The organism is Avibacterium volantium (assembly GCF_900635775.1).
Lineage (GTDB): Bacteria > Pseudomonadota > Gammaproteobacteria > Enterobacterales > Pasteurellaceae > Avibacterium > Avibacterium volantium.
Window position 1 is genome coordinate 1,325,915 of the sequence record NZ_LR134167.1, and the last position, 57,671, is coordinate 1,383,585.

Here is a 57,671-nt window from a genome sequence, read left to right on the forward strand (position 1 = left end):
ATTAAAGCTATTGCGGAAGCGCGTGAACACGGTGATTTGAAAGAGAATGCGGAATATCACGCGGCGCGTGAACAGCAAGGTTTTTGCGAAGGGCGTATTCAAGAAATTGAAGGGAAATTAGCCAACAGCCAAATCATTGATGTAACTAAAATGCCAAATAACGGTAAAGTGATCTTTGGTGCAACCGTAGTGCTGGTGAATGTGAATACGGACGAAGAAGTTACCTACCAAATCGTGGGCGATGATGAAGCGGATATTAAACAAGGCTTAATTTCGGTAAATTCACCCATTGCTCGTGGCTTGATCGGTAAAGAAGTGGATGATAGTGTCACCATCGCCACCCCTGGGGGAACGGTTGAGTTCGATATTATTGAGGTGGAATATAAATAAAAAAATAGGGCGTTTTAATACGCCCCATTTTACTTATTTTTTAGGTAAGGAAATTTTATGCTCTTCGCTTGGTCGATAAAGCACAAGGATATGACCGATAGTTTGCACTGCTGCGGCTTGCGTTTCTCTCACAATCGCATCAATAATCAGCTGTTTGGTTTCGCGATCGGCGCCAGCAATTTTCACTTTAATTAATTCGTGATGATTGAGGGCGTTGTCGATTTCAGCAATAACCCCTTCGGTTAAGCCATTTCCACCTAGCATAACGACAGGGCTTAAATGGTGTGCAAGCCCTTTTAAAAATTGTTTTTGTTTTGTTGATAACTGCATTAATTTAATCCTATGTTTATAAAGTGCGGTGGTTTTTTATGGAGAAATTCCGAATACCACCTTGAACTGGGAAATTTTAACCTCATATTGACAAAACTACCACAAAAATTAAGAAATTATGGGAAAGAAAAAACGTTCAGCAAGTTCAACCCGTTGGTTGAATGAGCATTTTAAAGATCTATTTGTGCAAAAAGCACATAAGCAAAAATTGCGTTCTCGAGCTTATTTTAAGCTTGATGAAATTCAGCAAACGGATCGCTTATTTAAACCGGGTATGACCGTGGTAGATCTCGGTGCAGCACCGGGTGGTTGGTCGCAATATGTGGTGAGCCAAATTGGTGGCAAAGGGCGTGTTATCGCCTGTGATATTTTAGAAATGGATCCTATTGTGGGGGTTGATTTTCTGCAAGGGGATTTCCGTGAAGAAAATGTATTGAATGCTTTGCTGGAACGCGTAGGTGAGGCAAAAGTTGATGTGGTAATGTCGGATATGGCGCCAAATTTTAGTGGTATGCCATCAGTGGACATTCCTCGTGCAATGTATTTAGTGGAACTGGCTTTGGATATGTGTAAACAAGTATTGGCGCACAAAGGCAGTTTCGTTGTGAAAGTTTTCCAAGGTGAGGGCTTTGATGAATATTTAAGAGAAATTCGTTCTCTGTTTAGTGTCGTTAAAGTGCGTAAACCTGAAGCATCTCGTGGGCGTTCTCGTGAGGTGTATATTGTGGCAACGGGTTACAAATATTAACTATAAATTCAATAACTTCTCATTTTGGAATGAATGTAGTAATCTTGTAACAAATTATTAACTTAGAAAAACGAGGTCAAACCTTGAAAGATATGGTCAAAAACTTAGTCCTATGGATTGTGATTGCAGTAGTTATGATGTCTGCATATCAGGGCTTTAGCGGTAGTTCGAATGGTAATCTTACCGATTACACCACCTTTATTACTGATGTGGGTAATGATCAAGTACGCCAAGTGCGATTTGAAGAGAACGAATTACAAGTTACTAAATCTGATGGTTCAAAATATTCAACCGTAATACCAATTTATGACGATAAATTATTGAATGATTTATTAAATAAAAAGGTAAAAGTAGAAGGAACGTTGCCAGAAAGACGTGGTATTTTATCGCAAATTCTCATCTCTTGGTTCCCAATGCTATTGCTTGTTGGCGTATGGTTCTTCTTTATGCGCCAAATGCAAGGCGGTGGCGGTAAGGCGATGAGCTTTGGTAAAAGCCGTGCCAAAATGCTCACCAAAGAGCAAATTAAAACCACCTTTGCTGATGTAGCAGGCTGTGATGAAGCCAAAGAAGAAGTGGGGGAAATCGTTGATTTCTTGCGTGATCCAAGCAAATTCCAAAAATTGGGCGGCAAAATTCCAAAAGGGATTTTAATGGTTGGACCACCGGGAACGGGTAAAACCTTATTAGCTAAAGCCATTGCAGGTGAAGCGAAAGTACCATTTTTTACCATTTCAGGTTCTGACTTCGTAGAAATGTTTGTCGGCGTGGGGGCTTCTCGCGTGCGTGATATGTTTGAACAAGCGAAGAAAAATGCGCCTTGCTTGATTTTTATTGATGAAATTGATGCAGTGGGTCGCCAACGTGGTGCAGGCCTTGGTGGTGGACACGATGAGCGTGAACAAACCCTTAACCAAATGTTAGTGGAAATGGACGGTTTTGAAGGCAATGAAGGGGTGATTGTGATTGCCGCAACCAACCGTCCAGATGTGCTTGATCCTGCCTTAACACGTCCAGGGCGTTTTGACCGCCAAGTGGTAGTGGGCTTGCCAGATGTATTAGGGCGTGAGCAAATCTTAAAAGTGCATATGCGTAAAGTGCCTGTTGCACCAGATGTAAATGCGATGACCCTTGCACGTGGCACACCGGGTTATTCAGGTGCTGATTTAGCTAACCTTGTGAATGAAGCTGCACTATTTGCTGCTCGAATGAACAAGCCATTGGTTTCAATGCTTGAGTTTGAAAAAGCGAAAGACAAAATCAATATGGGGCCTGAACGCCGCACAATGATTATGACGGATAAGCAAAAAGAATCCACCGCTTATCACGAAGCAGGACACGCCATTGTGGGCTATTTAGTGCCAGAACACGATCCAGTACATAAAGTAACCATTATTCCGCGCGGGCGTGCTTTAGGGGTAACTTTCTTCTTACCAGAAGGGGATCAAGTAAGCATTAGCCAAAAACAATTAGAAAGTAAACTTTCCACCCTTTATGCTGGGCGTTTGGCGGAGGATTTGATTTACGGTGAAGAAAATATTTCAACTGGTGCATCAAATGACATTAAAGTCGCAACGAATATTGCGCGTAATATGGTTACCCAGTGGGGCTTCTCTGATAAATTAGGGCCAATTCTTTATTCTGAAGATGAAGGTGAAGTATTCTTAGGACGCTCAATGGCGAAAGCAAAACATATGTCTGATGAAACAGCGCACCTTATTGATGAAGAAGTGCGTGCGATTGTAACGCGTAACTACGAGCGCGCAAGACAGCTATTAATTGACAATATGGATATTTTACACGCAATGAAAGATGCGTTAGTGAAATATGAAACCATTGAAGAAGAGCAAATTAAACAGCTGATGAACCGCGAGCCAGTAACGCCACCAGCAGGTTGGGACGACAACGGCAAAGCAAGTTCAGAAAAAACGGCTGAACCAAATGCTTCTGCAAAAAATCAAAGTACGGCAGATCAAAGTGCGGTAGAAAATTCAGACAAATCTGAACACAACTAACCACTTAATAAATATTAAAGGACTGATTTTTATAAGAAATCAGTCCTTTCTTTTTTCTTCTTTAGGCTTTAACATAAAGTAAATTCAAATAACAAATCCAGTTTATTTTTTATTTTAATTTACTGTATCAGTGAAATTGAGAATAACCGAATGAATTATGCAGATTGGCTTGCTTTCGCAGAAACACAACTTGCCGACAACAAAAAGACAGATCCTTTCATTAATCCCGAGGTGGATGCCAGCCTATTATTACAATTTGTAACAGGGCGTTCTCGTTCGTCTATTTTGGCCTTTTCTGAAACCGTGCTTTCAGCACAAGAACTCGTACAGCTTGAGAGATTATTACAACGCCGCATAAACAGTGAGCCAATGGCTTATATTCTTGGTCAGCAACCCTTTTGGACGCTTGATTTGAAGGTGTCTGAAGATACGCTTATTCCAAGAGCAGACACGGAAATTTTAGTGGAAAATGCGTTAATTTGTGCGGAAGAACGCATTTCATCAGCTCAATTTGGCGAAGAATTAAAAATATTAGATTTAGGCACAGGTACAGGGGCAATTGCAATAGCCCTTGCACAAGAATTGCGATCTAGATCGAAAAAATTATTTAAAGTTTCTGTTGTGGGTGTTGATCTTATTGATAATGCGGTAAACTTAGCTCAAGACAATGCAAAACGCAATGATGTTGATAATATTCTTTTTTATCAAAGTAATTGGTTTGAAAATTTACAAGATCAGCGTTTTGATATCATTGTAAGTAATCCGCCTTATATTGATAAAGATGATCCGCATTTGCAGTTGGGCGATGTGCGATTTGAGCCATTAAGTGCTTTAGTTGCCAAAGAACAGGGGTATGCAGATTTGCGGCATATTATCATCAATGCGCCAACTTATCTAAAACCGCAAGGGTGGTTGTTATTGGAGCACGGTTGGCAGCAGGGAGAGAAAGTGCGGTCTTTTTTTCAAAAGAATTTGTGGCATAACGTTATTTCTCGTAGGGATTATAACCAAAACGAACGTATAACATTAGCTCAATTAAACACAAGAGGGAATGATTGATGAATACAAATCGCAACGCAATTTATAATGAAATGCTTAACTTTTATGTGCTTACAGGGAATGATGGGCAACGCGAGCTAGGGAATATTCATTCAATTATGAATGGTTTTTTAACTCAAGCAAGAGAAGCTATTGAGCAAGAAAAAGATGATGAAGCAAAAATCAGAAAACTGATCGATTTAGTTTATGTTGATTGGGGATTTTTGACGGATTCTAATAATTCTTTTGACCACTCTAATTATTATCTACCTGATGTTTTAACAAATCGTCGAGGTGTGGCAATTTCTGTTGGCGGCGTTTTATTGTATCTCGCTGAAAAATTAGAATTACCAATTTATGCAATGGAATTTCCAGTCAATATTATGCTTAAAGCAGATGTGAGTGGAAAACATCTCTATTTTGATCCTTGGACTGGCAGAGAATCTTCAGAAAAATATATTGAATACATTTTTAGAGTGCATTACGGTGATGAAGTAGAGTTCTCTGTTCCATTACTAGGTGAACTAGATGAAGAAGAGTTAGAGTTCCGTTATGGTCAGTTAGCAAAAAATTCTTTAATGCGAGAAAATAACTTTGAACCAGCCTTGGCTTATATTGAAAACGTGCTAGAACGTTATCCGGGCAGCTTAGATGAAATTCGTGATCGTGGGATTTTAAAAATGCAGCTTGGGCGTCTTCAAGAAGCATTAAAAGATCTTGAAGAATTTGTTGAAAAAAGACCTGATGATTCTTTTTCAATAATGTTCAAAGAACAATTACCGTTAATTAAAAAAGACATTGAAGCGCAAGAAAAAGCAAAAAAAGAATCTATTCACTAAATTTATTAGAGAAAACTATGCAAAATAAAGTTATTAAAATTGGTAACATTGAAGTCGCGAACGATAAACCATTTGTTCTATTTGGTGGAATGAATGTGTTAGAAAGCCGTGATATGGCAATGGCAGTGTGTGAAAAATATGTTGAAGTAACGCAGAAACTCAATGTGCCTTATGTGTTCAAAGCGTCTTTTGATAAAGCGAACCGCTCATCAATTCATTCTTACCGTGGGCCGGGAATGGAAGAGGGGTTGAAAATTTTCCAAGAATTAAAAGACACCTTTGGCGTTAAAGTGATTACCGATGTACACGAAATTTATCAATGCCAACCTGTGGCTGAAGTGGTTGATGTAATTCAGTTACCTGCATTTTTGGCGCGTCAAACCGATCTTGTTGAAGCAATGGCTCGTACAGGGGCGGTGATCAATGTGAAAAAGCCACAATTCTTAAGCCCGGGACAAATGGGAAATATTGTAGAAAAAATTGAAGAATGTGGTAATGATAAAGTGATCCTTTGTGATCGTGGAACTAACTTTGGCTATGATAACCTTATTGTAGATATGCTTGGTTTTAGCGTAATGAAGAAAGTTTCCAAAGGTTGCCCTGTGATTTTTGACGTAACCCATTCTTTGCAATGTCGTGATCCTTTTGGTGCAGCGTCAAGCGGTCGTCGCGCACAGGTAACAGAATTGGCACGTTCAGGGCTGGCTGTAGGGTTGGCAGGGTTGTTCCTAGAAGCTCACCCTGATCCGCAAAATGCCAAATGCGATGGGCCTTCTGCTTTACCATTAGCCAAATTAGAAGCCTTTGTAAGCCAAATGAAAGCGGTAGATGATTTGGTTAAGTCTTTTGAGGAATTAGATACATCAAACTAATTGCTTGAAGATTAAATGTTAGAGAAAACGAACAATAACAGGTGAGTTTTAGGCGGAAATATGATAAAAATACCGCCTTGTTTTAATTTTTTCATTTGAATAGGAAACAAAATATGTCAAATTTACAAAATATCATTGAAGCTGCCTTTGAACGCCGTGCAGAAATAACCCCTAAAACGGTAGATGAAGAAACGCGCGCTGCGATCGAAGAAGTGATCGAAGGTTTGGATAGCGGCAAATACCGTGTTGCAGAAAAAATTGACGGTGAATGGGTAACTCACCAATGGTTGAAAAAAGCGGTATTGCTTTCTTTCCGTATTAATGACAATCAAGTGATTGACGGTGCAGAAACCAAATATTACGACAAAGTAGCCCTTAAATTTGCAGACTATGACGAAGCACGTTTCCAACAAGAAGGTTTCCGTGTTGTGCCTTCAGCAACCGTGCGTAAAGGTGCATATATCGCGAAAAATGCGGTATTAATGCCATCTTATGTAAACATTGGCGCTTACGTTGGCGAAGGTACAATGGTAGATACTTGGGCAACCGTTGGTTCTTGCGCGCAAATCGGTAAAAATGTTCACCTTTCAGGTGGCGTTGGTATCGGTGGTGTATTAGAGCCATTACAAGCTAACCCAACCATTATCGGCGATAACTGCTTTATCGGCGCGCGTTCTGAAGTGGTTGAAGGCGTTATCGTAGAAGATGGCTGTGTAATCTCAATGGGCGTATTCATCGGTCAATCAACTAAAATCTATGATCGTGAAACTGGTGAAATCCACTATGGTCGCGTACCAGCAGGCTCTGTGGTCGTTTCAGGTAGCCTTCCTTCAAAATGCGGTAAATATAATCTCTATTGTGCAGTAATCGTGAAAAAAGTTGATGCGAAAACCCTAGGTAAAGTCGGTATCAACGAGTTATTGCGTAGTATTGATGAGTAATATTTAATACTAATTAATCAAAAATAAAAATCTGCACGAGAGTTTCTTGTGCAGATTTTCATACCAAAATATCAAAATGTAGTACCATCTTTGTTGCAGTGATTGTTAATAATATTTTCTATTTGCTCAAAAAGAACTTTAAAGTTCTTAAAGTAATTGGTATCTTTATTTTTTACCCATTTGGAAAAAAACACTTTATTTGAGCTAGTAGAATCAAGTTTTCTTAGTAGAAAATGGAATTTCTCTGGAATATTGTATTTATTAATGAACATATCTGTTAAATCCATCTTTTCTTTGGTAAGAGCAGTGTCTCTTTTTATATTAGTGAATACAAGAATATTTTCTTTTATAGCAAGATTAATTAACTCTATAGGAAACATAAGTTCCATTGATATTGCGATGTTTATATCTGTATATTTTGAAGAAAACTTTTTTATTTCATCTGTTATAGGTAGAATGCCGGCATAAATAGCCTTATTTTTTCCAATCTTGTAAAAGATAGTTTCTTCATCTTCAGAATAGTTACCAATTATTTTACTAAATAAATTCATGCCTTTATCATCTCTATCCCAGAGACAGATAATAATATCTGGCTCTAAATCACTATCTGGTTTTTCGCTTTCATCGAATATTTTACTAGTCTTAATTAATGAAGAAATATTATCTGCGCCATTTGCACTAATAAATTTACATATGGCAGTTCTTCCAGGGTAAAGTTTTTCATATGCTATATTTAGTATATCTTTATCTGTGACCCCCTCTACAATAATTCTAGGTAAATTTTTATCTTGCAATTCTTTATTTAAACGCTCGTTTTCTTCTTTTAATTTTTGGCTTCTATCAAATTCCTCTTTAGCTCTTTTAGTAATTAATGCAGTTATGCCTAGATTATTATCAAGTAGATCTTTTAAAGTAACCCTTTTAGCTGATGTTTCAGCATTACTATCGGAAGAATTTTGTGATATATACCATTTAGCTATGTGCTCTCCCTCAATATCATAAAACGCAGGAGAATGAGTTGTAACAAATATCTGGTTACCTTTGCAGAACTCATCTGAAAATTGTTTAGCTAAGAGAAATGCAGCACCAAGTTCTAAAGATGTTTCAGGTTCTTCATATGCCCATATATGATATTTAGTACTATTTTTAGTAATGAAATCTAATATGTATGGAATATGACGTGCTTGTATTCCATCCCCTCTTTTTTGTAATGAAACATGGTGATCATTATAACTTGTTGAAAAATCTAAACTATTAAATAATACTTTTAAATCTGTAGGTGGGCTAATATCGCTTTTAATTCCTATTCCCTCTTCAATTTTTTTAGTCATTTCTTCGGTGTTTTCATTGATTAACTTTGTTAATGCCTCTGTTGATAATAAAAGTTCAGAATTATCATCATTAAATAATGTATCATGTAGCATATTTAAAAAGTAAGAGAATACACTCCTTCCTCTTATAGCTGGGATATAATGAAATGATAGTTTATTTAAGAACTTAGGAATTATAGTTGGGGAAATATCTTTAGAATAAATTGTTTCAGGAGCTTCTGAATATCTATTCCAACTTTTCTTCACGGAAAACTCTTGAGGTAGTGATTTCCATTTTAAAAAATTATTAAAATATATTCTAATCCATATAGATGCTTTTCCTTTTTGCTTTCTTACCTCTTGAGAACGTTTTTTAGTTAAATCATCATGAAAATAGAAATTTTTATCTAATTCTGTTTGGTTATTAAAGAATAAATTTAGAGCTTTTAATATATTTGACTTTCCGCTATCATTATTCCCAATAAGAATATTTAAATCTTCGGCGCGCTCTAAGTTTATTTTATATACTGAACGAAAATAATGTATTTCTATTCTATTTATAATTTTCATATACTTTTCCAAGTTCGTTTTTAAATAAAATTATTAGATTTTACAAGCTCCGCCAGCGCAATCGTCATTGAGATCTTCTTGGCTATCTTCTGCGCCATCACGGGTGTTTTGGTAGTAAAGGGTTTTCACGCCGTATTTGTAAGCGGTTAATAAATCTTTTAACAACACTTTCATTGGCACTTTACCGTCTTCAAAACGTTGTGGATCGTAGTTGGTGTTGGCAGAAATCGATTGGTCGATAAATTTCTGCATAATACCTACTAAATGCAAATAACCGTCATTATTTGGAATGTCCCATAATAATTCGTAGTTTTCACTGAGGTTTTCATAATCTGGTACAACCTGTTTTAGGATACCATCTTTTGATGCTTTTACACTAACGTGTCCACGCGGTGGCTCAATGCCGTTGGTTGCATTAGAAATCTGCGATGAGGTTTCTGATGGCATAAGCGCTGTGAGTGTTGAGTTGCGTAAGCCGAAGGTTTTAATGTCTTGGCGCAGGCTTTCCCAATCGTAATGTAATGGCTCTTGTGTGAGCGTATCCACATCTTTCTTATAAGTATCAATCGGTAAAATGCCTTGTGCATAAGTGGTTTGGTCGAAATATTCACAAGCGCCCATTTCTTTAGCAAGGTTCATTGACGCTTTCAATAAATAGTATTGAATGGCTTCAAAGGTACGGTGCGTGAGATCGTTAGCGCTGCCGTCCGAATAACGTACACCATTTTTGGCTAAATAATAAGCGAAGTTAATTACCCCGATACCTAAAGAACGGCGCGCAAGAGAGCTACGTTCTGCCGCGATCACAGGGTAATCTTGATAATCTAATAGAGCATCTAAGGCACGCACAGCAAGATCTGCAAGCCCATCTAATTCATCAAGGTTTTCAATCGCGCCTAAGTTGAAGGCAGAAAGCGTACAGAGCGCAATTTCACCTTCTTCATCGTGGATATGAGAAAGTGGCTTAGTTGGCAATGCAATTTCTAAACAAAGGTTAGATTGGCGCACTGGCGCAACGCTTGGATCAAATGGCGAGTGCGTATTACAGTGATCCACATTCTGAATATAAATACGCCCTGTTGAAGCACGTTCTTGCATTAATAGTGAGAACAGTTCAACGGCTTTCACGCTGCGTTTACGAATATTTGGATCTTGCTCATATTGCGTGTAAAGACGCTCAAACTCATCTTGATCGGCAAAGAATGCTTCATATAAACCCGGCACATCAGACGGGCTAAACAAGGTGATTTCGCCGCCTTTGATTAAGCGCTGATACATTAATTTGTTAAGCTGAACGCCGTAATCCATATGGCGAACACGGTTATCTTCCACACCACGGTTATTTTTTAACACTAACAGGCTTTCTACTTCTAAGTGCCAAATCGGATAATAAACCGTTGCCGCACCACCACGCACGCCACCTTGCGAACAAGATTTCACCGCAGTTTGGAAGTATTTATAGAATGGAATACAGCCCGTATGGAACGCTTCACCACCACGGATCTGGCTACCTAAGGCACGAATTGCCCCTGCATTTACCCCAATTCCCGCACGTTGTGAAACATATTTCACAATAGCAGATGCCGTGGCGTTAATTGAATCTAAACTATCGCCACATTCAATTAACACACAAGAACTGAATTGACGGGTTGGTGTCCGCACCCCTGCCATAATTGGAGTAGGCAGAGAAATTTTAAATGTCGATGTAGCATCGTAGAAACGGCGTACATAGTCTAAGCGCGTTTCTTTTGGATAGTTTGAGAACAGGCTCGCCGCCACCAAAATATACAAGAACTGCGCTGATTCATAAATTTCACCCGTTACACGGTTTTGCACCAAATACTTGCCTTCAAGCTGTTTGACTGCTGCGTAAGAGAAGGTCATATCACGCCAGTGATCTAAAAAGCCGTCCATTTCGTCCCATTCTTCACGGCTATAATCGGTTAGCAAGGCTTGATCATATTTGCCTAAACGCACTAATTTCTTAACGTGATCATACAAACGCGGTGGATCAAAATGCCCATAGGCTTTTTTACGCAAATGGAAAACCGCAAGGCGAGCAGCCAAATATTGATAATCAGGTGTATCTTTACTGATTAAATCTGCCGCTGCTTTAATAATGGTTTCGTGAATATCCGAAGTGCGAATGCCTTCATAAAATTGAATGTGGGAACGCAATTCCACTTGAGAAACAGAAACGTTATCCAATCCTTCCGCTGCCCAAGTAATCACTCGGTGAATTTTATCTAAATCGATGGGTTCTTGTTTTCCGTCACGTTTGGTGACCATCATAGCTTTGTTCATAGAAATGATTCCGACTGGTTAGTATTATTTGTCAAAACCACAAGATATAGTGGTTTATTGAAAACGTGCTACAAGATAATGTGTTCTTAGCAAAACTGCAAGCACTAAATTTTACGTTCGATTATTGACATAAACTAAGTTATTTATAAATAAGCAAAAATCATGAAAGCTGATTTATCCCTTATTTTTATAAGGAATTAAAAGGCAAAGTGCGGTTAAAAAATGTATAAAAAATCACAAATTTTTCAATAGCTAAGAGAAATTTACCGATTTTTATTGACCTATTTTTCTCTTCTATGTTAGAAAAACTTACTGATGACATTCATTTTTCTTATAACAGAGAAATGATCCATTTGGGTGGATACTTTCAAGCCCGCTATTTTACTAGGAGAGATTAATGGTTCGATACATTCGATACTTTATGAAATTAGAAGCAGCCAGCGGAATGTTACTGCTATTTTTCGCTGCGTTTGCAATTTTATTGGCAAATACACCGTTAAGCCGTTTTTATTTTAGTTTTCTTGATGCGCCAGTGGTGATCCAATTTGGCTCAATTGTGCAAATTAACAAGCCACTCTTAATGTGGGTGAATGATGGCTTTATGGCCGTGTTTTTTGTACTGGTGGGATTGGAAGTAAAACGCGAATTGCTCACAGGGGCAATTTCAAGCTATCAAAAAGCCATTTTCCCTGCCGTTGCTGCCTTGGGGGGAATGGTTGTGCCAGCGGCGATTTATTGGTTTGTTACTAAGGATACTCCACAATATCAAGACGGCTGGGCAATTCCAATGGCAACAGACATCGCTTTTGCGCTGGGGGTGCTAGGTTTGCTTGGCAGCCGTGTTCCTTTCGCATTAAAAGTGTTTTTACTTGCATTGGCGATTATTGATGATTTAGGCGCGATTATTGTGATTGCCTTGTTCTTTTCACAGGATTTAAGTACCCGCGCCTTAATTCTTGCCAGTATTGCCATTGTGGGCTTGATTTTGCTTAACCGTTTTAAAATATCCAATTTAGGGCCTTATGTGATTGTCGGCTTAGTGTTATGGGTATCCGTGCTGAAATCAGGCGTACACGCCACGCTTGCAGGCGTTATCATCGGTTTCAGTATTCCGCTCAAAGGCAAAAACGGCAGAAAAGTGTTGCACGATATGGAACATATTTTAGCCCCTTGGTGTTCTTTCTTTATTTTACCATTATTCGCCTTTTCCAATGCTGGGGTATCCTTATCAGGAATGGGGTTAGACACCTTAAGCTCGCCACTCACCTTAGGCGTGATCTTAGGGCTATTACTGGGAAAACCACTAGGTGTCTTTTTGTTTAGTTATCTCTCAGTATTATTCCGTATTGCAAAATTGCCTGAAGGAATTAATTTTAAACAGATTTTCGCCATTGCCTTGCTCTGCGGTATTGGTTTTACTATGTCAATGTTCTTAGCAGGTCTTGCCTTTGGTGGCGATGGGGCAAGTGAAATGGCAAGCTTTGCTCGAGTAGGTATCTTACTTGGTTCTGCCATTTCAGCGGTAGGTGGTTATTTCTTACTAAAAGTTTGTACGAAATCTAAGGGATAATATGAGATAAAAAAATCGGGCTATTCAACGTAGCCCGATTTTTCATTAATGTTATTTTTTCAATGTTGGAATATATTCCGCTAATCCTTTCATTTCTTCTTCACTTAAACGAGATTTCGCTGCATTTCCTGCACCGACAATTTCCCCCGCCTTACGTTTTTCAAGTGCGGTGAGAATTTCTTCAGTTTTTAAGCTATTGATAATTGCAGATTGATTTAATGCTGATTTTTCGCCTTGTTTGCCGTGGCACATTGCACAAGAGCGATTAAAAATTTTTTGCGTATGCTCAAGGCTTTCATTAGCGTGGCTGTTGAGCGCCAATAGTGAGCTTGCAATAAAAAATAGAGTAGAAGCGTAACCTTTCATTATTTTTCCTCAAATAGTTTTCGTAATTCGTCCTCAGGGATTAAGCCCTCGAATTTATAAAGGATTTTTCCTTTAGGATCAAGCACGAATGATGTCGGTGTGCCAACCAACTGATAACGTTCAGCCGTGATATTAAGCTGATCTTTGGCAATCGGCAGTGTGAGTTGATTTTTGTCTGCGACAGCTTGTGTGTTACCGCGTTCACCATCAATATTGATGGCTAAAAGTTGTAAGCTCTCGGGATAGCTTTGGGAAAATTGCTGTAATAATTTCATTTCAACAATGCAGATGCCACAGGTTTCTGACCAAAAATTGATGAGCAATTTTTTCCCTGCAAATTGGCTTAATTCCACCTTGTTGCCCTGCAAATCAAAAGCCGCAATATCAGGGGCTTGGCTGCCGATGTTGGCGGTTTGGTCTTTACAAGAAATAAGCAAAAAAAGCACCGCACTTAATAAACCGAGTTTTAGACTATTTTTTAATTGCATTCTGTTATCCATAAAAAAATTGACGTGCTATGTTACCACAGAATGTCGCATTCAATATTTTTTGATTTGTAAATTAACAATAAAGCTATCCAGTACAACACTGTATAGCGTTTTTCTGTTAGAATAGCCGCTAATTTTATTTACCCTAACCCCGAATTGAATAAATGGATAGCCAAAATGTGATCAACGCCTTTGCGGAAACGGGCGTGCTGAGTCAGCATATTAAAGGATTTCGCCCCCGAGCCGAGCAGCTAGAAATGGCGCAAGCCGTGGCGCAGGCGATTTCACATAAGCAAGCCCTTGTGGTGGAAGCAGGAACAGGCACGGGGAAAACTTTTGCGTATTTAGTGCCTGCGTTGCTTGCGGGCAAGAAAACCATTATTTCCACGGGGTCAAAAAATCTGCAAGATCAACTCTTTAATCGTGATCTTCCCGCTATTAAAAAAGCGTTGGGTTATATGGGCAAAATCGCGCTTTTAAAAGGGCGGGCCAATTATCTTTGCCTTGAACGTTTGGATCAGCTAATTGCGCAAGGGGTATTGGGCGATCGCACGATGTTAGCAGATCTGGCTAAAGTGCGGAAATGGAATAATGCCACTAAAACAGGGGATTTAAGCGAATGTGTGGAAATTGCGGAAGACAGCCCGATTTTGCCACAGCTTACCAGCACCACTGAAAGCTGCTTAGGTTCAGAGTGTCCGAATTACGGCGATTGCTATGTGGCGGCGGCACGTAAAAAAGCCTTAAATGCCGATTTAGTGGTGGTGAATCATCATTTATTTTTTGCTGATATGGCGGTAAAAGAAAGCGGCTTTGGCGAGCTGATCCCTAATGCGCAGGCGATAATTTTTGATGAAGCCCATCAAATTGCTGATGTCGCGAGCCAGTATTTCGGCATATCCCTGACTTCACGTCAATTATTTGACTTATGCAAAGATGCCAATATTGTTTATCGCACAGAATTAAAAGATATGAAACAGCTCGGCGTGGCGGCGGATACCTTGCTCAAGGTGGTGCAAGATTTTCGTTTATTATTGGGTGAGGGCAATCGCCGTGGCAACTGGCGTGAGCTGTATTCTCAGCCTGTGATGGCGCATTCCGCAGATAAAAGTGCGGTGCAAAAATGCGTAGAATTATTGCAAGAAAAACTGGCATTTTTATCTGATGTGGTGAAACTTGCGCTAGGTCGTTCGCAAACCCTAGACAGCATTTTTGAGCGCATTGCCAGTATTCAGGTGATTTTAAAACGTCTGCAAGAAACCCATTTGGTGGGATATTGCTATTGGTATGAAACAATGGGGCGTGGCTTTGGTTTGTATATTACACCGCTCACCGTGGCAGATAAATTCGGTGAACAGCTCAGCCAAAAAGAAGCCGCGTGGATTTTTACGTCTGCCACCTTAGAAGTGGGGGGCAATTTTCAGCATTTTTGCCAACGTTTAGGCATTCAAAATGCCGAGCAGAAAATTTTACCGAGTCCATTTAATTATCCTGAACAAGCCTTATTATGCGTGCCACGTTTCCTGCCTGCATTGAACCAATCGCACACGCAAACGCAGCTCGGGCAAATGTTATTACCGATCATCGAAAAAAATCAGGGGCGCTGTTTTGTGCTTTGTACCTCTTATTCAATGATGCGTGGGCTGGCAGATTTTTTCCGTGAACACAGTGATTTAACCGTGTTATTGCAAGGGGAAACGGCAAAAAGCAAATTATTAGAACAGTTTACCACCCAATCTCACGCTGTGTTGGTCGCCACTTCCAGTTTCTGGGAGGGGGTAGATGTGCGCGGTGATGCCCTCTCCTTAGTAATTATTGACAAATTGCCGTTCACCGCACCTGATGAGCCTTTGCTGAAAGCGCGAATGGAAGATTGTCGCTTACAGGGTAAAGATCCGTTTAATGAGATCCAAATTCCCGAAGCGGTGATCACCTTAAAACAAGGGGTAGGGCGTTTGATCCGCGATGTAACCGACCGCGGTGCGGTGATTATTTGTGATAGCCGTTTGGTGATGCGATCCTACGGTGAAACTTTTTTGAAAAGTTTGCCTAATGCTAAACGAACCCGAGATTTAAACAACGTAATCCAATTTTTAACAGAGAAAAAACAATGACAACTTTACTTGCTTTAGATACTTCAACGGAAGCTTGTTCCGTTGCCTTATTGCATAAAGGGGAAATCACCCATTTAGACGAATTGGCGCAACGCACGCACACAAAGCGCATTTTGCCAATGGTTGATGAAATTTTAAGCCAGTCTGGTGTTACACTCAATCAAGTCGATGCCTTGGTTTTTGGGCGTGGCCCCGGTAGTTTTACTGGTGTGCGTGTTGGGGCGGGTATTGCGCAAGGCTTGGCGTTAGGGGCAGATTTGCCCGTTATTCCCATTTCTAACCTCACCGCAATGGCACAGCAAGCCTATGAGCAATATGGCACAACACAGGTGCTATGCGCCATTGATGCCAGAATGAATGAAGTCTATTTTAGCCAACTTCAAGCGCAAAAAGTGCGGTCAGATTTTGGTGAGTTTTTTGACTGGCAAGCGTTAGTTAGCGAGCGAGTTTGCACCCCAGAAGCCGTGCTTCAGCAGGCTCAACAAATGGAAGATTGCGTTAAAGTGGGAACTGGCTGGCAGGCTTATCCGCAACTTGCCGCATTAGATTGGGCGAAAGATTCCGACATCACCTTGCCTTCTGCCAAAGCAATGTTGCCTTTAGCCTTGCCTTATTACTGGCAGAAACAATGGATAAGTGCGGTGGAAATTGAGCCAGTTTATTTGCGCAATGAAGTCACTTGGAAAAAGTTACCTGGGCGTGAATAACGCATCAGCATTTGGCACATTCGTGAGCTAGTGATAAAATCCGTAAGATTTAATAAAAATAATAAGGATAACAAATGGAAAAGCCTTGGTTTATCAATTATCCAGAAGGTGCAGAAAGGGAACTGGATACTTCCGCCTATGAAAATATTTTAGATATGTTTGATAAGGCGGTGCGCGAACACCCTGATCGGGCTGCTTATATTAATATGGGGCAAGTGCTGACCTTTCGTAAATTAGAAGAGCGTAGCCGCGCCTTTGCTGCTTATTTGCAAAATGAATTGAAGTTACAACAAGGCGATCCTGTGGCATTGATGATGCCAAATTTATTGCAATATCCTATTGCGCTATTTGGTATTTTACGCGCTGGAATGGTGGTGGTAAATGTTAATCCCCTTTACACACCAAGAGAGCTAGAACATCAGCTACAAGACAGCGGTGCGAAAGCCATTGTGGTGGTGTCAAATTTCGCTTCAACCCTTGAAAAAGTGGTGTTCAATACAGAAGTGAAACACGTTATTTTAACCCGAATGGGCGATCAGCTTTCTTTTGGTAAGCGCACGCTGGTGAATTTCGTGGTGAAATACATTAAAAAGCTCGTGCCAAAATATAAATTACCGCACGCCGTAACGTTCCGTGAAGTGCTGTCTGTGGGCAAATATCGTCAATATGTTCGCCCACATTTAACCGGCAATGATCTTGCTTTCTTACAATATACGGGCGGCACAACAGGCGTTGCCAAAGGCGCAATGCTTTCTCATCACAATATTATTACCAATGTATTTCAGGCAAAATGGATTGCCTATCCTTTCGTGGGCGATCACACGCGCGAACGCAAAGCCATTTTGGCTTTACCGCTGTATCACGTTTTTGCTTTAACCGTAAATTGCTTATTGTTTATTGAGCTGGGCGTTACCGCAATTTTGATCACCAATCCGCGTGATATTGATGGTTTTGTCAAAGAGATGAAAAAATATCGCTTTGTTGCCATTACTGGGGTAAACACCTTATTTAACGCCTTGTTGAATAATGAAAATTTCAAAGAAATCGATTTTTCACAATTAAAACTTTCCGTTGGTGGGGGAATGGCCATTCAGCAATCTGTGGCAACTCGTTGGCACGAAACCACCGGTTGTAACATTATTGAAGGCTATGGAATGACAGAATGTTCGCCATTGATTGCCGCTTGTCCAATCAATGTAGTGAAACACAATGGCACTATTGGTGTTCCCGTGCCGAATACGGATATTAAAATCATCAAAGATAATGGCGAAGAAGCTCAACTTGGTGAACCAGGGGAGCTTTGGGTGAAAGGCGAGCAGGTGATGCAAGGGTATTGGAAGCGTCCAGAAGCCACAGCAGAAGTGCTGAAAGACGGCTGGCTTGCCACAGGGGATATTGTGGTGATGGACGAATCTTATAGCTTACGCATTGTAGATCGCAAAAAAGATATGATCTTGGTTTCAGGCTTTAATGTGTATCCAAATGAAATTGAAGATGTGATTATGCTCAATTACAAAGTGGCAGAAGTGGTGGCTATTGGCGTGCCAAATGAAGTGTCGGGGGAAACCATTAAAGTATTTGTGGTGAAAAAAGATGAAAGTTTGACGCGTGATGAGCTACGCCAACATTGCCGCCAGCATCTCACCGGCTATAAAGTACCGAAAGACATTGAATTTAGAGATGAATTACCAAAATCCAATGTAGGTAAAATTCTGCGCCGCGTACTGCGCGATGAAGAATTAGCCAAACGACCAGCAAATTAAATTTGCTTAATTTACTTGAATAGCAACAAAAGCGGACGATTGTCCGCTTTTGTATTGTAAAAGTGATGGAATAAAATTATGCCAGCAATAAAAAAAGAAATCAAAAATCCACCGCATTTTCAAATAGTTACTTCGGATATTGTGCTAGCAGAAGTATGCCAGCGAGCAAGAGAGAAATCTTGCGTGGCATTGGATACGGAGTTTATTCGTACCCGAACCTTTTATCCTAAATTGGGGCTAATTCAGCTTTATGATGGTGAGCAGGTTAGTCTGATTGATCCGTTGGAGATTGATGATTTCTCTCCTTTTATTGATTTACTGGCTGATCAAAATGTGGTGAAAGTGTTGCACGCGTGCAAGGAAGATTTGGAGATTTTTCACCACTATTTCAAACAATTACCAACGCCGTTAATTGACACACAAGTGATGAGCCATTTTTTAGGCTTTGGTCGTTCAATGGGATTTGCCAGTTTGATTTATCATTATTTTGAGCTGGAATTAGACAAGGGCGCTTCACGTACTGATTGGCTAGCTCGTCCGTTGTCGGAAGTGCAGTTACGTTACGCTGCGGCAGATGTGTGGTATTTAATTCCTTTATATGAGGAAATGCAGCAACACTTGGCACAAACACCGTGGCAAAGTGCGGTGCAAAATGAGTGCGAATTTTTATTGGAAAAATGCCAAAAAACTAAATCACCCGATACAGCCTATTTAGATATTCCAAATAGCTGGAAACTGAATGAAAGGGAGTTGATGGCGTTAAAATTATTAGCCAAATGGCGTGTGGAAGAAGGAATAAAACGCGACATTGCCCTGAATTTTATTGTAAAAAGTGAGCATTTATGGCTTGTGGCAAAACATTTTCCTAAACATACTTCGGAGCTGCTTGATTTAGGCTTACTACCAATGGAAGTGCGGGTGAATGGCAAAAAAATGTTGCAGCTTGTTGAAAAAGCAAAACGCACAGCAAAAGAAGAATATCCGTCACGAATTGTTCGTTTGGTTGATGATCCACGTTATCGTTCTGGGCTAAAAATTTTGCAACAGAAATTAAAAGAAATTACCCCAGCAGAGCTGCCGATAGAAGTCATTTCAAGCAAACGTGGTTTAGAAAGTTTGATGAAATGGTGTTGGATAAAACAGCAAGATCCGAATGATTTACCTGATTTGTTACAGGGCTGGCGAAAAGAGTTTGGTGAAGTTTTGCTCAAATCTTTACAAAGCTTTTAACTATATTGCTTGGCAATTTCTCATTATAGGGATTAGAATAGCGCATTCTCATTGAGAATTATCTTATAGTATTTAGCTATATTATTTTGTCTATTATTGAAAGGAAAATGCAATGAATAAAATTATTAAATTAGGTACAGCGGTTCTTTTTGCTCTTTTTGTTGCGGCGTGTAATAAAGCGGATCCTGCAGCGGATTATCAGAAATTAGTTGAGTGGAGCGTGGCGAACCAACAAAGCCAAGCGGCTTTCCAGCAAGAATATATGCAAAAATTGTCATCAGGCGATGAAACACAAATTGCTGAAGCAATGAATGCGTTAAGCGCAAGAAATGCCGAAGTACAAAAAAGCTTGAATGCTTTAGATATTAAAAGCCCTGAAATCAAACAGTTAAAAGATAAAATGCAATCGGTATTAACCTTAACTTCAGAGCTTGCAAAAGACGGTTTAGCGTTAATGAACAATGCAACGCCTGAAGCCACTAAAGCGGTGCAAGAGAAAACAGAAAAAACCACTGCTGCAACTGTGGAGTTACAAAAACTTCAAGCTGAATTAGCAGAAAAATATGGTAAAAAAGCAGAGTAAAATCGCTTCATTATTTGTAAAGGCCGCCGTTAAGGCGGTTTTTTTATGCTTGAATTTATTGCAGCGAAGGGATTTGGCGAAATATCTTCTTAAAGAAGATAAATTTTAAAAGCAATGAGAAAAGGGATTTCCGTATTATTAGGTGTAGCAGAAATGTTTTTCTATGAAGCAAAAAAGTAAGAAACGCAAATTGATTAGAAAAATACTGAAAGTTGTTTATTTAATCAGTTAAAGAGAAATCATAATGAAAGATTTGCAATTCCCTGGGGCTTGGGGCATAATGCGGGCGTTCTGTTGCTAGATTTGGTGGCAGATGTTATGGAAACCTTCTCGGTTCCTCGCAACGAGGTCTGGTTTACCCGGTCAGGTTCGGAAGAAAGCAGCCAAAGTCAGATTTTTCGTGTGCCGAGATCAAGCTGGGAAGGTTTCCGCCCAGCTTTTCTTTTCTCAACTTTTTCTCTTAAATCAATCTTTCACTTTTTCAATTCAACTAAATTCTTTCCACTAATTGTTTGAAAAAGCCGTTTTCTTTTACCATTAAGGTTTGATAATTGCCTTGTTCGATCAATTTGCCATCATCAATAATGCAAAGATTATCAAATTGTTCAATCGCGGTAAGGCGGTGCGTTACCATAATTAAGGTTTTGTTTTGACAATGGGTGAGGATTAAACGCAGAATTTGACGTTCTGTTTCGCGATCTAAACCTTCGGTAGGTTCATCAAGCAGTAAAATAGGTGCTTGATTGAGCAATACGCGCGCTAAACCTAAACGGCGCTGTTCACCGCCTGAAAGCGGGCGGCCGCCATCGCCAAGCCATTGAGCTAAGCCTTGTTCTTGCTCTAGCAATTTGCCTAAGCCCACTTGGTTTAGCACGTCAATCATTGCCTCATCAGAAATCGGTTGCTGATTAGCCATCTGTAGATTATTACGCAAGGTATCGCTAAAAATATGCACACGCTGGGTTAAAAAGCACATCTGGTTGCGCAAACTTTTTTCGCTGTAGCTTTCAATTAGTTGATTGGCAAGGAAAATTTTTCCTTGGTAAGGATCGTAGTTGCGTACTAAAAGCTGTAATAGGGTGGATTTGCCACTGCCGGTTTTGCCTAGAATGGCAACTTTTTGTCCTTGTGGAATTTCAAGGTTGATGTTCTGTAGTGCAACATCTTTGCGCTCAGGATAAGTGAAACTCACTTGCTGAATGGAAAGATCAAGTGCGGTGTTTTTTTCGATAGTTTTTTGTCCGTTAAATTGTACGAGTGGCGTTTGTTCGGTGATTTCGGTAACCCGTTCGGCAGAAGCAATCACTTGCCCGATATGCAAAAATGCCGAACCCAAAGGCATTAAAATCTCAAAGGCAGCCAGTGCAGCAAGGGCAAATAGGGCGATAATCGCAGGGCTGTATCGATCACTACCAAAGTCGGCATTGGCGGCAAACCATAAGGTGAGCGCGAGCAAAATGCCATTGGCAAAAAGCACAAGTGCGGTGGAAAATCCGCTTAAATTGGCTTCTTTTTGTTGAAAGTGTTGCCATTGCTGTTCTGTTTCGTCCAGTTTTTGTTTGAGCGGTTTTTCGGCATTAAACAGCAATAATTCTGCTTGGGATTGGATATATTCCACAAATCGCGTGCGATAAACAGCGCGCGCTTGAGTGAGTTTATGCCCGAACTTTTGCCCTAAATGATAAAAAATTGTTGGCACAAGCAAGACAAGTGCGGTCAACATTGCACCAAAAAAGAGTGCGAGCGGAAGGTTAAAAAAGCTTAAGCCTAGGGTGAGAAAACCAATCACTAACAAAGCAGTGATAAAGGGCGCGAGCAAGCGAAGATAAAGGCTATCGAGCGTATCCACATCTGCCACTAAGCGGTTTAATAAATCACTGTTACGATAGCGATTTAGCACCGCTGGGCTTAGGGGAATGATCTTTTGGAACACTTGCACACGCAATTTAGCAAGAATTCTAAAGGTGGCATCGTGAGTAACGATTTTTTCAAAATAACGGGCTACGGTGCGTCCAATCGCCAATCCGCGCACGGTGGCTGAGGGATAGAAAAAATTGAATAATGTGCCAATGCCAGCCAAGGCGGTTGTGGCCAAGAACCAGCCTGAAACCGTTAATAAACCAATGCTGGCGGCAAGCCCTGTGATCATTAGGATTAAGCCTAAAAATAACACGAATTTGGCGTGCTTAAATAAACGTAAAAATGGTAAAAGTGTACGCATTAATTAATATCCTGTTTACGTTGTGCAAGAAGTTCTGCGAAAAATCCGTTATTTTGTAACTCAGCAAAATTGCCTTGTTGAACGATTTGTCCTTGTTGCATTACAAAAATGCAATCGCATTGTTTGAGATCTTCAATGCGGTGCGTGATCATCAAGGTGGTTTGTTCACGGCTAATTTTTTGCAAGGCGGAAAGCACCAGATTTTCTGACTGTGCATCAAGGCTGGCGGTAGGTTCATCAAGGAGCAATAAATGGCGATGACGCAATAAGGCGCGGGCAATGGCTAAACGCTGTGCTTGCCCCACGGAAAGGCCAATGCCTCCTTCTTTGATTTCGGCATCTAGCCCTAATTTATCGGTAAATACAGTAGCCTGTGCTTGTGGCAAGGCGCACTGAATTTGTTCATCGCTGGCTTGGATACCGCCTAAGAGCAGGTTTTCGCGAATCGTACCTTGTAATAACAAGGGATTTTGTCCCACCCAAGCAATCGCACTGCGCCATTGGGTTTTATTAATTTGATTGAGTTCAATGCCATTAATTTTCAGGCTGCCTTGATAGTCTAAAAAGCCGAGTAGGGTATTGATTAATGAAGTTTTTCCTGCGCCACTTTGCCCGACTAACGCCGTATGACTTTTAGCTGGCAGATGAAAATTAAGGGGGTGGGTGAGGGGTTTGCCCTGTGGCGAGAGTACCACCAGATCTTGCGCGGAGATTTCAACTGTTTCATTTAACGTGAAATCTTGGCTTGCTTTTGCTTCATTTAAAATAGGCTGTTCTAAAAATTCCACAATGGCATCAGCTGCACCAATGGCGGCTGCGCGGTCGTGATAATAAGTGCCAAGATCACGCAAAGGCTGATAAAACTCTGGGGCTAGAATTAAGCAGAAAAAGCCGATAAATAAGGTGATAGGCGTGCCATAAGTGCCGAAATCAAGCTCACCTAAATAGCTAAAACCAAAATAGACGGCCATTAGCGCAATGGAAATCGAGGTGAAAAATTCCAACACCGCAGAAGATAAAAACGCCATTTTCAGCACGTCCATTGTGGTTTCGCGGAAATCTTCCGTGGCTTGTTCAATATGTGCGGTTTGTTCTTCCGTTTTATTGAATAAGCGTAAGGTTTCCAGCCCGCGCAGGCGATCTAAAAATTGACCACTTAATTTTGCCAAGGTTTGCATATTTTTTTGGCTGCTGTCTGCGGCGGCGATCCCAACCAAGATCATAAAAATTGGCACAAGGGGAGCAGTAACGAGCAAAATGAGTCCCGCCGCCCAATTTAGCGGAAAGACGGCAATTAAAATAATAAACGGAACGATCACCGAAAGGGCTTGTTGAGGTAAATAGCGTGCGTAGAAATTATGTAGATTTTCCACTTGTTCTAACATTATGCTTGCCCAACTGCCAGCGGGTTTTTGGTTAATCATTGCTGGGCCAACTTGATGTAATTTGGTGAAAATTTGTTGGCGAATAAAATGTCGTAATTTTTGACCGCACTTGAAACCAAGGCGTTCGCGCCAATACAAAATGATCGCACGCAAGCCAAAGCCGATTACTAAGGCGATAAAATAACCGATTAAATTTTCTCTTGCGGTTTGCGCCATAATGAGCTGATGTAATAGGGTGGCGAGCAAGTAGGTTTGTGCAACTAAGATCAGAGATGAAAGGCTAGCCAATAAAATATTTAGGCTAAGTAACTTTTTTATGGGTTTTTGTTGGGCGCGTAGCCATTTTTGTAGGTGTCGTTGGCGAGCTTTATCCATAATTCTGCGTAAAAGGGTTAAGTAAGATAATAAGGAAAAAAGAAAAGCGGTGCATTACGGTAATAATGCACCGCTTAGGCTTATTCTTGGCTATCTAAGAAGCGTTCTGCATCTAAGGCTGCCATACAACCTGTGCCAGCAGAGGTAATGGCTTGGCGGTAATTGTGATCCATTACGTCACCTGCGGCAAAGACGCCCTCTACTGATGTGGCGGTGGCGTTGCCCTCTAAACCTGATTTCACCACGATGTAGCCATTATTGAGTTCAAGCTGACCAGCAAAAATCTCTGTATTTGGCGCGTGGCCGATTGCCACGAACATTCCATCTAATTTGAGTTCTTCCGTTTCACCTGTTTGGGTATCTTTTAAACGAATGCCCGTTACCCCCATATTGTCGCCTAGTACTTCATCTAAAGTGCGGTGGGTATGTAGGATAATTTTTCCTTCCTCCACTTTTTTGTATAGACGATCCACTAAGATTTTTTCTGCGCGGAAGCTATCACGGCGATGCACTAAATGTACTTCAGAAGCAATATTGGCTAAGTAAAGGGCTTCTTCCACCGCGGTGTTTCCACCGCCAATCACCGCTACAGGTTTATTGCGATAGAAAAAACCATCACAAGTAGCACAAGCGGAAACCCCACGACCTTTGAAAGCTTCTTCAGAAGGCAAGCCGATGTAGCGTGCAGATGCGCCTGTGGCAATAATTAATGCATCACAGCTAAAACTTTGTACATCGCCATAAAGTTTGAATGGACGGGAAGAAAGATCCACGCGGTTAATGTGATCGAAAATAATCTCGGTATCGAATTTCTCCGCGTGTTGCAACATTCTTTGCATTAACTCAGGGCCTGTGGTATCAGCAAAATCCCCTGGCCAGTTTTCGATTTCTGTGGTGGTGGTGAGCTGTCCACCTTGTTGTAAGCCTGTAACGAGAACGGGGCTTAAGTTAGCGCGTGCCGCATAAATTGCCGCAGTGTAACCCGCAGGGCCTGAACCTAAAATTAACAGTTTGCAATGTTTCATTTCTGACATAAAAATTCCTAGTTGATAAATCGTAAAAAATCTTCGCTATTATAGAGGCTTACGCCGTTAAATTCATTAATAGAGTAGTGAATAGAGCAATCGGCGGTATTTATTGGTAATCGGATCATTATTGCCAATAGCAGCCAGAATAGATAAAAACTCTTGTTTCACTTCGCCATTCAGCACGCCTAAATCTTGTTTTAATAAGCCGAATAATAATTCCAAGGCTTCTTCATTGCGGTGCGCTTGGTGTAGCTGTAACGCCAGTTTTAAGGCCACTTCAGGGCTTGGATTGTTGGCGTATTCAGCTTGTAACTGCTGAATTTCTGGCGTGTCTGCCGCTTTAATTAATAATTCAATTTGCGCTTGCAACCCTTGCCAACGGCTATCGTGATCTTGCAATGGAATGCGGTTTAAAATTTCCTGCGCTGGTTCAACGCGTTTCATCGCGATATAGGTTTCTGCATAAAGCAGGGCAATATCGCTGTTTTTGTGATCGGAAAGTTCCCACGCTTCTTTTAGCAATGGCAAGGCTTGTTCATAGTTTTCATTTGCAAGAAAATCTAACGCTTGGGTAAATTTGATCTCTTCTTCTTTTGGCAAGATCAGGCTTAAATGTTGCTCAAGAGTGACATCATCTAATGCCCCTTGGAACGCATCAAGAGCTTGCCCATCTTTAAATAAATAGGTGGTCGGCAAGGCTTGAATACGAAACTGCGCCGCGACCATTTGTTCGGTTTCACAGTTAATTTTGCCTAATAAAAATTGCCCTTGGTATTTTTCCGCATAGCGTTCTAGCACGCTCACAAACGTATTAGATTCCTCGTGGCTTGGCGCATAAAACACTAAAGCAACAGGTTTTTGTTGGGTTTGTTGCAAGATCTCGGTGAGATTTTGTTCGGTAACATCAATAATATAAGCTGACATTTTCACTCCAGGTTTCACGCTAATTTGAGTTACAAAAATTGTCATTGATTGTAACAAAAGTGCGGTGGTTTTGGGAAAAAATTTAATACATTGACTAGAGACTAGGATTTTATTTATTGTCAATGCTAATTAAAAGATAAAACAAAAGAACTTAGCCTTATAGGCTAAGTTCTTTGAGAAAGGCATGCTTTTATTTATTGCACCAACAAATAAAAATTCGTTTTACCACGCAAAATATTTAACGCGATAGTAGAAGGTTTATCTTTGAGTGATTTACGCAGTTGGTCTAGGTTCTCAACGGGTGTGCGGTTTATGCCGATAATCACATCACCGTCTTTTAAGCCTAGGCGTTGGGCGAGGGATTTATCCTTAATTTTGCTAATTTCAACGCCTTTTTGTCCTTTTGCATTATAGTTGCTTAACTCTGCGCCTTCTAAGGCTGGGAGAAGGTTTGTTGCGCTGGCTTTGGCTTCTTCATCTGGTTGTAAGGTAACGGAAGTGGTGTTGGATTTACCATCGCGTAAATAGGTTAATTCCACGTTTTTACCTGCACCAGTGGTGGCGATTTTGGCTCGCAATTCGGCGAAGCTGGATAGTTTTTGACCGTTAATTGCCGTGATCACATCACCGGCTTGTAAGCCCGCTTTTTCTGCGGCAGAATCTGGCAATACTTCACTTATGAATGCGCCTTGTTGTGCATCAATTTTGAGGGCTTTGGCTAAATCAGCATTGAGTTCAGCCCCTTTAATGCCTAATAATCCACGGCGAACTTCGCCAAATTCAAGGATTTGTTTCACAAGGCTGTTTGCCATATTGCTTGGAATAGCGAAAGCGATCCCAGCATTTCCCCCACTCGGTGAGATAATGGCGGTATTGATGCCGATTAATTCGCCATTAAGGTTAAGCAATGGGCCACCAGAATTGCCTTGGTTTACCGCAGCATCAGTTTGAATGTAGTTTTCATAGCTACCGCGCTCTGAGCCAGTTGAGCGTCCAAGAGCAGAAACAATCCCTGAGGTTACTGTTTGCCCTAGACCAAATGGGTTGCCGACTGCCACGGTGTAATCACCAACGCGTAGTTTATCGGAGTCAGCCATTTTGATTTCAGTAAGATTTTTCGGATCTTCTAGCTGAATTAAGGCAATATCGGAAAGCTCATCTGCGCCCACTAATTTCGCTTTAAATTCGCGTCCGTCTTGTAATTTCACGGTGATTTTATCTGCTTGATCAATAACGTGATTATTGGTTAGCACATAACCTTTTGCGGCATTGATAATCACACCAGAGCCGAGCCCTTTGAAGCTACGCGGAGCGTTGTTCTTAAAAATATCCGGCCCGAAGAAAAATTTGAATTCTTCAGGAATATCGTCATTTTGGAAGCGTGCTTTTTGTTTTCCTTCCACCGCAATGGAAACGACGCTAGGTAGAACTTGCTCTAACATTGGCGCTAAAGTAGGCGCGCCAGAAAGCGTGCTTGGTGGGGGCAATGTCGCCGTTGCGTTCACCGAAGTGCCAAGCACAGTTAAGCCAAGAGCGATACTCGTTAATAAAAAATGTTTTCTTTTCACTTCATTTCTCCATTTCGTTACTAAGTGTCATTTTAAAATAAGAACAGATCTCAATTTTTAAAGGGATCTATCGCTATTTTCTTTCATTGCTGAAAGCGTGTTTGTTGTTTTGCCTAAGACAAAGAAAATAAAAAATTGTTCGTGAAAATTGTATGGTTTTTGAGAAATTACAAAAAAAGAGGTAAATGACTGGATCTTTTTAAATTAGCCCACATTTTTATTAAATTTTAACTTTTCGTGAAAAACAAAGTGCGGTGGAAATTTTCTGTGATTTTTCTCACATTTTTAAAAATTTGGTGTTTTAGATTTTGATTAGATCGGTTATTTTTTATTTATCGAAACGTTTCGATAAAATTTTTATAAGGTTTTGATATGGTTTTTAGGGAGGCAATATGAAGAAAACAGGAATTTTGAATGCATCGCTATCATTGCAAATAGCGCAGCTAGGGCATACGGATTTTTTAACGATTTGTGATGTAGGCTTACCCATTCCAGTGGAAATGGAAACCGTAGATCTTGCCTTGCGTGCAGGGATTCCGAGTTTTTTATCGGTTTTTGATGCCGTAGTAGGCGAATGTTTTGTGGAGCGAGTGATTTTAGCCAAAGAAATTGAATACCAAAATCCGAGCATTCATCAAGCGTTATTGCAGAAACTTGAACAATTAGCGCGACAACAAAACAACGAAATTACAGTGGATTATGTATCCCACGAAGAATTTAAAGCCTTGAGCCAAGAGAGCAAAGCTATAGTGCGTTCGGGCGAATGTACGCCTTATGCCAATATCATTCTTGTTTCAGGTGTACCATTTTAAGGGGGCGTGATGAAACCCATTTTAAGATTAGACAACATTTGTAAATCCTTCCCCGGCGTGCGTGCATTGCATAATGCAAGCCTGTCCGTTTATGCGGGGCGAGTGATGGCATTAATGGGCGAAAATGGCGCAGGCAAATCAACCTTGATGAAAATTCTCACCGGGATTTATCAGCAAGATAGCGGAGAGATTTATTTTCACGGAGAGAAAGTGCGGTATAAAAATCCGAAATTTTCTCAGTTAGCGGGAATCAGTATTATTCATCAAGAACTCAATATTATTCCTAATTTAACCATTGCCGAAAATATTTTCTTAGGGCGAGAGTTTACCCATAAATTTGGCGGTATTGATTGGGCTAAAATGACGGAAGAATCCGCAAAATTGCTACAACGTTTGAAAGTGAAACATCAGCCTTCAACACCTGTCGCAAAACTTTCCTTAGGTGAGTTACAAATGATTGAAATCGCCAAAGCATTAAGTTTTGATGCCAAGGTGATTATTATGGACGAGCCAACCGATGCTTTAACCGATTCTGAAACTCAAGCCCTGTTTGACGTCATTCGAGAATTGAAAGCGGAAGGTTGTGGGATCGTATTTATCTCTCACCGTATGCAAGATATTTTTACCATTTGTGATGATGTAACTATTTTACGCGATGGTGAGTTTATTGCAGAAAGTGAGCTTTCTGCCATTAATGAAGAACAGCTTATTGAACTCATGGTGGGGAGAAAGCTGGAAGAACAATATCCCCATCTTGATAGCCCTATTGGTGAGCCAGTATTACGCGTGCAAAATTTGACTGGGCAGGGGGTTAATAACGTGTCTTTTCAGTTAAATCGTGGTGAAATTCTTGGCGTGTCAGGTTTAATGGGGGCAGGCAGAACGGAATTGATGAAGCTCATTTATGGTGCGTTACCGAAAAAGAGCGGTGAGATTTTTCTATATAATCGTGCTTTGACGATTCGTTCCCCGCAAGATGGCTTAAATAATGGCATTGTGTATATTTCTGAAGATCGTAAAGGTGATGGCTTGGTGTTGGGAATGTCAATTAAAGAAAATATGACACTCACCGCATTAAAGCAGCTCACTAAGAATGGGGCGATCGATCATCGAGCTGAAAAAATGACCGTCAATGATTTTATTCTACTGTTTAATGTGAAAACGCCTTCAATGGATCAAAAGATCGGTTTGTTATCAGGCGGTAATCAGCAAAAAGTGGCGATTGCCAAAGGGTTAATGACACGGCCTGATGTCTTAATTTTAGACGAGCCAACCCGTGGTATTGATGTGGGGGCAAAAAAGGAAATTTATCAGTTAATCAATAAATTTAAAGAAGAAGGAATGAGCATTATCGTGGTTTCTTCCGATATGCCAGAAATTATTGGTATGAGTGATCGTGTTTTAGTGATGAATAATGGTGAAATTCGTGGTGAATTCTTGCGTGAAGAAGTGAGCCAAGAAAAACTCTTAACGGCCGCTATTACGCAACAGCATTAAAAGGATAAATTATGACAACAACAAAATTAAAAAATTTCCTGATTGAGCAACGTTCAATTTTGGCTTTAATTGTCTTGATTGTAATTGTTTCTAGCATTAATCCGAATTTTTTCACAATGGATAATTTGCTGAATATTTTGCGTCAAACCTCAGTCAATGCCATTATCGCAGTGGGAATGACCTTTGTGATTTTAACTGCTGGGATCGATCTTTCAGTGGGATCGGTATTGGCATTAACGGGTGCGATTGCCGCCTCACTGGTGAACCTTGATTTATCTATTTTCATTGTAATTCCCCTTGTTTTGCTCTGTGGCACATTATTAGGTGGCATCAGCGGAGTGATTATCGCGAAAGGTAAAGTTCAGGCTTTCATCGCCACCTTGGTAACAATGACCTTATTGCGTGGCGTAACAATGGTTTATACCGACGGGCGACCAATCAGCCTCGGTTTTTCTGATGTGGCAGATCAATTTTCTTTCCTTGGAACAGGGTATTTATTCAATATTCCTTTCCCAATTTGGTTAATGGCAATTATTTTCCTTGTTGCTTGGTATATCTTAAAACATACCCCAATGGGACGTTATATTTATGCCCTAGGTGGCAATGAATCGGCAACCCGTTTATCAGGCATTAATGTGGATAAAGTAAAAATATTCGTGTACGCAGTAAGCGGATTTTTAGCCACCGTTGCAGGATTGATTGTGACTTCAAGATTATCTTCTGCACAGCCAACTGCGGGTGTGTCCTATGAGCTTGATGCGATTGCCGCAGTTGTTGTCGGTGGCACAAGTTTAATGGGCGGAAAAGGGCGTATTTTTGGCACATTAATTGGTGCATTGATTATTGGATTCTTGAATAATGCGTTGAATTTATTAGATATTTCTTCTTATTATCAAATGATTGCAAAATCAATCGTTATTTTGGCAGCTGTACTTACCGATCATTTTTTCAGTCGAAAAAATGCTTAACTTAAACTCACCTAATGAAAGGAGATGTGTATGAAAAAATTAACGTTACTGGCGTCTGCAGTGATTCTTGGTTCGGCTGTTAGCCAAGCGGTAGTGGCAAAAGAGACCATTGCATTAGCCGTTTCAACTTTAGATAATCCGTTTTTTGTTACCCTAAAAGAGGGGGCTGAAAAAGAAGCGGATAAATTGGGCTATAATCTTGTGGTCTTGGATTCACAAAATGATCCAGCGAAAGAGCTGGCAAATGTTGAAGATGTCACCGTACGAGGTGCAAAAGTATTACTGATTAACCCAACGGATTCCACCGCAGTAGCGAGTGCGGTGCGAATGGCAAATCAAAAAAATATTCCTGTGATTACCTTAGACCGTGGTGCAGCACAAGGCAAAGTGGTGAGTCATATTGCTTCTGATAATGTGGCTGGTGGCAAAATGGCAGGGGATTTCATCGCAGAAAAATTGGGAGATAATGCGAAAGTCATTCAATTAGAAGGCATTGCTGGAACGTCCGCTGCGCGTGAACGTGGTGAAGGTTTTAAACAAGCGGTAGAAGCACATAAATTTGACGTATTAGCCAGTCAGCCTGCAGATTTTGATCGCACCAAAGGCTTAAATGTAATGGAAAACTTGCTCACTGCGCAACCAAATGTGCAAGCGGTATTTGCTCAAAATGATGAAATGGCACTCGGTGCAATTCGAGCTGTTCAAGCGGCGAATAAATCTGTGTTAATTGTTGGGTTTGATGGTACAGATGATGGCGTAAAAGCAGTAAAAAGTGGCAAGTTGGCTGCGACTATTGCCCAACAGCCAGAGTTAATCGGTGCATTAGGCGTGCAGACGGCTGACAAGGTGATTAAAGGTGAAGCTGTTGAAGCACAAATCCCTGTGCCATTAAAAGTGGTCAGTCAATAATCTTTTGATTATTCAAGGCGGATTTTCTATTCGCCTTGAATTTCACTTTTGTATATTGAGTGTATTGCCAAATATTTTTCGTGTAATCAGGTTTCGTCAATGTATTTCGCAATATGCACAAAATATAAGTGCGGTGCTTTTTTTCGTGATTTTTATTAAGGAATAACTATGCACAATTCAACCCTAACCATTCTCGGCAGTATTAACGCCGATCATCTTATTCAAGTGTCACATTTTCCACAGCCGGGGGAAACCTTGTCGGGACGTAATTATCAAGTGGTGTATGGCGGAAAGGGCGCAAATCAAGCGGTGGCAGCAGCTCGCTTGGGGGCGAAGGTGAATTTTATCGCTTGTGTAGGAAATGACGATATTGGGCGGGAGATGAAAAAATCTTTCGCTCAAGAGGGAATGAATACGGCGGCAATTTCTGAAGTTACACAGGCTCGCACAGGGATTGCAATGATTCAAGTGGCAGACAGCGGCGAAAATAGCATTGTGATTTCCGCGGGGGCGAATGCTTATCTGAATGCTGATAGGGTACAGTCTTTCGCTCATATTATTGAGCAGAGCGATGCCTTGCTGATGCAATTAGAAACCCCCTTAGACGGTGTGCTGTGTGCCGCGAAATTAGCGAAACAAGCAGGTAAGCAAGTGGTGCTAAATCCCGCGCCTGCACAGCCACTACCTGATGAATTGTTGGGGCAGCTAACAATGATTACGCCAAATGAAACAGAAGCGGAAATTCTTACAGGCGTGAAAGTGGTGGATTACCAAAGTGCGGTGCAATCTGCGCAAGTTTTTCATCAAAAAGGGGTGGAAATGGTATTGATTACCTTAGGTGCGAAAGGGGTTTTTGTCAGCCATCAAAACCAACAAGAAATCGTGCAGGGCTTTGTGGTGCAGGCAACAGATACCACCGCCGCCGGGGATACCTTTAATGGCGCGTTGATGACGGCATTATTAGAGGGCAAATCATTAAATCAAGCCATTCATTTTGCCCAAGCTGCCGCAGCAATAAGTGTTACCCGTTTAGGTGCACAAACCTCCATTCCTACTCGGCAAGAAACGCTCGATTTTTTGGCTCAGCATCATTAGAATGACAAGCATTTAGTGATCAACATTTGAGAAGTCATTATGGCAACAATGAAAGATATTGCACGCATCGCACAGGTTTCGACCTCCACCGTGTCGCACGTGATTAATAACACGGGCTATGTGAGCGATGCAATGCGAGAACGCATAATGAAGGTTGTCAAAGAACTGAATTATCGCCCTTCCGTCTTGGCGAGAAGTTTGAAAATCAAGCAAACCAAAACCTTAGGTATGCTGGTTACCGCAACCAACAACCCTTTTTTTGCGGAAGTGGTGAGTGGTGTTGAGCAATATTGTAATCAGCACGATTATAATCTGATTATTTCAAGTCTAGATGGCAATGAAGATCGCTTAGAGCAAAATATTCAAACGCTGATTCAAAAACAGGTGGACGGCTTGTTGTTAATGTATTCTGATAGTCGTCATTCCTTTCTTAAACAGCTTGATGTTGCCTTGCCAATGGTGATTATGGACTGGTGGCCAACGGCATTAAGTGCGGATAAAATTTATGAAAATTCTGAACTTGGTGCATATCTTGCGACAAAATGCTTAATTGAGCAAGGGCATAAAGCGATTGCGATTATCACCGGAAATCTGAATAAATCCCTCGCACAAAATCGTTTACAAGGCTATAAAAAAGCCTTAAACGAACATCAGTTAGCCATTCGTGATGAATGGATTATCGAAAGCCATTTTGATTTTGAAGGTGGCGTGGAAGGAATGAAAAAGCTGTTACAAGCGGGCAAACGGCCTACGGCTGTGTTTGCGTGCAGCGACACGATTGCAGTGGGTGTTTATCAAGTGGCGTGGCAAAATGGTTTGCGTATTCCGCAAGATCTTTCTGTGATTGGCTATGATGATATTACCCTGGCGCAATATCTCGCCCCACCGCTCACCACCATTCATCAACCTAAAGCAGAATTAGGCAAACTTGCGGTGGAAACACTGTTAAAACGAATAAATAATCCAGAAAAAACGGTTCAATCTATTTTATTAGAGCCGAAATTAATCTGGCGGGATTCTGTGCAGGCTTTAAGAAAATAAATATACCTCTTTTTTATTAGTGTTGAGATTTACTTAGCAAAAAAGCACGCCTATAATCAAAAGGATTTTATCATCTGTATTCAGGAGGAAATTATGGCAGACATTGAAACGCCAAGACGAAATTGGCTACAAAAAATTGAATATATTGGCAATAAATTACCCGACATTACAATGTTGTTTATTTATGCGCTAATTGTATGTTGGTTGCTGTCTTGGGGGCTTTCTTATTTTCATTTTGATTATATCCACCCCATTCAAAAAACACCGATTCAAATCACCAATCTTTTCCAATCTTCTGAAATTGCAACCTTTTTCTCATCACTCACCAAAAATTTTGTGAATTTTCCACCCTTAGGTATTACTATTGTTGCGACTTTTGGCATTGGGATTGCTGAGGCGAGTGGTTTTATTAATGTAGGTTTGAGCCGTGCGTTAAGTATTATTCCAAAGAAAATAGTTACACCAGCCGTAATTATCATTTCTGTATTCGCTCATCTTGCAGCAGATTCTGCTTATGTGATTTTAATGCCTATTTCTGCATTGATTTTCTATTCCGTAGGTAAACATCCTTTAGCAGGAATTGCAGCTTCATTTGCTGGCTTAGCGGGAGGCTTTTCCGCCAGTTTTACGCCCTCGATTATTGATCCTATTATGCAGAGTTTCACGCAGAGTGCCGCGCGTATTTTAGATCCGAGCTATGATGTGAATGTGCTGTGTAATTATTTTGTGAGTTTAGGTAGCACAGTCTTTGTGATCCTAACTTGTTGGTATATTACAGATAAAATTATCGATCCACATTTAAAACGCACAATGCCTATTGATAAGGATTTAGATAGCAAAGACACCACAATTAACCCACCAACTGCACAAGACTTAAAAGCCTTTCGCTGGGCATCGTTGGTGCTGTTGTTAATGGTGGTGGGATTGTTTTTATTGGCGTATCCTGAAAACTCGTTATTGAGAGCGTCAGATGGTTCATTGACTAGTCCAAAATCGCCGATTATGCAAATGATTGTGCCATTATTGCTGATTTTCTTTGCAGTGCCTTCTTTGGTTCACGGCATTATTGCAGGCACATTTAAAGATACTCGCACAGTCACTAAAGCAATGGAGAAAATCACTTATACCCTTGTGCCATTTATTGTGTTTTCCTTTTTCTGTGCACAATTTTTGTATTCTTTTAACCGTTCAGGAATCGGCACATTGATTGCCTTATCCGGTGCTGAATTTTTGAAAGCCTTGCAAATGCCTGCGGGTATTACCGTGTTTGGGGTGTTAGTATTAACTTTATTGCTAAATATTATTATCACGTCCGCCACCTCAAAATGGGCAATTTTGTCGCCAATTCTCGTGCCAATGCTGATGTCAGTGAATATTTCACCCGAATTAACCCAAGCCGCATTTAGAATTAGTGATTCAGTAATGAATGTTTCAACGCCAATGTTTGCGTTTTATCCATTATTGATTTCTTATTGTCAGCGTTATTGTAAAAATACTGGCGTGGGAACGCTTTGTTCAATGATGATTCCATATACCATCGGCTTATTTATTGTGCTAACCCTTGTGTTATATTTGTTCTGGGGCTTAGGCATTCCGCTCGGTTTTGATAGCGGCTACACATATCCAAAAGCATAGCGAAAAGAGGGAGGCATTATGCAACAACAATTAATTGATCGTTTTTTTCGTTATCTTGCAATTAGCAGTCAAAGTGATGCAAGTAATCCCACTGTGCCGAGTAGTCAAGGACAGTGGGAAATGGCAAAGCTACTGGCGAAAGAATTGCAAGAATTAGGCGTACAAGATGTTGAAATTGACCAACACGCTAATGTCACAGGGGTACTCAAAGGGACTAAAGCGAATGCCACCGCCATCGGTTTTTGCGCCCATATGGATACCGTAGATGTTGCGCTATCGCCTCACATCTCACCGCAAATCCAAACCTTTAATGGACAGGATTTACAACTTAATGCGGAGCAAAATATTTGGCTAAAAGTTGCTGAACACCCTGAAATTTTGCCTTACCAAGGGCAAGAGATTATTTTTAGTGATGGCACGAGTGTATTGGGTGCAGATAACAAAGCGGCAATTGCAAATATTATGACCGCACTTTCAATAATTAAGCAAAATAACATTGCCACAGGGGATATTTATATTGCTTTTGTGCCAGACGAAGAAATCGGCTTGCGTGGCGCGAAGTTATTAGATCTCAACAAATTTAAACCGCAGTTTGCCTACACCATTGATTGCTGCGAGCTAGGCGAAGTAGTGTATGAAAACTTTAACGCCGCTTCTGCCAGCATAACCATTCAAGGCGTTAGTGCGCACCCAATGTCGGCAAAGAATGTGCTGATTAATCCTATTTTAGTCGCGCAAGATTTCATCGCCTTGTTTGATCGCAGCCAAACCCCAGAATGTACAGAAAACAAAGAAGGTTACTGGTGGTTTAATCATTTTGAAGCAAACCAAAGCCAAGCCGAGCTTAGCATTGCGATTCGAGATTTTGATAAAGCCCAATTTGAGCAACGCAAAGCTTTCATCGAACAAGCGGTACAACAAATCCAACAGCGCTACCCAAGAGCGGTGATAAATTGCAAAATTTCTGATATTTATGGCAATATCGCAAATAGTTTAGGTGAGGATCGCCGATCCATTGATTTATTATTTAATGCAATGGCGCAGATCAATGTAGCGCCAAAAGTGATCCCAATGCGCGGCGGCACAGACGGCGCAGCCCTGTCCGTAAAAGGCATCACCACCCCAAATTATTTCACTGGCGCACATAACTTTCATTCTCGTTTTGAATTTCTGCCCGTTAAATCTTTCGTGAAATCTTGTGAATTGACATTGAAGTTGATTGAGTTGGCTGCGGAGTAAACGAAAAAGAGCAGGGGAAACCTGCTCTTTTTTCTTATATACATTAAATCAATGTATCCACTTTCGCTCTAGCTTGTTCTTGCGATTTTGCCGCGACTTCTGCACCAGAACCTACGCCTTCCACATAAACAAAATCAACATCATCAATGCCGATAAAGCCAAGGAACGTTTTTAAATAAGGGGTGATAACATCTGTGGCTTGTCCTTGATGCACACCACCGAAAGAGGCTAAAACGATCGCTTTTTTACCTTTCACTAAGCCTTCAGGGCCGTTTTCTGTGTATTGGAACGTAACACGCGGACGAGCAATGAAATCAATGTAGCTTTTTAATTGAGTTGGAATATTAAAGTTGTACATTGGCGCATTGATGATAATGGTATCCGCATCTTTTAATTCCGCCACTAACTCATCGGAAAGGGCGAGCAATGCTTTATCCTGTTCTGTTTTTGGCTCACCACGCAAGGCATTGGCAGCAACGCCATCAAAGTGTGGCAATGGATTTGCGTCTAAATCACGCACAACCACCTCTGTGCCTGCGGGTAATTTTGATACAAGATAGTCCGCAAGTTGATTGGTTTGTGAATAATCGCCGAGAATACTCGATTTTAAAACAAGAACTTTTGACATAATAAATCCTTAAACTGTGTTTATCATAAAGTGCGGTCATTATAGAGCGAATTTTTTCTAGAACAATGGTAGAAAAGGAAAAAGATTTTTTCTTAATGGTAAATAATCAGCGGAAAATTGCACTTTGCCAGAAATGCTTTATGATCGCATTTTGATTTTTATTTAACAAAAAGGACAGCTTATGTGGTCAGAATTAGCAATGGGCTATGGCTTATTTATTCTAGAAATTCTTACGGTGTTATTGATTATCGCAGGGATTGTCGCGATGATTATGGCGTTTAAACAGAAAAAATCTCACCAAGCAGGGGAGTTGGTGATCACCGATTTATCACAAGAATATGAAGAAAACACCAAGCGTTTGGCGGAGTTTCATCTTTCTGAAGATGCCTTAAAACAAGCGGAGAAAGCGCGTAAAAAAGAAGAAAAACAAAAAGCCAAAGCAGAAAAAGAAAAGCGTAAAAAAGGCGAGAATTCAGAAAACGAACGCAAGCCTCATTTATTTGTGTTGAGTTTTAAAGGCGATATTTCTGCGTCAGAAACCACCGCACTTCGTGAAGAAGTGAGCGCCATTATCGCCGTCGCTAAACCAGAAGATGAAGTGTTGTTGCGTTTGGAAAGCCCTGGTGGCGTGGTACACGGCTATGGACTTGCGGCTTCTCAGTTAGCACGCTTGAAACAGCATCAAATAAAATTAACCGTAGTCGTGGATAAAGTGGCAGCCAGCGGTGGCTATATGATGGCGTGTGTGGCGGATAAAATTATTGCCGCACCTTTTGCTATTATTGGCTCAGTGGGCGTGGTGGCGCAAGTGCCGAATATTCATCGTTTACTGAAAAAACACGATGTTGATGTGGACGTGATGACAGCAGGCGAATATAAACGCACCGTAACCTTACTCGGCGAAAACACTGAAAAAGGCAAAGAAAAATTCCAGCAAGAGTTAAATGAAACCCATCAATTATTTAAACAATTTGTTGCACAACACCGCCCACAAATTGATGTGGAGCAAATCGCCACGGGGGAACATTGGTTTGGTCAGCAGGCACTAGGATTAAACTTAGTCGATGAAATTGCCACCAGCGATGATTTGATCTTACAAGCCATTAAAGACAAACTCGTGCTTTCAGTGAAATACACAATGAAAAAATCTCTTGTGCAGAAATTAGGAAAACAAGCTGAAGAAAGCGCAGATAATCTGTTGTTGAGCTGGTTGAAGCGTAATGAACGGACTTTGTACTAAGGGTAAAATATAAAAAACGTTATCTTTACATTATTTGACAAAAAACTTGTTGGATTTCGCATAGTAAAGGGTTTTGTTAATTTACTTTATTGATAATTAGCTTTACTATATAGCGCCGAACAAAAATGCCATTTGGGCATTCCGTTCATTTCCAAGTAATGATTTATTTATAGTGTTAAGGTAAAAATATGAAATTATCACATCTTTTATTCTCAGCTGTTGCTGCAACGACATTAGCAGCATGCGGAAACTTAAGTAAGGTTACTGATGAAGGTACATCAGAAGATCTAGTTTGGCCGAAAATTGAGGATTCTAAATTTAACCACGATGGTAGTCAATATGGCTCTTGGCCAAATTGGGATAATGTGCGAATGATTGAACGTGGTATGAATAAAGATCAAATTTATAACTTGATCGATCGCCCACATTTTGCAGAAGGCTTATTTGGTGTACGTGAATGGGATTATGTGTTTAACTACCGTGAAAATGGTGAACACAAAATCTGTCAATACAAAATTTTATTTGACAAAGATATGAATGCCCAAAGTTTCTTTTGGTATCCGAACGGCTGTAATGGTACGCTTTCATTTAGCCTAAAAGGTGATTTTTTATTTGATTTTAACAAAGATACACTTTCAGCTAAAGGGGAAGAGGTTGTTGATAATGTTGCGAAACAATTAAAAGCCTCAGGTGCTACACAGGTTAAAGTAGCTGGTTATACTGATCGTCTAGGGTCTGATAGTTATAATCTTAAACTATCACAGCGTCGCGCAGATCGTGTAAAAGCGCGCTTAATTTTGCAAGGTGTTACAGCGGATATTCAAGCAATTGGTTATGGTAAAGCAAATCAAATCAAGGCTTGTGATGGTATTCAAGGACAAGCATTAAAAGATTGTTTGCGTGATAATCGACGTGTAGAAATTTCTTCATCAGGTCAATTGTTAAAACAAACAGATTATAGTGAAAAGGCAGGTAAAATTGGTCCAGCTCCACTTTATACAAAATAAGTTATAAGCGAATGAAAAAGCTGATTTCAAATGTGAAATCAGCTTTTTTGTATTATATTTTTGCCTTATTTGTCATTCGGCTTAATCGCTAATAAATTGCAATTTAATTTACTGATAACGTGTTCAGCGGTGTTTCCTAGGAAAGCAGCGGAAAGACCTGTTCTGCCGATTGTGCCTAGCACTACCATTTCTGCCCCTAATTCTTTTGCTACTTCAGGGATAACATCTTCAGGGAAACCCTCTCTAACGTGAGTGTGATCTTCATCAATATTGAATTTTTGGCGTAAAGCTTTCATATTGATCAAATATTGTCCGCGGATACTATTGCTATAATCTGCGGTGCTAAATTCCGGTAAATCTATTGCCATATTGATCGGTGTTGGCGGATAAGCGGTAACAAGGTGTACATTTCCACGTTCCAAACTATCTGCTAAATCAATGCCGAGTGTAACTAATTCATTATTGAGTAAGTTATGATGTTCTTCATCATCGGATACATTAACGGCAACTAAAATACGGCGTTGATGTTTCCAATCTCCGTCTTTCACGATCATTATTGGCGCAGGGCATTTGCGTAATAGCTGCCAATCCATCGGGGTGAAAATTAACGAAGTAATGCTTTCTTTTTCCTGTGTATATTTCACCACAAGATCGTAGCTATTTTTTTCAACTTCTTCGGCGATGGCTTCAGCTTCATTGCTATTCCAAACTACCGTTGAATGAAATTCAATATTTGGATCAGCGTATTTGTCCAAATAGGGTTGGATTGCTTTTTGGCGTTGCTCAATAACACCTTGATGCATATTTTCACGTTCTTCTGAAGAAAGTAGTGCAGACATTTCATAAGATAAATCATAAACCGTCATAAAGGTGGTAATTTTTACCTTGCTTTCACTTTTTTGTTCTTTGACTAAACGTACCGCACGAGCAAGGGCATATTGCTTTTCATTTTCAGGATTTAACACAACCAAGATATTTTTAAATTTCATAACAACCTCCAAATGATGGCTAAGTGTCTTATAGCATAGAAAAGATTGGCAAGAATAACAAGTTAGAGTGGGAAAAAACGTGATCTAGTGCAACATATTGTTGCACTAGAAAGAGCAGAAAAGTAAATTAGCTCACCATTTGAATGCGCGTTTTAGTTACCCCCGCAAGTTGTGATAATTCTGCCATATTATTTATGGTGATGTATTTACCCTGCACGGATAACATACCTGATTTTTGGAAACGTCCTAGCAAACGGCTAATGGTTTCAACGGTTAAGCCTAAATAATTGCCAATATCGCCGCGAGTCATGGTTAAACGAAACTCCCGCGCTGAGAAACCGCGAGCGGAGTAACGGCGAGAAAGATTATGAATAAATGCGGCTAAGCGTTCTTCTGCATTCATTTTAGATAATAAGAGGATCATTTCTTGATCGCTTTTAATTTCACTACTCATTAAGCGCATAATTTGTTGGCGCAATTTTGGCATTTTGCCTGATAAATCATCTAAAATATCAAAAGGGATTTCACACACCATTGCGGTTTCCAGGGCTTGTGCAAAACTTGGGTGCTGCATATTGGTAATTGCGTCAAAGCCAACGAGATCACCGGGTAAATGGAAGGACGTAATTTGTTCTTCGCCTGTTTCACTAATAGTGTAAGATTTGATAGTGCCAGAACGGATAGCGTACAGAGAAGTAAGAGGATCGCCAGCTTGGAATAAGACTTGAGATTTTTGAATAGGTTTTTTGCGTTCAATAATGTTATCAAGCTGATCTAGTTCGTGTTCATTTAATGTGAAAGGAATACAGAGTTGGCTGATACTACAATCTTGGCAGTGAATGGCACAGCCGCCGGATTGAACACGACGCCCAATTTTACTGTCATTAGCTAAAATCTTCATTTAATCCTCAAATAACTCGGTAAAGCAGAAAAAATCATATAAAATTGATCTAACGCAAGAAATGATACCACTAAATGGTAAAATTAAGAAGTTTTAAATAGTTAAATAATTGTTAAGGAAATAATAATGGCAACAGAAAAACTCACCAAAAAACGTTTAATCCAAATTATTTTAATGCTCTGCGTACTACTTTCCGCATTTTTCTACCGCACTTGCCATTATGAAAAAATCCAAAGTGCGGTGGAAAATCAGCAAGTTTCTGAGTAGCATTAGGGAAAATAATTAGGATTAAGGCTTAGATTTATAACTAGTAGTCCTAAAAGATTAAGTTTGCAAAGAAGTTTTGCTATAATTACACTGTTTATTCTTGATTGTATTTTAAACAAATGATGCAGTTTCAATTTTTAGAAAGTTGTTTCAATGGTATAACTCATCAGTTTGCTTATTTTAGCATTTCTCACATAGATTATGTTATGGACTTTACCTCTGATGCTGATATTGTTGCCAACTTAGTTGATGATCCGCAAATTTATGCGTTGCTCAACGGTAAAAGTGTGTATACAGTGAAGTTTGCTGTAAAAGAATATTATGAAAGTGACGAAAATGATATCGATCTTTATGCTCCACCTAAGAATTATAAGTTCAATAAGAAGGAAATAAATTGTCTTAAGGAGCAACTAGAAACACTGTTTTATCAACATTATTTGAATTATAAACCGGATTGTTATTTTTTCATTGGTGAAAGACCTTCTCTTGTTAGAATGTATCAAAAAATGTGTGATAATCGACACCCTATTATGTTAGACTTTAAACCTATTACACAGTTAGGCAATAACAAAGATTGTTTTATCATAAAGACACCTTTATATGATGCGAGGATAAAATGAAAGAGAAAAAAATGACTGCCGTAGAATTGAAACGTAAAGCAATGCAGGCTTCTCGTTTGGCTTATCAACAGGCGAAAAAAAACCAAGAGTTAAAAGCAGTTGAGCGCATATAACATAATAAGAGAAAGCGAAATAAAAAAGGACTGATATTTCTATATATCAGTCCTTTTTACGTTTTAATGATAAATTATTCGTGATTCACAGCAAGTTTTGCAAGATCTTTATCCACTAAGAATAATCCTTTGCCGTCATCGCCAAGAAGATTTAGTTTATCTAAAATGCCGCTGAATAATTTTTCTTCTTCGTGCTGTTCTGCTACATACCATTGTAAGAAATTGAAAGCTGAGAAGTCTTTTTCTTCAAAGGTTCTGCCGACTAATTCATTGATTTTGCTCGTGATCAGCTTTTCGTGTTGGTAAGTGGTTTCAATCACTTGTTTTAATGAGCTAAATTCGTGCGGCGGCGCTTCAATTTCGCTAATGATTGGCAATGCGCCTGTTTCAGTTAAATAGGTGAACAATTTACGCATATGTTGCATTTCTTCTGCGGCGTGAGCAGATAAAAATTGTGCCGCTCCTTCAAAACCTTGCTGTTCGCACCAAGCGCTCATTTGTAAATATAAGTTTGAGGAATAAAATTCCAAATTCATTTGATCGTTTAATAAGTTAATGACGTTGTTTGATAACATTTTTCTCTCCTTTATTCTGACTATTCTAATGTGGCTAAATCGCGGTCAATGTAGTAAAGGGAACGTCCGTCCTCGCCGACTAAATTGAATTTATCAATAATGCTGCTGAACAATTTTTCTTCTTCGTGTTGTTCTGCCACATACCATTGTAAGAAATTGAAGGTAGAGTAGTCTTTGTGTTCAAAGGTAACTTCTACCAATTCATTGATTTTTGCGGTAACGAATTTTTCGTGTTCAAGGGTGATTTCAAACACTTCTTTTAAGGATTTGTAATCATTTTTAGGTGCTTCAATTTTGCCTAATAATGGCATACCTGTGGTTTCATTTACATAGGTGAATAATTTTTGCATATGCATCATTTCTTCATCGGCGTGGCGAAGCAAAAAGGCTGCGGCACCTTCATAGCCGTTTGCTGAGCACCAAGCACTCATTTGTAAATACACATTGGAAGAATAAAATTCCAAATTAATTTGTTCGTTTAGTTTTTTAATAATAGCGTCTTGTAACATAGCCACTCCTTTCCTTAATGGTCAATAAAATATAGTGGGCATAGTTTAACCAGTTTTTTCTTTTTTGCAACTAAAAATATTTGTAAGTTATTAATTTTTAAAGGGAATTTTAATAATAATTATTCTGTTTGAGAGAATCGTTCTTATTGCTAAATGATAATAAGTAAAGTGCGGTGAGAATTTGATGAATTTTTTCAGCCTGTATCACAACATACAGACTGTAAGTGAACGTTTAAGCAAGGGGAATGCTGGAGAAAAATACCAGTAAAATAGGCGGTACGATATTGGTTACAAATCCAAAACTAATGGCCAGCGGCACAACCTCAATGCCACCAGAACGTTGAATAATCGGCAAGGTGCAATCTAATGCGGTTGCGCCCGCCATTCCAACGGCGGTAGAGCGATAATTAAACATAAAAAAGGGAATAATGAACAAGCTGACAATTTCCCGTGAAAGATCGTTAAAAAACGCAATGCTGCCAAAAACAGGCCCCCAAGCATCATTAATCACCACGCTGGAAAGGGAATACCAGCCAAAGCCCGACGCAATGGCTAGGCCTTGTGTAACAGGTAAATCCAGCACATAAGCGGAAATAATCCCACCTAATAATGAAGTGAGAATAAAAACAAGCCCTGTATAAAGCCCACGCTTATTGAAGATGACTTCACGCAATGCAATGCCGTTATTACGCAGCTGAATGCCGACAAAAAAGATCAACAGCACTAAGGCATAAGTGCTTGTACTAAAAGGAAAAGCAAGCCATTCTTTGGTCAAAATCCCTACCACAAAACCGATCAACACCATTGAGCAAAGTTTGGCGCTGTCTAATAATAATCGCCCGCGCGAGGGTAAATCTTTGCCTAAATGGTTAAGTGGCTGTGGGCGCAGTTTGTCATACAGTATTAAGCCGAGAATATTGCAACCCTGAATGATTAAAGCAAAAGTGAAAGCAGAAATACCAATTAACGGTAAGGTGTTGGCAAGATCGTTCAAATGACCTAAAGACACGCCCATAATGAATAAAATCACATAGAGCAGCAGCATCACAATTTGATTTATACGCTGCAAAAGTGCGGTGTTTTTTGTCTTAAAAAAATACCCCAAACACATTGGGCCAAGGACGATAAGTAACCCTTCAAACACAGTTTTTTCCTTAAAATGATGAAATTATTGTGCTATTTTACGCAAGTGAACTGAAAATACCAAGTAAACCAAGGATAGAAGGAGCGGTGATGTATTTGCGTCAATTAGATATTGTAGGATTTCGTGGCATAAACCGTCTTTCATTTACCTTACAACCGAATATGGTGTTGATTGGTGAAAATGCCTGGGGGAAATCCAGTTTATTGGCGGCGTTGAGCTTAATTTTTAATGATGAGAAACGTCTTTATCAATTCCAAGCAACGGATTTTTATCAGGACGAAAATAATGCGTTTACGGCGAAAGAAATCACTCTTTTCTTTACCTTTAGCGTTCACCGTGAAGCCAAATCCTTAACGCATTTTCCTTATCAGCAACTGGCCATTTTTGATGATGAACCCTATGCCAAAATTTATTTTCAGATTACAGGAGAAATGCAAGGGGCAGAGATTATCACCACCTACCATTTTTTAGATGGCGAAGGGAATGTACTTAAGCTGGAAAATCCTGAGCAAATGGCAATGGCGTTAATTGCACAGCACCCCGTTTACCGTTTTCGTGATGCAAGGTTGAATTCATCAGTCAAGCATCAACATTTTTCAGCGTTGCCCTTGTTAGATGATCCTAAAGTCAATCGTGAAATTCAATCCACACTGCACTTGCTGCAACATTATTTTCTCAATCGTGCGATGGCGGCAGAATTAATGCAAGATACCACCGCACTTTGGAACGATGTGAAATCTCTTTGCCTAAAATTGCGTGAAAAACAGCATCATTCATTGCGCCATATTTTATTCCAACAATTAACCCAATTATTTGTTTCCGCCGATGAATTACGAGATTTTCACAGCTTGCGGCCGATTATTTTATTTGAAGATCCCGATGCCCGCCTGCACCCAAGAATGGTGGCGATTATTTGGGAGTTGGTCAGTTATTTGCCGATCCAACGTATCACCACCACGAATTCCGTAGAATTACTTTCACAAATCCCTTTACAGTCGATTTGTCGTTTAGTAAGAAACGCAGAGCGTACCCAAGCCTTTCAGCTTTCACATCAATTAAATAAAGAAGAATTACGTCGTTTGAGCTTTCATATTCGACATAATCGTAGCCTTGCATTATTTTCTCGAATGTGGCTGTTGGTGGAGGGCGAAACGGAAGTTTGGATTTTAACTGAATTGGCTGAATTGCTTGGCATTGATCTTGAGATGGAAGGCATCAGGATCGTGGAATTTGCCCAGTGTGGCTTGCGCCCTTTAATTCATTATGCCAAAGCAATGGGGATTGAGTGGTATGTGCTGACTGATGGCGATGAAGCTGGCAAAAAATATTCAGCAACAGCGAAAAGTCTGCTCAATGATAAGGAGCAGCCAGCAACGCGGCTTACTTATTTGCCGAAAAAAGACATTGAGCATTTTTTCTATTATGCTGGTTTTGAACAAACTTTTATACGATTGGCGCGTTGGCAAGATCATTCGCAGAAATATTTAGTTCATCGCATCATTCAACGTGCTATACAACGCACATCAAAGCCCGATCTTGCGGTGGCGTTATCCAATGAGATAAAACAGCGTGGGGTTGCGTCCATTCCGCGTTTGTTTAAACAGCTTTTCACGCGCGTGCTAATTTTAGCGCGTTCATCTTAAGAAATCGTCTAAGCTCGAACAAGCGAAGCGATAGAGAAAAATGACAGAAAAAAGAAAAAATAAGCGGCAATTAATGCCGCTTTATTTCGCTGATTTAGGCTAAACGGGGATTTTAATTTCCCGAATTTTCATTGTGAAACCGTCAATGAGCAATAATCGTCCACATAAATTCTCACCTATTTTCAACCGCACTTTGATTGCTTCAAGGGCTTGCATTGAGCCGACAATGCCCACCATTGGGGCAAGCACGCCTGTTTCCACACAGCTTAATGGCGCATTGCCGAAAAGCTGGCTAAGCTGGCGGTAGGTGGGTGTATTTTCTTCATAAGTGAACACGGAAATTTGCCCTTCCATACGGATTGCCGCACCAGAAATCAGTGGCGTTTTGCTTTGCTCACAACAACGATCTAGCTGATTGCGCGTTTCCACATTATCGGTACAATCTAGCACCACATCAACGTCTTGCAATAATGCGAGTAGAGCATCATCATCTAATTGTTGATTGATGGCTTCAAGCTCAACGTGCGGATTTAAACGCTGTAAACTGAGATTGGCGGATTCCACTTTGGGCATTGCCAGACGGCTATCATCGTGCAACACTTGGCGCTGTAAGTTAGACAAAGAAACGGTATCAAAATCCACTAAAATTAATTTGCCAATGCCTGCCACGGCTAAATATTGGCTCGCCGCACAGCCTAAACCGCCCAAGCCCATTATCAGCATTGTGCTTTCTTTCAGCGTTTCTTGCCCGTCAAAATCAATGGCTTTCAGCACAATTTGGCGATTGTAACGCAGTTCTTCTTCAGCAGTGAGTTCGATCATAATCAGCCTAATAATTCATTAATCCAATAATTCATTGAAAGGTTCAATAGTAACCATTTCACCCGCTTGCACGTTGCCACGTTCTGCTTCTAATACAATAAAACAGTTGCTTTCAATGAAAGCACTAAAGAGATGAGAACCTTGGAAACCCACGGCTTTTACTTCAAGTTGCCCTTGTGCATTGACCCAATAAAAACCACGTTGGAAATCTTTGCGACCCACGCCTTTTTTCAGATTTTCACTTGCGATTGCCTTAAGCTGTTGTGGTGCTTGCCATTGGCTATAACCACTGAGCTTGGCAATGGCAGGCTGCACTAATTGATAAAAGGTAACCAAAGCAGACACAGGATTGCCCGGCAAGCCGCAGAACCACGCCTTTTCTAATTTACCAAACGCAAAAGGTTTCCCCGGTTTCATTGCAATTTTCCAGAAATTAACCGTCCCTAGTTTTTCTAAAATCGTCTTGGTGAAATCCGCTTCACCCACTGACACGCCACCGCTGGTGATCACTAAATCCGCTTGTTCTTGCGCTTGCAAAAAGGCTTTTTCAAATAGCGCTTCATCATCAGGCAGTATGCCGAAGTCTAAAATTTCGCAAGGCAATTTTTCCAATAATAATTTCACAGTAAAGCGATTGGTATCGTAAATTTTACCGCTGCTCAATGGCTCGCCAACAGGAACTAATTCATCGCCAGTGGATAAAATCGCCACTTTCAAACGTGGAAATACAGGCACTTCAGCAATGCCTAAGGAAGCAAGCAACGGCAAGGAAAGTGCGGTGAGTTTTTCACCTGTTTTTAGCACTACGTCCCCTTGTTTAACATCTTCACCTGCTCGGCGAATATTTTGCCCTAATTTTGGCATTTCGTTGAAAGTAACCGTACCGTCTTCGTTAAGTTGCACATTTTCTTGCATCACCACCGCGTCTGCGCCAGCTGGGATCATCGCGCCAGTCATAATTCGCACCGCACTTTGTGGCAACCATTCGCCATTAAAAGGATTGCCTGCAAAAGCTTTGCCAGCCACGCTGAGTGTGCGTGATTGGGCAAGATCTGCAAGACGCACCGCGTAGCCGTCCATCGCAGAATTATCAAAAGATGGCACATTAATCGGAGAGATAATATCCGCCGCACAAATGCGCTGGCTGGCTTGCGAAAGCGGCAAAGTTTCCGTTTGTTGCGGCGCAGGAAGCTGTGCCAACATTTCATTCAAAGCTTGTTCAATGCTTAACATAAATTGTCCTTTTTCAATCAAGAATTGCATTCTATTCTACAAGAAAGTGCGGTGATTTTTATAGAAATTTTCATACTGAACCGCTATCTTTCTCATTTTATTATTGTTTTATTGTCTGATAGAATAGCCCAATTTGAAATTTGGAGAGTAGTGAATGAACAAGATTTCCCCAGAGGCGGAGAAAGTCCGTCAGGCATTGGTGAGTAAAGGGATTGAAACCCCAATGGTGGATATGCAACTGACAAAATCACAGCGCCGTGAAGGCATTGAGCAGCATATGCGTGAAGTGATGAAGTTGATCGGTCTAGATTTGCGAGATGATAGCCTTGAGGAAACGCCAGTTCGTTTGGCGAAAATGTTTGTTGATGAAATTTTTAGTGGGCTAGATTATGCCAACTTCCCCAAAATCACCAATATTGAAAATCGAATGAAAGTCAGCGAAATGGTGTTGGTGAATGATGTTACACTCACCAGCACTTGTGAACATCATTTCGTTACCATTGATGGTAAGGTTTCAGTTGCGTATTATCCGAAAAAATGGGTAATCGGGTTATCCAAAATCAATCGTGTGGTAGCGTTTTTTGCCCAACGTCCACAGGTGCAAGAGCGCTTAACTGAACAGATTTTATTGGCTTTCCAAACGATTTTAGAAACAGAAGATGTGGCGGTTTATGTAAAAGCCACCCATTTTTGTGTGAAATGCCGTGGAATTAAAGATACAAATAGTTACACGGTAACCTCTGCATTTGGTGGGGTATTCCTTGACGATCGTGAAACTAGGAAAGAATTTTTAACACTTATAAATAAATAATCTAATCAATAGGTTATATGAAAAAATAGGGCTGAATTTAGCCCTATTTTTTATTTACTTATCCAGCTCTTCAATCAAATCATCAATCGCTTTACATAATAAAGTGCGATCGTGGCGGTAGCTGATGTCGTCAGCACGCAGACGTCTGGCAATAATTTTTAACTGCGGATCGCTATTTTCTGGCATTAAACCGTTTTGTACGATCGCGCCATCAATAATCTTTTTCCCAACGGTTTCGTTAATCCAATTTATTCGATCTTGTAAAGAAAGTGCTGCGGACGGGCTATGTTCAACCCCAAGATTGTCGATGAAAATCTTCTTCGCTTGGCTGTTTTTTAATGCTTCGATAATTTCGGGGAGCAAAATTGGTGGCATTATGCTGGTGAGAAAACTGCCTGGGCCAAATAAAATCACTTCAGCTTGTTGAATAGCGCAAATGGCTTCAGGCGTGGCGCTGACAAGGGGAACAAGGAAAATGGAGTTAGGTAGTTCGCTCAGCTCATCAATTTCCACTTCACCTACCACGCTAGAGCCTGAAGGCAAGGACGCGGCAAGATGCACTGCACTTTCTGACATCGGCACAATAAAAGATTTTACGTGCAATAAATCACGGATTAAGTTTACCCCTTCGGTGGGGCGAATTTGCATATTTTCTAAGGCTTTTAGCATTAAATTGCCAAGATTATGCCCTGCGAGTTCTCCACTATTGGCAGAAAAACGGTATTCAAACAGTGCAGAAGCGGTGCTAGGTTCAGTGATAATTTGGTTAAGACAATTGCGTAAATCACCCCACGCAATGCCACCTTGTTGTTTCCGAATTCTGCCTGTGGAACTACCGTTGTCAGTGGTGGTAACAATGCCCGTTAAGCGTTCTTTCATAAAACTGAGCGCAGACATCACGCGGCCAAGTCCGTGTCCGCCGCCAATAGCTACAATGTGATTTATCTTATCTAAATTTTCGTGCCGACTGTGCGGTGTTAAATCACTCATTGTTTTTCCTTTAAAATGTGAGCGTTATAAGAGAATTAGGGGTAAGTATAAACAAATTTGTTTAAAAGTGCGGTAGAAATTTTGTGAATTTTCGTTATATAGCATTTTATACAATTGATTTATAAGTAAAATATGGCATTTTTTTGATATAGATCCCATTCTAGGTATGGCTAAATTGTTGTTAAGCCCTTAGAATAGGGAAAATTTTCGCATAACTCCGAGCTTGTTCACCTACGTTTTGTTGATTGCAAAATACGGTGGCAATGCCAGCAATGCATTTTGTATTGCTCAGGGATACGTTGGAAACGGCTTATCCTCTCCATTTTAGAAAGGTGTCTAATGCAAAGCATTCCTATACAAATTCCTGTAAAACAGGTGGGGGAAACGCGTCTTATTGATGGGTTTGCCCGCCAATATTATTATTTGCGACTGTCCATTACGGATATGTGCAATTTTCGTTGTAACTATTGTTTACCCAATGGTTACCAGCCTGAGCCAAACAAACCTAGCTTTCTTACGCAGAATGAAATTATCCGTTTGGTGCGAGCCTTTAGTCATCTTGGTACAGAAAAGATCCGTATCACGGGCGGCGAGCCAACCTTGCGCAAGGATTTTCTTTCTATTGTTGAAAATATTCAGCAAATTGAAGGCATCAAGCAAATTGCCTTGACCACCAATGGTTATCGTATGGCAAAAGAGGTAGCGGCTTGGCGAAACGCGGGGATTACTTCCATTAACGTCAGCGTAGATAGCCTTGATCCCAAAATGTTTCAACGCATTACGGGCATTGATAAATTTGCCGACATAATGCAAGGCATTGAACGGGCTTTTGACGTGGGTTATGAAAAGGTAAAAGTGAATGCCGTGTTGATGAAAAAACTGAACGATCACGAATTTGAGGCATTCCTTGCGTGGATCAAACACCGCCCGATCCAAATGCGTTTTATTGAATTAATGCAAACGGGCGAAATGGATCAATTTTTTCAGCAATATCATCTTTCGGGGCAAATCCTCGCGGATAAACTGTTGTCAGCGGGTTGGCAGCTTCAAACTCGTTCTTATTTAGACGGCCCTGCCAAAGTGTTTAAACACCCTGATTATCAAGGGGAAATCGGCTTGATAATGCCTTATGAGAAAAATTTCTGTGCCAGTTGTAATCGTCTGCGTGTTTCAGCAAAGGGTAAATTACATCTTTGTTTATTTGGTGAAGAAGGTATTGAACTGCGCGATTTGTTACAAGCGGATAATCAGAAATCTCTTTTAGAATCACGCATTTTCTCTGCGTTACAGGGTAAGCGAGAACATCATTTTTTACATCAAGGCGACAGTGGCGTGCGAAATCACCTCGCCAGCATTGGCGGTTAATAAAGGAACAATTATGACTAAATTTACTCATATCAATAACAACGGCGAAGCCAATATGGTGGACGTTTCCGCCAAGCAAGACACGGTGCGAGAAGCCCGAGCGGAAGCCTTGGTTTCAATGTCCGAAGCCACGTTGCAAATGATTTTATCGGGGCAACATCACAAAGGTGATGTGTTCGCCACCGCCCGTATTGCGGGTATTCAAGCGGCAAAACGCACGTGGGATTTAATCCCCCTTTGCCACCCTTTATTGCTCTCAAAGGTGGAAGTGTCTTTGATCGCTTTGCCCGAGAGCAATCAAGTTCGCATTGAAAGTCTGTGCAAATTAACGGGCAAAACGGGCGTGGAAATGGAAGCGCTTACCGCTGCAAGTGTGGCTGCCTTAACGATTTATGATATGTGCAAGGCAGTGCAGAAAGATATTGTGATTGAGCATATTCGTCTTTTAGAAAAGTGCGGTGGAAAATCTGGCCATTTTTTAGCAGGAAAACAAAATGATTAAAGTATTATTTTTTGCCCAAACGCGAGAGCTTATTGGGGTTGATGAAATTGAAATCTCGGGCCAATTTACCAATGCAGAAGCACTACGCCAACATTTGAGCGCCAAAGGGGATAAGTGGGCGTTGGCGTTAGATAAAGAAAAGCTTTTGGTTGCCATTAATCAAACCTTGGCTAGTCTTGAAAGTGCGGTGCAAAATGGCGATGAAATTGCCTTTTTCCCACCTGTTACAGGAGGCTAAAATGGCAGAAATTCAAATTGCGGTACAAACTGCTAATTTTGATCAAAATGCGGTTTATCGTTGGGTTTCCGCGCCAAATAGTGTCGGCGCTGCCGTTGTTTTCGTGGGGAAAGTGCGTGAAATGAATTTGGGCGATAGCGTATCCAGTTTATTTTTAGAACATTATCCTGAGATGACAGAAAAAGCCTTGCGTGAAATTGTTGATGAAGCTTGCTCACGTTGGAACTTATTACGCGTTGCGGTAATTCACCGCGTGGGCTTACTGCATACGGGCGATGAAATTGTGCTAGTCGCAGTGAGTTCTCCTCATCGTGGTGAAGCTTATCAAGCCAATGAATTTATTATGGATTTTCTCAAAAGCAAAGCACCATTTTGGAAAAAAGAACAGACAGAAAAGGGCGAGCGTTGGATCGAACATCGAGAAAGTGATCAACAGGCTTTGGAAAGGTGGTGAAAGTTGAGTTTTTTATAAGTATTCTCATTTTATTTAAGGTGCATAGCCTAAAATTTAGGCTTTTTAAAATTTTTTGTAAAAAATTGTCAAAAAACACTTGCAAAGATTTTTCAGAAGCCTATAATACGCCGCACACAACGACGCGACGTTGTAGAAATTGAAAAATACACATCGCGTCGTTGTTTTTTGCTCTTTAACAATCAATCAGACAATCTGTGTGGGCACTTGTTGATTCTGGAAATACTTAAAAGATTTAGAACAATTAGTGCTTAACTGAAATTCATAGTGATTTTAAATGAAATCACAGAGCTTTGTTAGTGTACGAATTGAGAAAGATTAAACTGAAGAGTTTGATCATGGCTCAGATTGAACGCTGGCGGCAGGCTTAACACATGCAAGTCGAACGGTAACGGGTTGAAAGCTTGCTTTCGACGCTGACGAGTGGCGGACGGGTGAGTAATGCTTGGGAATCTGGCTTATGGAGGGGGATAACCATTGGAAACGATGGCTAATACCGCATAGAATCGAAAGATTAAAGGGTGGGACGTTTAGCCACCTGCCATAAGATGAGCCCAAGTGGGATTAGGTAGTTGGTGGGGTAAAGGCCTACCAAGCCTGCGATCTCTAGCTGGTCTGAGAGGATGGCCAGCCACACTGGGACTGAGACACGGCCCAGACTCCTACGGGAGGCAGCAGTGGGGAATATTGCGCAATGGGGGGAACCCTGACGCAGCCATGCCGCGTGAATGAAGAAGGCCTTCGGGTTGTAAAGTTCTTTCGGTGGTGAGGAAGGCGGTAGTGTTAATAGTACTACCGTTTGACGTTAGCCACAGAAGAAGCACCGGCTAACTCCGTGCCAGCAGCCGCGGTAATACGGAGGGTGCGAGCGTTAATCGGAATAACTGGGCGTAAAGGGCACGCAGGCGGTAAATTAAGTGAGATGTGAAATCCCCGAGCTTAACTTGGGAATTGCATTTCAGACTGGTTTACTAGAGTACTCTAGGGAGGGGTAGAATTCCACGTGTAGCGGTGAAATGCGTAGAGATGTGGAGGAATACCGAAGGCGAAGGCAGCCCCTTGGGGAGATACTGACGCTCATGTGCGAAAGCGTGGGGAGCAAACAGGATTAGATACCCTGGTAGTCCACGCTGTAAACGCTGTCGATTTGGGGATTGGGCTTTGAGCTTGGTGCCCGTAGCTAACGTGATAAATCGACCGCCTGGGGAGTACGGCCGCAAGGTTAAAACTCAAATGAATTGACGGGGGCCCGCACAAGCGGTGGAGCATGTGGTTTAATTCGATGCAACGCGAAGAACCTTACCTACTCTTGACATCCTAAGAATCCTGTAGAGATACGGGAGTGCCTTCGGGAGCTTAGAGACAGGTGCTGCATGGCTGTCGTCAGCTCGTGTTGTGAAATGTTGGGTTAAGTCCCGCAACGAGCGCAACCCTTATCCTTTGTTGCCAGCACTTCGGGTGGGAACTCAAAGGAGACTGCCAGTGATAAACTGGAGGAAGGTGGGGATGACGTCAAGTCATCATGGCCCTTACGAGTAGGGCTACACACGTGCTACAATGGTGCATACAGAGGGATGCGAGCCTGCGAGGGTAAGCGAATCTCAGAAAGTGCATCTAAGTCCGGATTGGAGTCTGCAACTCGACTCCATGAAGTCGGAATCGCTAGTAATCGCGAATCAGAATGTCGCGGTGAATACGTTCCCGGGCCTTGTACACACCGCCCGTCACACCATGGGAGTGGGTTGTACCAGAAGTAGATAGCTTAACCGAAAGGAGGGCGTTTACCACGGTATGATTCATGACTGGGGTGAAGTCGTAACAAGGTAACCGTAGGGGAACCTGCGGTTGGATCACCTCCTTACAAAGACAGGAAAGATGAGTGCTCACACAGATTGTCGTGATGGTTGTTAGACAATAAGAAGCAAAGAAAGGAATGGTGATGGTGCTGAAGAAAATAGCGATATGAGAAAATGGCTTAAAATCACACCGCACTTTAATAAAGCAGAGAGACGCTTTCTATGTTGTCCCCTTCGTCTAGAGGCCTAGGACATCGCCCTTTCACGGCGGTAACAGGGGTTCGAATCCCCTAGGGGACGCCATTTAAAGCTAATTTTTTAGCGATTTGCTCTTTAACAATGTAAAAACAAGCTGAAAACTGAAGAGACTTTCAAGCTAATGAGGGAGTGGTAATCGTGATAGAGCCATTTTCTTATTAAATTGAAGAAGTCTGAGTAGAAAAGACTTACTTGAACAAAAGCAAGTAAGCGTTCTCAACGAGAGAACAACTTCGGGGAAAAATCCTTGAGGTTGTATAGTTAAGTGAGAAAGCGTACAGGGCGGATGCCTTGGCAATCAGAGGCGATGAAGGACGTGCTAATCTGCGAAAAGCGTGGGTGAGTTGATAAGAAGCGTTTAACCCACGATGTCCGAATGGGGAAACCCGATAGGTGAAGAACCTATCATTGTTTACTGAATAAAATAGGTAAACAAGGCGAACCGGGAGAACTGAAACATCTAAGTACCCCGAGGAAAAGAAATCAACCGAGATTCTGTGAGTAGCGGCGAGCGAAAGCGGAGGAGCCAGTAAGTAATAGCATGTGATTTAGGAGAATTAGCTGGGAAGCTAAGCGACACAGGGTGATAGCCCCGTATCTAAAAAATTGCGTGTGGTACTAAGCTTACGAGAAGTAGGGCGGGACACGAGGAATCCTGTTTGAAGATGGGGGGACCATCCTCCAAGGCTAAATACTCCTGATTGACCGATAGTGAACCAGTACTGTGAAGGAAAGGCGAAAAGAACCCCGGTGAGGGGAGTGAAATAGAACCTGAAACCCTGTACGTACAAGCAGTGGGAGCCCCATCACTCAAACACATTGAGTGGTGGAAGAGGCAAAAAGCACCAAAAATAACACCGCACTTTAAAGTGCAGGGTAAGACGAGCAAAGCGAGTCAAACCCAAAAATAGCAGTGTGATTGAGTGATGGGGTGACTGCGTACCTTTTGTATAATGGGTCAGCGACTTATATTTTGTAGCGAGGTTAACTGAATAAGGGAGCCGAAGGGAAACCGAGTCTTAACTGGGCGTTGAGTTGCAAGGTATAGACCCGAAACCCGGTGATCTAGCCATGGGCAGGTTGAAGGTTGGGTAACACTAACTGGAGGACCGAACCGACTAATGTTGAAAAATTAGCGGATGACTTGTGGCTGGGGGTGAAAGGCCAATCAAACCGGGAGATAGCTGGTTCTCCCCGAAATCTATTTAGGTAGAGCCTTGAGCGGACACCTTTGGGGGTAGAGCACTGTTTCGGCTAGGGGCCCATCCCGGGTTACCAAACCGATGCAAACTCCGAATACCGAAGAGTGATACTCAGGAGACACACGGCGGGTGCTAACGTCCGTCGTGGAGAGGGAAACAACCCAGACCGCCAGCTAAGGTCCCAAAATCTATATTAAGTGGGAAACGAAGTGGGAAGGCTTAGACAGCTAGGATGTTGGCTTAGAAGCAGCCACCATTTAAAGAAAGCGTAATAGCTCACTAGTCGAGTCGGCCTGCGCGGAAGATGTAACGGGGCTAAAATATAGTACCGAAGCTGCGGCATCAGGCGTATCACTAATACGCCTTAACGATTACCCACTTGCGAAGCAAGTGGGTAAAGCGAAAAACACGTTGAGTGTAGAGAGAAAATCGAAGAGGGATATTAGTGATACGTCTGTTGGGTAGGGGAGCGTTGTGTAAGCGGAAGAAGGTGATTTGAGAGGATTGCTGGACGTATCACAAGTGCGAATGCTGACATAAGTAACGATAAAACGGGTGAAAAACCCGTTCGCCGGAAGACCAAGGGTTCCTGTCCAACGTTAATCGGGGCAGGGTGAGTCGGCCCCTAAGGCGAGGCTGAAAAGCGTAGTCGATGGGAAACGGGTTAATATTCCCGTACTTGGTAAAGCTGCGATGTGGGGACGGAGAAGGTTAGGTTATCGACCTGTTGGAAATGGTCGTTTAAGTTGGTAGGTGGGTGAGTTAGGCAAATCCGGCTCACCGTTAACACTGAGAGATGATGACGAGGCACTAAGGTGCTGAAGTAACTGATACCACACTTCCAGGAAAAGCCACTAAGCTTCAGGCTTTACTAAACCGTACTGAAAACCGACACAGGTGGTCAGGTAGAGAATACTCAGGCGCTTGAGAGAACTCGGGTGAAGGAACTAGGCAAAATAGCACCGTAACTTCGGGAGAAGGTGCGCTGGCGTAGTGTGAAGTTCTATACGGATGGAGCATGAACCAGTCGAAGATACCAGCTGGCTGCAACTGTTTATTAAAAACACAGCACTCTGCAAACACGAAAGTGGACGTATAGGGTGTGATGCCTGCCCGGTGCTGGAAGGTTAATTGATGGTGTAATCGAAAGAGAAGCTCCTGATCGAAGCCCCAGTAAACGGCGGCCGTAACTATAACGGTCCTAAGGTAGCGAAATTCCTTGTCGGGTAAGTTCCGACCTGCACGAATGGCATAATGATGGCCAGGCTGTCTCCACCCGAGACTCAGTGAAATTGAAATCGCCGTGAAGATGCGGTGTACCCGCGGCTAGACGGAAAGACCCCGTGAACCTTTACTATAGCTTGACACTGAACCTTGAATTTTGATGTGTAGGATAGGTGGGAGACTATGAAGCGGTAACGCCAGTTATCGTGGAGTCGTTGTTGAAATACCACCCTTTAACGTTTGATGT

50 protein-coding genes, 1 tRNA gene, 2 rRNA genes, 1 other RNA gene and 1 riboswitch (2 of these 55 running past the window's edge) are annotated in these 57,671 nt (G+C 41.1%); of the genes, 35 read left to right on the top strand and 19 right to left on the bottom strand.

Translation table 11 applies throughout. The features are described 5' to 3' along the window. Positions 1–390 carry the 3' portion of a transcription elongation factor GreA gene (greA, locus tag ELZ61_RS06440; protein WP_103852936.1) on the top strand. 87 nt of this gene lie to the left of the window's left edge, so only the last 390 of its 477 coding nucleotides appear in the window; its start codon lies off the left edge, out of view; the stop codon is at positions 388–390. Positions 391–423: 33 nt separating this feature from the next. Here the strand turns inward: greA and yhbY are convergent, their stop codons facing one another. Continuing rightward, the gene (yhbY, locus tag ELZ61_RS06445) at positions 424–720 is read right to left on the bottom strand and encodes a ribosome assembly RNA-binding protein YhbY (protein ID WP_103852935.1); all 297 of its coding nucleotides are present in this window, start codon (positions 718–720) and stop codon (positions 424–426) included. Positions 721–838: 118 nt separating this feature from the next. Here yhbY and rlmE point away from each other — a divergent pair, with 118 nt between their 5' ends. The 6 genes from rlmE to dapD all read left to right on the top strand — a co-directional run bounded on the left by rlmE (position 839) and on the right by dapD (position 7,173). Then, complete coding sequence (gene rlmE, locus ELZ61_RS06450) at positions 839–1,468, top strand: 23S rRNA (uridine(2552)-2'-O)-methyltransferase RlmE (protein WP_126372281.1); 630 nt, start codon at positions 839–841, stop codon at positions 1,466–1,468. Between the two features lie 92 nt (positions 1,469–1,560). Beyond that, on the top strand, positions 1,561–3,483 hold the full coding sequence (ftsH, locus tag ELZ61_RS06455) for an ATP-dependent zinc metalloprotease FtsH (protein ID WP_126372283.1): 1,923 nt from the start codon (positions 1,561–1,563) through the stop codon (positions 3,481–3,483). A gap of 150 nt (positions 3,484–3,633) precedes the next feature. Further along, on the top strand, positions 3,634–4,542 hold the full coding sequence (prmC, locus tag ELZ61_RS06460) for a peptide chain release factor N(5)-glutamine methyltransferase (RefSeq protein WP_126372285.1): 909 nt from the start codon (positions 3,634–3,636) through the stop codon (positions 4,540–4,542). Then, positions 4,542–5,360 (top strand): SirB1 family protein, encoded by an 819-nt coding sequence (locus tag ELZ61_RS06465; protein ID WP_126372287.1) that lies wholly within the window; start codon positions 4,542–4,544, stop codon positions 5,358–5,360. The genes prmC and ELZ61_RS06465 overlap by 1 nt, the downstream gene beginning before the upstream one ends. Before the next feature lie 17 nt (positions 5,361–5,377). Then, positions 5,378–6,232, top strand: coding sequence for a 3-deoxy-8-phosphooctulonate synthase (gene kdsA / locus ELZ61_RS06470; protein ID WP_126372289.1), 855 nt, complete (start codon positions 5,378–5,380; stop codon positions 6,230–6,232). Positions 6,233–6,345: 113 nt separating this feature from the next. Further along, on the top strand, positions 6,346–7,173 hold the full coding sequence (gene dapD / locus ELZ61_RS06475; protein WP_103852931.1) for a 2,3,4,5-tetrahydropyridine-2,6-dicarboxylate N-succinyltransferase: 828 nt from the start codon (positions 6,346–6,348) through the stop codon (positions 7,171–7,173). Between the two features lie 71 nt (positions 7,174–7,244). On the opposite strand, the gene ELZ61_RS06480 is transcribed toward dapD, so the two are convergent. Together ELZ61_RS06480 and nrdA are read right to left on the bottom strand one after the other, a co-directional pair. Beyond that, complete coding sequence (locus ELZ61_RS06480) at positions 7,245–9,053, bottom strand: ATP-dependent nuclease (protein ID WP_126372291.1); 1,809 nt, start codon at positions 9,051–9,053, stop codon at positions 7,245–7,247. A gap of 33 nt (positions 9,054–9,086) precedes the next feature. Beyond that, positions 9,087–11,357 (bottom strand): class 1a ribonucleoside-diphosphate reductase subunit alpha, encoded by a 2,271-nt coding sequence (gene nrdA, locus ELZ61_RS06485; protein WP_103855149.1) that lies wholly within the window; start codon positions 11,355–11,357, stop codon positions 9,087–9,089. Between the two features lie 397 nt (positions 11,358–11,754). Here nrdA and nhaA point away from each other — a divergent pair, with 397 nt between their 5' ends. After that, positions 11,755–12,927, top strand: coding sequence for a Na+/H+ antiporter NhaA (gene nhaA, locus ELZ61_RS06490; RefSeq protein WP_103855960.1), 1,173 nt, complete (start codon positions 11,755–11,757; stop codon positions 12,925–12,927). 51 nt (positions 12,928–12,978) lie between these two features. On the opposite strand, the gene ELZ61_RS06495 is transcribed toward nhaA, so the two are convergent. Both ELZ61_RS06495 and ELZ61_RS06500 read right to left on the bottom strand, forming a co-directional pair. Beyond that, entirely contained in the window at positions 12,979–13,293 is a 315-nt protein-coding gene (locus tag ELZ61_RS06495; RefSeq protein ID WP_126372293.1) for a c-type cytochrome, read from the bottom strand. Next, a complete protein-coding gene (locus tag ELZ61_RS06500) occupies positions 13,293–13,781 on the bottom strand; it encodes a TlpA family protein disulfide reductase (protein ID WP_126372295.1) in 489 nt (162 codons plus the stop codon). The genes ELZ61_RS06495 and ELZ61_RS06500 overlap by 1 nt, the downstream gene beginning before the upstream one ends. 164 nt (positions 13,782–13,945) lie before the next feature. On the opposite strand from ELZ61_RS06500, the gene ELZ61_RS06505 reads away from it, so the two are divergent. From ELZ61_RS06505 to ffs, 6 genes are all read left to right on the top strand, one after another. After that, complete coding sequence (locus tag ELZ61_RS06505) at positions 13,946–15,895, top strand: DNA repair helicase YoaA (protein WP_126372297.1); 1,950 nt, start codon at positions 13,946–13,948, stop codon at positions 15,893–15,895. Next, positions 15,892–16,602, top strand: coding sequence for a tRNA (adenosine(37)-N6)-threonylcarbamoyltransferase complex dimerization subunit type 1 TsaB (gene tsaB, locus ELZ61_RS06510; protein ID WP_126372299.1), 711 nt, complete (start codon positions 15,892–15,894; stop codon positions 16,600–16,602). Before ELZ61_RS06505 ends, tsaB begins: the two co-directional genes overlap by 4 nt. A gap of 74 nt (positions 16,603–16,676) precedes the next feature. Continuing rightward, a complete protein-coding gene (fadD, locus tag ELZ61_RS06515) occupies positions 16,677–18,365 on the top strand; it encodes a long-chain-fatty-acid--CoA ligase FadD (RefSeq protein ID WP_126372301.1) in 1,689 nt (562 codons plus the stop codon). 78 nt (positions 18,366–18,443) lie between these two features. Next, positions 18,444–19,595: a ribonuclease D gene (gene rnd / locus ELZ61_RS06520; RefSeq protein WP_126372303.1), complete on the top strand. Its 1,152-nt coding sequence runs from the start codon at positions 18,444–18,446 to the stop codon at positions 19,593–19,595. A 112-nt stretch (positions 19,596–19,707) separates the two neighbouring features. Further along, complete coding sequence (locus ELZ61_RS06525) at positions 19,708–20,178, top strand: hypothetical protein (RefSeq protein ID WP_126372305.1); 471 nt, start codon at positions 19,708–19,710, stop codon at positions 20,176–20,178. 327 nt (positions 20,179–20,505) lie between these two features. Continuing rightward, positions 20,506–20,604: signal recognition particle sRNA small type (gene ffs, locus ELZ61_RS06530), an RNA gene on the top strand. Positions 20,605–20,668: 64 nt separating this feature from the next. On the opposite strand, the gene cydC is transcribed toward ffs, so the two are convergent. The 5 genes from cydC to ELZ61_RS06555 form a co-directional block, all read right to left on the bottom strand. Continuing rightward, a complete protein-coding gene (gene cydC, locus ELZ61_RS06535) occupies positions 20,669–22,399 on the bottom strand; it encodes a heme ABC transporter ATP-binding protein/permease CydC (RefSeq protein WP_126372307.1) in 1,731 nt (576 codons plus the stop codon). Continuing rightward, positions 22,399–24,159 (bottom strand): heme ABC transporter permease/ATP-binding protein CydD, encoded by a 1,761-nt coding sequence (gene cydD / locus ELZ61_RS06540; RefSeq protein WP_126372309.1) that lies wholly within the window; start codon positions 24,157–24,159, stop codon positions 22,399–22,401. Before cydD ends, cydC begins: the two co-directional genes overlap by 1 nt. 80 nt (positions 24,160–24,239) lie before the next feature. Further along, the gene (trxB, locus tag ELZ61_RS06545) at positions 24,240–25,193 is read right to left on the bottom strand and encodes a thioredoxin-disulfide reductase (RefSeq protein WP_126372311.1); all 954 of its coding nucleotides are present in this window, start codon (positions 25,191–25,193) and stop codon (positions 24,240–24,242) included. Positions 25,194–25,259: 66 nt separating this feature from the next. Then, positions 25,260–26,111 carry a co-chaperone YbbN gene (locus ELZ61_RS06550; RefSeq protein ID WP_126372313.1) on the bottom strand — a complete coding sequence of 284 codons (852 nt, stop codon included), beginning with the start codon at positions 26,109–26,111 and terminating at the stop codon, positions 25,260–25,262. Positions 26,112–26,305: 194 nt separating this feature from the next. Then, positions 26,306–27,679: a Do family serine endopeptidase gene (locus ELZ61_RS06555; protein ID WP_126372315.1), complete on the bottom strand. Its 1,374-nt coding sequence runs from the start codon at positions 27,677–27,679 to the stop codon at positions 26,306–26,308. A gap of 392 nt (positions 27,680–28,071) precedes the next feature. Between ELZ61_RS06555 and rbsD the strand changes: the two genes are divergently transcribed. The 8 genes from rbsD to pepT all read left to right on the top strand — a co-directional run bounded on the left by rbsD (position 28,072) and on the right by pepT (position 36,875). Further along, positions 28,072–28,491, top strand: a complete 420-nt coding sequence (gene rbsD / locus ELZ61_RS06560; protein WP_126372317.1) for a D-ribose pyranase — start codon at positions 28,072–28,074, stop codon at positions 28,489–28,491. Between the two features lie 9 nt (positions 28,492–28,500). Continuing rightward, positions 28,501–29,988 (top strand): ribose ABC transporter ATP-binding protein RbsA, encoded by a 1,488-nt coding sequence (gene rbsA / locus ELZ61_RS06565; RefSeq protein WP_126372319.1) that lies wholly within the window; start codon positions 28,501–28,503, stop codon positions 29,986–29,988. Between the two features lie 11 nt (positions 29,989–29,999). Then, a complete protein-coding gene (gene rbsC / locus ELZ61_RS06570) occupies positions 30,000–30,956 on the top strand; it encodes a ribose ABC transporter permease (RefSeq protein WP_103852506.1) in 957 nt (318 codons plus the stop codon). Between the two features lie 30 nt (positions 30,957–30,986). Next, positions 30,987–31,865 carry a ribose ABC transporter substrate-binding protein RbsB gene (gene rbsB / locus ELZ61_RS06575; protein ID WP_126372321.1) on the top strand — a complete coding sequence of 293 codons (879 nt, stop codon included), beginning with the start codon at positions 30,987–30,989 and terminating at the stop codon, positions 31,863–31,865. Positions 31,866–32,033: 168 nt separating this feature from the next. Continuing rightward, positions 32,034–32,960 (top strand): ribokinase, encoded by a 927-nt coding sequence (gene rbsK, locus ELZ61_RS06580; protein ID WP_126372323.1) that lies wholly within the window; start codon positions 32,034–32,036, stop codon positions 32,958–32,960. Between the two features lie 39 nt (positions 32,961–32,999). Next, the gene (locus tag ELZ61_RS06585; protein ID WP_126372325.1) at positions 33,000–34,001 is read left to right on the top strand and encodes a substrate-binding domain-containing protein; all 1,002 of its coding nucleotides are present in this window, start codon (positions 33,000–33,002) and stop codon (positions 33,999–34,001) included. Between the two features lie 93 nt (positions 34,002–34,094). Continuing rightward, on the top strand, positions 34,095–35,636 hold the full coding sequence (locus ELZ61_RS06590) for an AbgT family transporter (RefSeq protein ID WP_126372327.1): 1,542 nt from the start codon (positions 34,095–34,097) through the stop codon (positions 35,634–35,636). 18 nt (positions 35,637–35,654) lie between these two features. After that, entirely contained in the window at positions 35,655–36,875 is a 1,221-nt protein-coding gene (pepT, locus tag ELZ61_RS06595) for a peptidase T (RefSeq protein ID WP_126372329.1), read from the top strand. 43 nt (positions 36,876–36,918) lie between these two features. Here pepT and ELZ61_RS06600 read toward each other — a convergent pair whose 3' ends face one another. After that, positions 36,919–37,503, bottom strand: a complete 585-nt coding sequence (locus tag ELZ61_RS06600; protein WP_126372331.1) for an FMN-dependent NADH-azoreductase — start codon at positions 37,501–37,503, stop codon at positions 36,919–36,921. 181 nt (positions 37,504–37,684) lie between these two features. Here ELZ61_RS06600 and sohB point away from each other — a divergent pair, with 181 nt between their 5' ends. Both sohB and ELZ61_RS06610 read left to right on the top strand, forming a co-directional pair. Next, entirely contained in the window at positions 37,685–38,743 is a 1,059-nt protein-coding gene (gene sohB, locus ELZ61_RS06605; RefSeq protein WP_126372333.1) for a protease SohB, read from the top strand. 188 nt (positions 38,744–38,931) lie between these two features. Beyond that, a complete protein-coding gene (locus tag ELZ61_RS06610; protein WP_126372335.1) occupies positions 38,932–39,750 on the top strand; it encodes an OmpA family protein in 819 nt (272 codons plus the stop codon). 65 nt (positions 39,751–39,815) lie between these two features. On the opposite strand, the gene uspE is transcribed toward ELZ61_RS06610, so the two are convergent. Further along, positions 39,816–40,739 carry a universal stress protein UspE gene (gene uspE / locus ELZ61_RS06615; RefSeq protein ID WP_126372337.1) on the bottom strand — a complete coding sequence of 308 codons (924 nt, stop codon included), beginning with the start codon at positions 40,737–40,739 and terminating at the stop codon, positions 39,816–39,818. Positions 40,740–40,866: 127 nt separating this feature from the next. After that, the gene (locus ELZ61_RS06620; protein ID WP_103852498.1) at positions 40,867–41,640 is read right to left on the bottom strand and encodes an FNR family transcription factor; all 774 of its coding nucleotides are present in this window, start codon (positions 41,638–41,640) and stop codon (positions 40,867–40,869) included. 126 nt (positions 41,641–41,766) lie between these two features. On the opposite strand from ELZ61_RS06620, the gene ELZ61_RS10695 reads away from it, so the two are divergent. Both ELZ61_RS10695 and ELZ61_RS06625 read left to right on the top strand, forming a co-directional pair. Then, positions 41,767–41,907 (top strand): hypothetical protein, encoded by a 141-nt coding sequence (locus tag ELZ61_RS10695; protein ID WP_164550726.1) that lies wholly within the window; start codon positions 41,767–41,769, stop codon positions 41,905–41,907. A 119-nt stretch (positions 41,908–42,026) separates the two neighbouring features. Beyond that, the gene (locus ELZ61_RS06625; RefSeq protein ID WP_241969666.1) at positions 42,027–42,527 is read left to right on the top strand and encodes a helicase; all 501 of its coding nucleotides are present in this window, start codon (positions 42,027–42,029) and stop codon (positions 42,525–42,527) included. 187 nt (positions 42,528–42,714) lie between these two features. Here ELZ61_RS06625 and ftnA (ELZ61_RS06635) read toward each other — a convergent pair whose 3' ends face one another. The 3 genes from ftnA (ELZ61_RS06635) to ELZ61_RS06645 form a co-directional block, all read right to left on the bottom strand. After that, positions 42,715–43,215 carry a non-heme ferritin gene (gene ftnA / locus ELZ61_RS06635; RefSeq protein WP_126372341.1) on the bottom strand — a complete coding sequence of 167 codons (501 nt, stop codon included), beginning with the start codon at positions 43,213–43,215 and terminating at the stop codon, positions 42,715–42,717. Positions 43,216–43,235: 20 nt separating this feature from the next. Beyond that, positions 43,236–43,724 (bottom strand): non-heme ferritin, encoded by a 489-nt coding sequence (ftnA, locus tag ELZ61_RS06640; RefSeq protein WP_115249686.1) that lies wholly within the window; start codon positions 43,722–43,724, stop codon positions 43,236–43,238. 232 nt (positions 43,725–43,956) lie between these two features. Next, positions 43,957–44,868, bottom strand: a complete 912-nt coding sequence (locus ELZ61_RS06645; RefSeq protein WP_126372343.1) for a LysO family transporter — start codon at positions 44,866–44,868, stop codon at positions 43,957–43,959. An 89-nt stretch (positions 44,869–44,957) separates the two neighbouring features. Between ELZ61_RS06645 and ELZ61_RS06650 the strand changes: the two genes are divergently transcribed. After that, a complete protein-coding gene (locus ELZ61_RS06650) occupies positions 44,958–46,511 on the top strand; it encodes a DUF2813 domain-containing protein (protein WP_126372345.1) in 1,554 nt (517 codons plus the stop codon). 99 nt (positions 46,512–46,610) lie between these two features. Here the strand turns inward: ELZ61_RS06650 and moeB are convergent, their stop codons facing one another. Both moeB and moeA read right to left on the bottom strand, forming a co-directional pair. Further along, the gene (gene moeB, locus ELZ61_RS06655) at positions 46,611–47,333 is read right to left on the bottom strand and encodes a molybdopterin-synthase adenylyltransferase MoeB (RefSeq protein ID WP_126372347.1); all 723 of its coding nucleotides are present in this window, start codon (positions 47,331–47,333) and stop codon (positions 46,611–46,613) included. Between the two features lie 18 nt (positions 47,334–47,351). Continuing rightward, positions 47,352–48,566 carry a molybdopterin molybdotransferase MoeA gene (gene moeA / locus ELZ61_RS06660; protein ID WP_126372349.1) on the bottom strand — a complete coding sequence of 405 codons (1,215 nt, stop codon included), beginning with the start codon at positions 48,564–48,566 and terminating at the stop codon, positions 47,352–47,354. Positions 48,567–48,720: 154 nt separating this feature from the next. Here moeA and folE point away from each other — a divergent pair, with 154 nt between their 5' ends. Further along, complete coding sequence (gene folE / locus ELZ61_RS06665; protein WP_126372351.1) at positions 48,721–49,377, top strand: GTP cyclohydrolase I FolE; 657 nt, start codon at positions 48,721–48,723, stop codon at positions 49,375–49,377. A gap of 54 nt (positions 49,378–49,431) precedes the next feature. Here folE and ELZ61_RS06670 read toward each other — a convergent pair whose 3' ends face one another. Next, entirely contained in the window at positions 49,432–50,367 is a 936-nt protein-coding gene (locus tag ELZ61_RS06670) for a gluconeogenesis factor YvcK family protein (protein ID WP_126372353.1), read from the bottom strand. A gap of 203 nt (positions 50,368–50,570) precedes the next feature. Further along, positions 50,571–50,718: riboswitch (molybdenum cofactor riboswitch) on the top strand. Between ELZ61_RS06670 and moaA the strand changes: the two genes are divergently transcribed. The 7 genes from moaA to ELZ61_RS06705 all read left to right on the top strand — a co-directional run. Further along, complete coding sequence (moaA, locus tag ELZ61_RS06675; RefSeq protein WP_126372355.1) at positions 50,707–51,732, top strand: GTP 3',8-cyclase MoaA; 1,026 nt, start codon at positions 50,707–50,709, stop codon at positions 51,730–51,732. Its footprint overlaps the riboswitch before it by 12 nt. 13 nt (positions 51,733–51,745) lie before the next feature. Then, on the top strand, positions 51,746–52,234 hold the full coding sequence (moaC, locus tag ELZ61_RS06680) for a cyclic pyranopterin monophosphate synthase MoaC (RefSeq protein WP_126372357.1): 489 nt from the start codon (positions 51,746–51,748) through the stop codon (positions 52,232–52,234). Beyond that, the gene (moaD, locus tag ELZ61_RS06685; protein WP_126372359.1) at positions 52,227–52,472 is read left to right on the top strand and encodes a molybdopterin synthase sulfur carrier subunit; all 246 of its coding nucleotides are present in this window, start codon (positions 52,227–52,229) and stop codon (positions 52,470–52,472) included. The genes moaC and moaD overlap by 8 nt, the downstream gene beginning before the upstream one ends. 1 nt (position 52,473) lies before the next feature. After that, positions 52,474–52,926, top strand: coding sequence for a molybdopterin synthase catalytic subunit MoaE (gene moaE, locus ELZ61_RS06690; RefSeq protein ID WP_126372361.1), 453 nt, complete (start codon positions 52,474–52,476; stop codon positions 52,924–52,926). 338 nt (positions 52,927–53,264) lie between these two features. Then, positions 53,265–54,805, top strand: a 16S ribosomal RNA gene (locus ELZ61_RS06695). Positions 54,806–54,967: 162 nt separating this feature from the next. After that, positions 54,968–55,043: transfer RNA gene (locus ELZ61_RS06700), tRNA-Glu, on the top strand. Between the two features lie 214 nt (positions 55,044–55,257). Continuing rightward, positions 55,258–57,671, top strand: a 23S ribosomal RNA gene (locus tag ELZ61_RS06705) (it continues 706 nt past the right edge of the window). Together the 16S and 23S rRNA genes with 1 tRNA gene alongside form the textbook arrangement of a ribosomal RNA operon.

Coding starts and splice junctions, on each gene's coding strand:
- ELZ61_RS06670 (WP_126372353.1), bottom strand. CDS start 50,367: ATGAGTGATTTAACACCGCACAGTCGGCACGAAAATTTAGATAAGATA.
- moaD (WP_126372359.1), top strand. CDS start 52,227: ATGATTAAAGTATTATTTTTTGCCCAAACGCGAGAGCTTATTGGGGTT.
- rlmE (WP_126372281.1), top strand. CDS start 839: ATGGGAAAGAAAAAACGTTCAGCAAGTTCAACCCGTTGGTTGAATGAG.
- cydD (WP_126372309.1), bottom strand. CDS start 24,159: ATGGATAAAGCTCGCCAACGACACCTACAAAAATGGCTACGCGCCCAA.
- uspE (WP_126372337.1), bottom strand. CDS start 40,739: ATGAAATTTAAAAATATCTTGGTTGTGTTAAATCCTGAAAATGAAAAG.
- ELZ61_RS06550 (WP_126372313.1), bottom strand. CDS start 26,111: ATGTCAGCTTATATTATTGATGTTACCGAACAAAATCTCACCGAGATC.
- nrdA (WP_103855149.1), bottom strand. CDS start 11,357: ATGAACAAAGCTATGATGGTCACCAAACGTGACGGAAAACAAGAACCC.
- folE (WP_126372351.1), top strand. CDS start 48,721: ATGAACAAGATTTCCCCAGAGGCGGAGAAAGTCCGTCAGGCATTGGTG.
- ELZ61_RS06600 (WP_126372331.1), bottom strand. CDS start 37,503: ATGTCAAAAGTTCTTGTTTTAAAATCGAGTATTCTCGGCGATTATTCA.
- sohB (WP_126372333.1), top strand. CDS start 37,685: ATGTGGTCAGAATTAGCAATGGGCTATGGCTTATTTATTCTAGAAATT.
- ftnA (WP_115249686.1), bottom strand. CDS start 43,724: ATGTTACAAGACGCTATTATTAAAAAACTAAACGAACAAATTAATTTG.
- rbsA (WP_126372319.1), top strand. CDS start 28,501: ATGAAACCCATTTTAAGATTAGACAACATTTGTAAATCCTTCCCCGGC.
- ELZ61_RS06495 (WP_126372293.1), bottom strand. CDS start 13,293: ATGAAAGGTTACGCTTCTACTCTATTTTTTATTGCAAGCTCACTATTG.
- rnd (WP_126372303.1), top strand. CDS start 18,444: ATGCCAGCAATAAAAAAAGAAATCAAAAATCCACCGCATTTTCAAATA.
- dapD (WP_103852931.1), top strand. CDS start 6,346: ATGTCAAATTTACAAAATATCATTGAAGCTGCCTTTGAACGCCGTGCA.
- ELZ61_RS06650 (WP_126372345.1), top strand. CDS start 44,958: ATGTATTTGCGTCAATTAGATATTGTAGGATTTCGTGGCATAAACCGT.
- ELZ61_RS06590 (WP_126372327.1), top strand. CDS start 34,095: ATGGCAGACATTGAAACGCCAAGACGAAATTGGCTACAAAAAATTGAA.
- nhaA (WP_103855960.1), top strand. CDS start 11,755: ATGGTTCGATACATTCGATACTTTATGAAATTAGAAGCAGCCAGCGGA.
- rbsK (WP_126372323.1), top strand. CDS start 32,034: ATGCACAATTCAACCCTAACCATTCTCGGCAGTATTAACGCCGATCAT.
- ELZ61_RS06585 (WP_126372325.1), top strand. CDS start 33,000: ATGGCAACAATGAAAGATATTGCACGCATCGCACAGGTTTCGACCTCC.
- ELZ61_RS06505 (WP_126372297.1), top strand. CDS start 13,946: ATGGATAGCCAAAATGTGATCAACGCCTTTGCGGAAACGGGCGTGCTG.
- ftnA (WP_126372341.1), bottom strand. CDS start 43,215: ATGTTATCAAACAACGTCATTAACTTATTAAACGATCAAATGAATTTG.
- ELZ61_RS06625 (WP_241969666.1), top strand. CDS start 42,027: ATGATGCAGTTTCAATTTTTAGAAAGTTGTTTCAATGGTATAACTCAT.
- pepT (WP_126372329.1), top strand. CDS start 35,655: ATGCAACAACAATTAATTGATCGTTTTTTTCGTTATCTTGCAATTAGC.
- trxB (WP_126372311.1), bottom strand. CDS start 25,193: ATGTCAGAAATGAAACATTGCAAACTGTTAATTTTAGGTTCAGGCCCT.
- yhbY (WP_103852935.1), bottom strand. CDS start 720: ATGCAGTTATCAACAAAACAAAAACAATTTTTAAAAGGGCTTGCACAC.
- fadD (WP_126372301.1), top strand. CDS start 16,677: ATGGAAAAGCCTTGGTTTATCAATTATCCAGAAGGTGCAGAAAGGGAA.
- moaE (WP_126372361.1), top strand. CDS start 52,474: ATGGCAGAAATTCAAATTGCGGTACAAACTGCTAATTTTGATCAAAAT.
- ELZ61_RS06500 (WP_126372295.1), bottom strand. CDS start 13,781: ATGCAATTAAAAAATAGTCTAAAACTCGGTTTATTAAGTGCGGTGCTT.
- ftsH (WP_126372283.1), top strand. CDS start 1,561: ATGGTCAAAAACTTAGTCCTATGGATTGTGATTGCAGTAGTTATGATG.
- moeA (WP_126372349.1), bottom strand. CDS start 48,566: ATGTTAAGCATTGAACAAGCTTTGAATGAAATGTTGGCACAGCTTCCT.
- ELZ61_RS06480 (WP_126372291.1), bottom strand. CDS start 9,053: ATGAAAATTATAAATAGAATAGAAATACATTATTTTCGTTCAGTATAT.
- ELZ61_RS06620 (WP_103852498.1), bottom strand. CDS start 41,640: ATGAAGATTTTAGCTAATGACAGTAAAATTGGGCGTCGTGTTCAATCC.
- rbsB (WP_126372321.1), top strand. CDS start 30,987: ATGAAAAAATTAACGTTACTGGCGTCTGCAGTGATTCTTGGTTCGGCT.
- rbsD (WP_126372317.1), top strand. CDS start 28,072: ATGAAGAAAACAGGAATTTTGAATGCATCGCTATCATTGCAAATAGCG.
- tsaB (WP_126372299.1), top strand. CDS start 15,892: ATGACAACTTTACTTGCTTTAGATACTTCAACGGAAGCTTGTTCCGTT.
- moaA (WP_126372355.1), top strand. CDS start 50,707: ATGCAAAGCATTCCTATACAAATTCCTGTAAAACAGGTGGGGGAAACG.
- ELZ61_RS06525 (WP_126372305.1), top strand. CDS start 19,708: ATGAATAAAATTATTAAATTAGGTACAGCGGTTCTTTTTGCTCTTTTT.
- cydC (WP_126372307.1), bottom strand. CDS start 22,399: ATGCGTACACTTTTACCATTTTTACGTTTATTTAAGCACGCCAAATTC.
- ELZ61_RS10695 (WP_164550726.1), top strand. CDS start 41,767: ATGGCAACAGAAAAACTCACCAAAAAACGTTTAATCCAAATTATTTTA.
- moaC (WP_126372357.1), top strand. CDS start 51,746: ATGACTAAATTTACTCATATCAATAACAACGGCGAAGCCAATATGGTG.
- kdsA (WP_126372289.1), top strand. CDS start 5,378: ATGCAAAATAAAGTTATTAAAATTGGTAACATTGAAGTCGCGAACGAT.
- ELZ61_RS06610 (WP_126372335.1), top strand. CDS start 38,932: ATGAAATTATCACATCTTTTATTCTCAGCTGTTGCTGCAACGACATTA.
- ELZ61_RS06465 (WP_126372287.1), top strand. CDS start 4,542: ATGAATACAAATCGCAACGCAATTTATAATGAAATGCTTAACTTTTAT.
- prmC (WP_126372285.1), top strand. CDS start 3,634: ATGAATTATGCAGATTGGCTTGCTTTCGCAGAAACACAACTTGCCGAC.
- rbsC (WP_103852506.1), top strand. CDS start 30,000: ATGACAACAACAAAATTAAAAAATTTCCTGATTGAGCAACGTTCAATT.
- moeB (WP_126372347.1), bottom strand. CDS start 47,333: ATGATCGAACTCACTGCTGAAGAAGAACTGCGTTACAATCGCCAAATT.